The sequence below is a fragment of the Nonomuraea sp. NPDC049624 genome (assembly GCF_040675255.1).
Classification (GTDB): Bacteria; Actinomycetota; Actinomycetes; order Streptosporangiales; family Streptosporangiaceae; genus Nonomuraea.
In genome coordinates, this window is sequence record NZ_JBFAOR010000009.1 from 1 (window position 1) to 53,025 (window position 53,025).

The 53,025-nt window shown below is 74.3% G+C and carries 55 protein-coding genes and 3 pseudogenes (1 of these 58 only partly in view); 28 read left to right on the plus strand and 30 right to left on the minus strand.

The genetic code is table 11. The annotated features are described in order from the left end of the window. Nucleotides 1-394 precede the first annotated feature (394 nt). Nucleotides 395-2,359 carry an endo-1,3-alpha-glucanase family glycosylhydrolase gene (locus AB0J76_RS33825; protein WP_352330380.1) on the minus strand — a complete coding sequence of 655 codons (1,965 nt, stop codon included), beginning with the start codon at nucleotides 2,357-2,359 and terminating at the stop codon, nucleotides 395-397. Nucleotides 2,360-2,674: 315 nt separating this feature from the next. On the opposite strand from AB0J76_RS33825, the gene AB0J76_RS33830 reads away from it, so the two are divergent. Continuing rightward, the gene (locus AB0J76_RS33830) at nucleotides 2,675-3,082 is read left to right on the plus strand and encodes an ATP-binding protein (RefSeq protein WP_352330382.1); all 408 of its coding nucleotides are present in this window, start codon (nucleotides 2,675-2,677) and stop codon (nucleotides 3,080-3,082) included. 30 nt (nucleotides 3,083-3,112) lie between these two features. On the opposite strand, the gene AB0J76_RS33835 is transcribed toward AB0J76_RS33830, so the two are convergent. After that, on the minus strand, nucleotides 3,113-3,634 hold the full coding sequence (locus AB0J76_RS33835; RefSeq protein WP_352330384.1) for a hypothetical protein: 522 nt from the start codon (nucleotides 3,632-3,634) through the stop codon (nucleotides 3,113-3,115). A gap of 73 nt (nucleotides 3,635-3,707) precedes the next feature. On the opposite strand from AB0J76_RS33835, the gene AB0J76_RS33840 reads away from it, so the two are divergent. Continuing rightward, complete coding sequence (locus AB0J76_RS33840; protein WP_352330386.1) at nucleotides 3,708-4,667, plus strand: DUF523 and DUF1722 domain-containing protein; 960 nt, start codon at nucleotides 3,708-3,710, stop codon at nucleotides 4,665-4,667. Between the two features lie 38 nt (nucleotides 4,668-4,705). On the opposite strand, the gene AB0J76_RS33845 is transcribed toward AB0J76_RS33840, so the two are convergent. The 3 genes from AB0J76_RS33845 to AB0J76_RS33855 form a co-directional block, all read right to left on the minus strand. Beyond that, nucleotides 4,706-6,901: a SulP family inorganic anion transporter gene (locus AB0J76_RS33845; RefSeq protein WP_352329599.1), complete on the minus strand. Its 2,196-nt coding sequence runs from the start codon at nucleotides 6,899-6,901 to the stop codon at nucleotides 4,706-4,708. A 194-nt stretch (nucleotides 6,902-7,095) separates the two neighbouring features. After that, nucleotides 7,096-7,569 (minus strand): hemerythrin domain-containing protein, encoded by a 474-nt coding sequence (locus tag AB0J76_RS33850; RefSeq protein ID WP_352329598.1) that lies wholly within the window; start codon nucleotides 7,567-7,569, stop codon nucleotides 7,096-7,098. A gap of 101 nt (nucleotides 7,570-7,670) precedes the next feature. Continuing rightward, nucleotides 7,671-8,828 (minus strand): AI-2E family transporter, encoded by a 1,158-nt coding sequence (locus AB0J76_RS33855; RefSeq protein WP_352329596.1) that lies wholly within the window; start codon nucleotides 8,826-8,828, stop codon nucleotides 7,671-7,673. Nucleotides 8,829-9,063: 235 nt separating this feature from the next. On the opposite strand from AB0J76_RS33855, the gene AB0J76_RS33860 reads away from it, so the two are divergent. The 3 genes from AB0J76_RS33860 (at nucleotide 9,064) to AB0J76_RS33870 (ending at nucleotide 10,547) form a co-directional block, all read left to right on the plus strand. Then, the gene (locus tag AB0J76_RS33860) at nucleotides 9,064-9,378 is read left to right on the plus strand and encodes a hypothetical protein (protein WP_352329595.1); all 315 of its coding nucleotides are present in this window, start codon (nucleotides 9,064-9,066) and stop codon (nucleotides 9,376-9,378) included. Nucleotides 9,379-9,507: 129 nt separating this feature from the next. Further along, nucleotides 9,508-10,056: a copper chaperone PCu(A)C gene (locus AB0J76_RS33865; protein WP_352329593.1), complete on the plus strand. Its 549-nt coding sequence runs from the start codon at nucleotides 9,508-9,510 to the stop codon at nucleotides 10,054-10,056. Between the two features lie 77 nt (nucleotides 10,057-10,133). Further along, nucleotides 10,134-10,547: a VOC family protein gene (locus AB0J76_RS33870; protein WP_352329591.1), complete on the plus strand. Its 414-nt coding sequence runs from the start codon at nucleotides 10,134-10,136 to the stop codon at nucleotides 10,545-10,547. 56 nt (nucleotides 10,548-10,603) lie between these two features. On the opposite strand, the gene AB0J76_RS33875 is transcribed toward AB0J76_RS33870, so the two are convergent. From AB0J76_RS33875 to AB0J76_RS33885, 3 genes are all read right to left on the minus strand, one after another. Beyond that, nucleotides 10,604-11,200: a sugar nucleotide-binding protein gene (locus AB0J76_RS33875; protein WP_364391762.1), complete on the minus strand. Its 597-nt coding sequence runs from the start codon at nucleotides 11,198-11,200 to the stop codon at nucleotides 10,604-10,606. Then, nucleotides 11,197-13,584 carry an excinuclease ABC subunit UvrA gene (locus tag AB0J76_RS33880; protein WP_352330330.1) on the minus strand — a complete coding sequence of 796 codons (2,388 nt, stop codon included), beginning with the start codon at nucleotides 13,582-13,584 and terminating at the stop codon, nucleotides 11,197-11,199. Before AB0J76_RS33880 ends, AB0J76_RS33875 begins: the two co-directional genes overlap by 4 nt. Nucleotides 13,585-13,662: 78 nt before the next feature. Next, nucleotides 13,663-14,319 (minus strand): TetR family transcriptional regulator, encoded by a 657-nt coding sequence (locus AB0J76_RS33885; protein WP_352330329.1) that lies wholly within the window; start codon nucleotides 14,317-14,319, stop codon nucleotides 13,663-13,665. A 47-nt stretch (nucleotides 14,320-14,366) separates the two neighbouring features. Between AB0J76_RS33885 and AB0J76_RS33890 the strand changes: the two genes are divergently transcribed. Beyond that, complete coding sequence (locus tag AB0J76_RS33890) at nucleotides 14,367-15,857, plus strand: FAD-dependent oxidoreductase (RefSeq protein ID WP_364391767.1); 1,491 nt, start codon at nucleotides 14,367-14,369, stop codon at nucleotides 15,855-15,857. A gap of 7 nt (nucleotides 15,858-15,864) precedes the next feature. Here the strand turns inward: AB0J76_RS33890 and AB0J76_RS33895 are convergent, their stop codons facing one another. Further along, nucleotides 15,865-16,608 (minus strand): SDR family oxidoreductase, encoded by a 744-nt coding sequence (locus tag AB0J76_RS33895; protein WP_352326406.1) that lies wholly within the window; start codon nucleotides 16,606-16,608, stop codon nucleotides 15,865-15,867. Between the two features lie 226 nt (nucleotides 16,609-16,834). Further along, complete coding sequence (locus AB0J76_RS33900; RefSeq protein WP_352326408.1) at nucleotides 16,835-17,236, minus strand: hypothetical protein; 402 nt, start codon at nucleotides 17,234-17,236, stop codon at nucleotides 16,835-16,837. A gap of 3 nt (nucleotides 17,237-17,239) precedes the next feature. On the opposite strand from AB0J76_RS33900, the gene AB0J76_RS33905 reads away from it, so the two are divergent. Further along, the gene (locus AB0J76_RS33905; protein ID WP_352326410.1) at nucleotides 17,240-17,386 is read left to right on the plus strand and encodes a TetR family transcriptional regulator; all 147 of its coding nucleotides are present in this window, start codon (nucleotides 17,240-17,242) and stop codon (nucleotides 17,384-17,386) included. A gap of 2 nt (nucleotides 17,387-17,388) precedes the next feature. Here the strand turns inward: AB0J76_RS33905 and AB0J76_RS33910 are convergent, their stop codons facing one another. The 5 genes from AB0J76_RS33910 to AB0J76_RS33930 form a co-directional block, all read right to left on the minus strand. Next, nucleotides 17,389-18,060 carry a response regulator transcription factor gene (locus tag AB0J76_RS33910; protein WP_352326411.1) on the minus strand — a complete coding sequence of 224 codons (672 nt, stop codon included), beginning with the start codon at nucleotides 18,058-18,060 and terminating at the stop codon, nucleotides 17,389-17,391. Then, nucleotides 18,057-19,364 carry a sensor histidine kinase gene (locus AB0J76_RS33915; RefSeq protein ID WP_352326412.1) on the minus strand — a complete coding sequence of 436 codons (1,308 nt, stop codon included), beginning with the start codon at nucleotides 19,362-19,364 and terminating at the stop codon, nucleotides 18,057-18,059. Before AB0J76_RS33915 ends, AB0J76_RS33910 begins: the two co-directional genes overlap by 4 nt. Then, nucleotides 19,361-20,320, minus strand: coding sequence for an alpha/beta hydrolase (locus AB0J76_RS33920; protein ID WP_352326413.1), 960 nt, complete (start codon nucleotides 20,318-20,320; stop codon nucleotides 19,361-19,363). The genes AB0J76_RS33915 and AB0J76_RS33920 overlap by 4 nt, the downstream gene beginning before the upstream one ends. Before the next feature lie 148 nt (nucleotides 20,321-20,468). Next, on the minus strand, nucleotides 20,469-22,235 hold the full coding sequence (locus AB0J76_RS33925; protein ID WP_352326415.1) for an ABC-F family ATP-binding cassette domain-containing protein: 1,767 nt from the start codon (nucleotides 22,233-22,235) through the stop codon (nucleotides 20,469-20,471). A 331-nt stretch (nucleotides 22,236-22,566) separates the two neighbouring features. After that, a complete protein-coding gene (locus tag AB0J76_RS33930) occupies nucleotides 22,567-23,484 on the minus strand; it encodes an NADP-dependent oxidoreductase (RefSeq protein ID WP_352326416.1) in 918 nt (305 codons plus the stop codon). A 157-nt stretch (nucleotides 23,485-23,641) separates the two neighbouring features. On the opposite strand from AB0J76_RS33930, the gene AB0J76_RS33935 reads away from it, so the two are divergent. Next, complete coding sequence (locus AB0J76_RS33935) at nucleotides 23,642-24,412, plus strand: methyltransferase domain-containing protein (protein WP_352326417.1); 771 nt, start codon at nucleotides 23,642-23,644, stop codon at nucleotides 24,410-24,412. Between the two features lie 129 nt (nucleotides 24,413-24,541). On the opposite strand, the gene AB0J76_RS33940 is transcribed toward AB0J76_RS33935, so the two are convergent. Further along, nucleotides 24,542-25,690 (minus strand): NAD(P)/FAD-dependent oxidoreductase, encoded by a 1,149-nt coding sequence (locus tag AB0J76_RS33940; protein ID WP_352326419.1) that lies wholly within the window; start codon nucleotides 25,688-25,690, stop codon nucleotides 24,542-24,544. Between the two features lie 128 nt (nucleotides 25,691-25,818). Between AB0J76_RS33940 and AB0J76_RS33945 the strand changes: the two genes are divergently transcribed. Beyond that, nucleotides 25,819-26,400 (plus strand): helix-turn-helix domain-containing protein, encoded by a 582-nt coding sequence (locus tag AB0J76_RS33945; RefSeq protein WP_352326420.1) that lies wholly within the window; start codon nucleotides 25,819-25,821, stop codon nucleotides 26,398-26,400. A 19-nt stretch (nucleotides 26,401-26,419) separates the two neighbouring features. Here AB0J76_RS33945 and AB0J76_RS33950 read toward each other — a convergent pair whose 3' ends face one another. Together AB0J76_RS33950 and AB0J76_RS33955 are read right to left on the minus strand one after the other, a co-directional pair. Next, a complete protein-coding gene (locus AB0J76_RS33950; RefSeq protein ID WP_352326421.1) occupies nucleotides 26,420-26,809 on the minus strand; it encodes a PPOX class F420-dependent oxidoreductase in 390 nt (129 codons plus the stop codon). A 116-nt stretch (nucleotides 26,810-26,925) separates the two neighbouring features. Continuing rightward, nucleotides 26,926-27,150 (minus strand): hypothetical protein, encoded by a 225-nt coding sequence (locus AB0J76_RS33955; protein ID WP_352326422.1) that lies wholly within the window; start codon nucleotides 27,148-27,150, stop codon nucleotides 26,926-26,928. On the opposite strand from AB0J76_RS33955, the pseudogene AB0J76_RS33960 reads away from it, so the two are divergent. After that, nucleotides 27,103-27,285: pseudogene (locus AB0J76_RS33960) on the plus strand (M20/M25/M40 family metallo-hydrolase); the annotation flags it as partial. The gene AB0J76_RS33955 and the pseudogene AB0J76_RS33960 overlap by 48 nt on opposite strands. 67 nt (nucleotides 27,286-27,352) lie before the next feature. Next, nucleotides 27,353-27,931: a hypothetical protein gene (locus AB0J76_RS33965; protein ID WP_352326423.1), complete on the plus strand. Its 579-nt coding sequence runs from the start codon at nucleotides 27,353-27,355 to the stop codon at nucleotides 27,929-27,931. Between the two features lie 49 nt (nucleotides 27,932-27,980). Here the strand turns inward: AB0J76_RS33965 and AB0J76_RS33970 are convergent, their stop codons facing one another. Both AB0J76_RS33970 and AB0J76_RS33975 read right to left on the minus strand, forming a co-directional pair. Next, nucleotides 27,981-29,774 (minus strand): CocE/NonD family hydrolase, encoded by a 1,794-nt coding sequence (locus AB0J76_RS33970; protein ID WP_352326424.1) that lies wholly within the window; start codon nucleotides 29,772-29,774, stop codon nucleotides 27,981-27,983. A gap of 99 nt (nucleotides 29,775-29,873) precedes the next feature. After that, complete coding sequence (locus AB0J76_RS33975; protein WP_352326426.1) at nucleotides 29,874-31,160, minus strand: cytochrome P450; 1,287 nt, start codon at nucleotides 31,158-31,160, stop codon at nucleotides 29,874-29,876. 155 nt (nucleotides 31,161-31,315) lie between these two features. On the opposite strand from AB0J76_RS33975, the pseudogene AB0J76_RS33980 reads away from it, so the two are divergent. Then, nucleotides 31,316-31,780: pseudogene (locus tag AB0J76_RS33980) on the plus strand (sigma-70 family RNA polymerase sigma factor); the annotation flags it as partial. Nucleotides 31,781-32,006: 226 nt separating this feature from the next. Further along, nucleotides 32,007-32,903, plus strand: a complete 897-nt coding sequence (locus AB0J76_RS33985) for a polysaccharide deacetylase family protein (RefSeq protein ID WP_352330759.1) — start codon at nucleotides 32,007-32,009, stop codon at nucleotides 32,901-32,903. 10 nt (nucleotides 32,904-32,913) lie between these two features. Here AB0J76_RS33985 and AB0J76_RS33990 read toward each other — a convergent pair whose 3' ends face one another. From AB0J76_RS33990 to AB0J76_RS34000, 3 genes are read right to left on the minus strand one after another with little or no spacing between them, the layout of a single operon-like run. Beyond that, nucleotides 32,914-33,441: a GNAT family N-acetyltransferase gene (locus AB0J76_RS33990; protein ID WP_352330757.1), complete on the minus strand. Its 528-nt coding sequence runs from the start codon at nucleotides 33,439-33,441 to the stop codon at nucleotides 32,914-32,916. 25 nt (nucleotides 33,442-33,466) lie between these two features. Beyond that, complete coding sequence (locus AB0J76_RS33995) at nucleotides 33,467-34,063, minus strand: TetR/AcrR family transcriptional regulator (RefSeq protein WP_352330756.1); 597 nt, start codon at nucleotides 34,061-34,063, stop codon at nucleotides 33,467-33,469. Between the two features lies 1 nt (nucleotide 34,064). Then, the gene (locus tag AB0J76_RS34000; protein WP_352330754.1) at nucleotides 34,065-34,454 is read right to left on the minus strand and encodes a hypothetical protein; all 390 of its coding nucleotides are present in this window, start codon (nucleotides 34,452-34,454) and stop codon (nucleotides 34,065-34,067) included. 94 nt (nucleotides 34,455-34,548) lie between these two features. Here AB0J76_RS34000 and AB0J76_RS34005 point away from each other — a divergent pair, with 94 nt between their 5' ends. The 7 genes and pseudogenes from AB0J76_RS34005 to AB0J76_RS34035 all read left to right on the plus strand — a co-directional run bounded on the left by AB0J76_RS34005 (nucleotide 34,549) and on the right by AB0J76_RS34035 (nucleotide 39,225). Further along, nucleotides 34,549-35,337, plus strand: coding sequence for a methyltransferase domain-containing protein (locus AB0J76_RS34005; RefSeq protein WP_364391781.1), 789 nt, complete (start codon nucleotides 34,549-34,551; stop codon nucleotides 35,335-35,337). Nucleotides 35,338-35,392: 55 nt separating this feature from the next. After that, on the plus strand, nucleotides 35,393-35,797 hold the full coding sequence (locus AB0J76_RS34010) for a GntR family transcriptional regulator (protein WP_352324416.1): 405 nt from the start codon (nucleotides 35,393-35,395) through the stop codon (nucleotides 35,795-35,797). Then, nucleotides 35,794-36,021 (plus strand): annotated as a pseudogene (locus AB0J76_RS34015) (ATP-binding cassette domain-containing protein); the annotation flags it as partial. The gene AB0J76_RS34010 and the pseudogene AB0J76_RS34015, both read left to right, overlap by 4 nt. A 158-nt stretch (nucleotides 36,022-36,179) precedes the next feature. Further along, a complete protein-coding gene (locus AB0J76_RS34020; protein WP_352324444.1) occupies nucleotides 36,180-36,680 on the plus strand; it encodes an AAA family ATPase in 501 nt (166 codons plus the stop codon). Beyond that, complete coding sequence (locus AB0J76_RS34025; RefSeq protein ID WP_352324417.1) at nucleotides 36,677-37,378, plus strand: hypothetical protein; 702 nt, start codon at nucleotides 36,677-36,679, stop codon at nucleotides 37,376-37,378. Before AB0J76_RS34020 ends, AB0J76_RS34025 begins: the two co-directional genes overlap by 4 nt. After that, entirely contained in the window at nucleotides 37,375-37,968 is a 594-nt protein-coding gene (locus AB0J76_RS34030; protein WP_352324418.1) for a hypothetical protein, read from the plus strand. The genes AB0J76_RS34025 and AB0J76_RS34030 overlap by 4 nt, the downstream gene beginning before the upstream one ends. A gap of 33 nt (nucleotides 37,969-38,001) precedes the next feature. Then, nucleotides 38,002-39,225, plus strand: coding sequence for an alpha/beta hydrolase (locus AB0J76_RS34035; RefSeq protein WP_352324419.1), 1,224 nt, complete (start codon nucleotides 38,002-38,004; stop codon nucleotides 39,223-39,225). 22 nt (nucleotides 39,226-39,247) lie between these two features. On the opposite strand, the gene AB0J76_RS34040 is transcribed toward AB0J76_RS34035, so the two are convergent. Next, a complete protein-coding gene (locus AB0J76_RS34040) occupies nucleotides 39,248-39,694 on the minus strand; it encodes a hypothetical protein (protein ID WP_352324420.1) in 447 nt (148 codons plus the stop codon). A 107-nt stretch (nucleotides 39,695-39,801) separates the two neighbouring features. Here AB0J76_RS34040 and AB0J76_RS34045 point away from each other — a divergent pair, with 107 nt between their 5' ends. From AB0J76_RS34045 to AB0J76_RS34065, 5 genes are read left to right on the plus strand one after another with little or no spacing between them, the layout of a single operon-like run. After that, nucleotides 39,802-40,056, plus strand: a complete 255-nt coding sequence (locus AB0J76_RS34045; protein WP_352324421.1) for a hypothetical protein — start codon at nucleotides 39,802-39,804, stop codon at nucleotides 40,054-40,056. 20 nt (nucleotides 40,057-40,076) lie between these two features. After that, nucleotides 40,077-40,802 (plus strand): ABC transporter ATP-binding protein, encoded by a 726-nt coding sequence (locus AB0J76_RS34050; protein ID WP_352324445.1) that lies wholly within the window; start codon nucleotides 40,077-40,079, stop codon nucleotides 40,800-40,802. Further along, nucleotides 40,799-43,198: an ABC transporter permease gene (locus AB0J76_RS34055; RefSeq protein WP_352324422.1), complete on the plus strand. Its 2,400-nt coding sequence runs from the start codon at nucleotides 40,799-40,801 to the stop codon at nucleotides 43,196-43,198. The genes AB0J76_RS34050 and AB0J76_RS34055 overlap by 4 nt, the downstream gene beginning before the upstream one ends. A 40-nt stretch (nucleotides 43,199-43,238) precedes the next feature. Next, the gene (locus tag AB0J76_RS34060) at nucleotides 43,239-44,429 is read left to right on the plus strand and encodes a sensor domain-containing protein (protein WP_352324423.1); all 1,191 of its coding nucleotides are present in this window, start codon (nucleotides 43,239-43,241) and stop codon (nucleotides 44,427-44,429) included. Next, complete coding sequence (locus tag AB0J76_RS34065; protein WP_352324424.1) at nucleotides 44,417-45,058, plus strand: response regulator transcription factor; 642 nt, start codon at nucleotides 44,417-44,419, stop codon at nucleotides 45,056-45,058. Before AB0J76_RS34060 ends, AB0J76_RS34065 begins: the two co-directional genes overlap by 13 nt. Before the next feature lie 10 nt (nucleotides 45,059-45,068). Here AB0J76_RS34065 and AB0J76_RS34070 read toward each other — a convergent pair whose 3' ends face one another. Continuing rightward, nucleotides 45,069-45,971 (minus strand): aldo/keto reductase, encoded by a 903-nt coding sequence (locus AB0J76_RS34070; protein WP_352324425.1) that lies wholly within the window; start codon nucleotides 45,969-45,971, stop codon nucleotides 45,069-45,071. A 1-nt stretch (nucleotide 45,972) separates the two neighbouring features. After that, nucleotides 45,973-46,998, minus strand: coding sequence for a hypothetical protein (locus tag AB0J76_RS34075; protein WP_352324426.1), 1,026 nt, complete (start codon nucleotides 46,996-46,998; stop codon nucleotides 45,973-45,975). A gap of 85 nt (nucleotides 46,999-47,083) precedes the next feature. Here AB0J76_RS34075 and AB0J76_RS34080 point away from each other — a divergent pair, with 85 nt between their 5' ends. Next, a complete protein-coding gene (locus AB0J76_RS34080) occupies nucleotides 47,084-47,680 on the plus strand; it encodes a TetR/AcrR family transcriptional regulator (RefSeq protein WP_352324427.1) in 597 nt (198 codons plus the stop codon). A gap of 7 nt (nucleotides 47,681-47,687) precedes the next feature. Here AB0J76_RS34080 and AB0J76_RS34085 read toward each other — a convergent pair whose 3' ends face one another. Continuing rightward, on the minus strand, nucleotides 47,688-48,269 hold the full coding sequence (locus tag AB0J76_RS34085; protein WP_352324428.1) for a GNAT family N-acetyltransferase: 582 nt from the start codon (nucleotides 48,267-48,269) through the stop codon (nucleotides 47,688-47,690). Nucleotides 48,270-48,326: 57 nt separating this feature from the next. Then, nucleotides 48,327-49,511, minus strand: a complete 1,185-nt coding sequence (locus tag AB0J76_RS34090; protein ID WP_352324429.1) for an aromatic acid exporter family protein — start codon at nucleotides 49,509-49,511, stop codon at nucleotides 48,327-48,329. A gap of 112 nt (nucleotides 49,512-49,623) precedes the next feature. Between AB0J76_RS34090 and AB0J76_RS34095 the strand changes: the two genes are divergently transcribed. Both AB0J76_RS34095 and AB0J76_RS34100 read left to right on the plus strand, forming a co-directional pair. Then, a complete protein-coding gene (locus tag AB0J76_RS34095; RefSeq protein ID WP_352324430.1) occupies nucleotides 49,624-49,953 on the plus strand; it encodes a cupin domain-containing protein in 330 nt (109 codons plus the stop codon). A gap of 158 nt (nucleotides 49,954-50,111) precedes the next feature. Further along, nucleotides 50,112-50,588: a hypothetical protein gene (locus AB0J76_RS34100; RefSeq protein WP_352324431.1), complete on the plus strand. Its 477-nt coding sequence runs from the start codon at nucleotides 50,112-50,114 to the stop codon at nucleotides 50,586-50,588. Here the strand turns inward: AB0J76_RS34100 and AB0J76_RS34105 are convergent. Together AB0J76_RS34105 and AB0J76_RS34110 are read right to left on the minus strand one after the other, a co-directional pair. Next, complete coding sequence (locus tag AB0J76_RS34105) at nucleotides 50,554-52,350, minus strand: glycoside hydrolase family 15 protein (RefSeq protein ID WP_352324432.1); 1,797 nt, start codon at nucleotides 52,348-52,350, stop codon at nucleotides 50,554-50,556. The two genes, AB0J76_RS34100 and AB0J76_RS34105, sit on opposite strands and share 35 nt — an antisense overlap. A gap of 18 nt (nucleotides 52,351-52,368) precedes the next feature. Then, a protein-coding gene (locus tag AB0J76_RS34110) for an enolase C-terminal domain-like protein (RefSeq protein WP_352324433.1) crosses the window boundary here: on the minus strand, nucleotides 52,369-53,025 show its 3' portion. 441 nt of this gene lie beyond the right edge of the window; 657 of the gene's 1,098 nt are visible here — the last part of the coding sequence; its start codon lies beyond the right edge, outside the window — the gene reads right to left on this strand; it ends in the stop codon at nucleotides 52,369-52,371.

Consider the following 53,025-nt stretch of genomic DNA (forward strand, 5'->3'; position numbering starts at 1 on the left):
TCTCGTTGCCCAGCAACCAGTCGAACGACTCGGTCTGCAGGGCGAGGAGGTCAGGAACTTCGAGGGGCTCCTGGATGCGCGCGAAAGAGACGCGAGGAGGACCGGCGGGAACGACGGGAACACTACGTGCGGCTGCCAACAGTTGTCCTTCCGGAGGGCACGGACGGAATCGAACTGCGCGCACGCCAAACGCCCGGATCGAAATCCGGGGCGTCGAAGGGCGGCGCGAGGCAGCAGCATAACCTAACTGAGAAACGAATGTCCACACTTACTATAAGTGTCAACCTCGGTGCCGCCTTCAGCTTTTCACAGCAGGGCGCGCTCGTCAACTCCCCCGCCGGGAACGAGGGGCGGCGCGGGTCCGCGCGGGTGGCGCGGACCCGGGCCGGCGCGGTCAGCGTTCGCTGGAGGCCGCGCGGTAGTGCAGGTCCTGCACGTAGGGCGTCGCGGTGATCGGGTACGGCGAGACCACCTTGGCCGCCGTCGCCGATCCTCTGGCGACCGTCGCCGACGCGGTCCCCGCCTTCAGCGGGAACGTCCTGGCCGACACGCCGGCGGGCGCGTCGTAGCTCTGCGTCGTGCCGCCGACGGTCACCGACACCTTGGCCGCCGCCGTCAGCATGGTGAGCACCTCGACCGTGTCACGCGCGGCCGTGCTGCCGCCGCGCAGCTTCATGAGCCTGGTCTGCGCGAAGGAGGGCTGGGCCGCGACCGGCTGGACCCGGTGGGTCAGGTACGCCGCGTCGTTCGTGATCTTCGGGCAGCCGAGCTTGTGGCAGGTCAGGTAGTAGGCGTTGATGTCCAGGTACGTCCAGCCGGCGTTCCTGGACGGCGCGAACTGGGTGTTCTCGGAGTAGTCGTTCCAGGTGGTGAGCTGGACCCAGTCGGCCTTGCCGTCGATCGCGCCCTTCCACGTCGCCCGCAGGTTCTCGGTGTTGCCCGCCTCGTCGAAGACGCCCTGGTTGGGGCGTTCGTCCTGGACGGACACCGGCTGCATCCAGATCTTGCCCATGCCGTGCGCGCGCTCGATGTTGCCGCCCAGGGCGGCGTTGGCGGCGGGGTTGCGGTTGCCCCAGTTGGAGAAGCCGTAGCTGATCGAGGCGAACGCGTCCCGGTACTTGTTGAAGTCGAGGAAGCAGGGCACCAGGGCCACCTTGACGCCGTGCTCGGTCTCCATCGTCCTCATCCAGGCCGCCCACCAGGCGGCGGTGCGCCCCTCGGCCTTGAACGGCGCCACCACCAGGCGGTCGTCGGCGAGCCGGTAGACCGACTTCGATGCGGCCAGCTTCGCCATCGCGGCGGCGAACGCGGCGCTGTCCACCGAGGCCAGGCCGTTCGTGTCCGGCATCAGCACGATCTTGAACTCGGGGTCCACGGCCTCGGCGGCCTTGATCAGGTTCTGCACCCGCGTCCAGTGGGCGCTGGTGATCGACAGGATGTCGACGGTGAAGCCGTCCAGGCCGGCCGCGACGGCCTGCTTGACCTCGGTCTTGAAGTCGGCCAGCGCGTAGTCGCCGCTGATGGGGTCACGTCCGACCGGCCGGTCGCGCAGCAGCCCGCCGTAGGCGGCGTGCTTGCCGCCCTCGCCGTCCGGCTTGAGGTAGTTCCTGGCGTAGTAGTCGCCGGCCGGGGCCTGGTTGTCCAGCGACACCGGGTACGGGGTGAAGTAGTGCGCGAACACCTTCCTGGCCGACCCGCGCAGGGCCGCCTTCCCCGGCAGCACGAACGGCAGCGGCCCGTCGGTCTGGCCACTGCCCTCGGTGTAGGTGACCGTGAGCTTCGGGCCGCGGTTCCCGGTCTCGCGCGAGGACATCAGCACGGTGGCGGTGGCGTCGCCGCCGGTGAGGGCGAAGGCGTACGTGCCGTCGCCCTCGACGGCGGCGGACACGTCCAGCCTGACCGTCGTCCCGGCGGTGAAGCCGGTGTGCGAGGCGACGGCGGGGGCGCCGAACTCGGGGCGGGTGTTCCAGGTCGTGGCCGCCTCGGTCCAGGAGCCCGTCACGGGACGGACCGACACGGTGGTGTCCGTCGTCCTGGCCGGGACGACGTCCAGGGTGACCTTGACGTCCTCGGCGTCCGCCGGGATGCCGGCGACCTTGAAGCGGGTCAGGCCGACCCGCTGGCCCGCGGCGGCGCTGCCGCACGCGGTGCCGCAGACGCTCATCCAGGTCGCGGTCGCGAAGCTCTTCGCCGGCTCGGCCTGGCTGATGAACACGTCCTCCGTGGCGGCGAACGTCACGGTGAGGGGTGCGACGGCGGACGCCTGCGCGGGCCCGGCCGCCCCGGCGGGCACGGCCGCGCCCGCCAGCGCGGTGAGCATCGCCACCGCGGCCGGCAGGGCCCGATATCGGTTGAGCATGGAACTCCCTTGGCTCTCGGTACGCCTCCGCAGCAGCGGAGCCGCGTTGCATCGCCCACGATGGAGCAAGATCGAGTCACCGGCCAGGAGTTCCGGATAAATCCCCCATTTGGAACGATGCTATTTTTCAGCCCCTCGGCACGTCATTGCGGTCAGGCGGCCCGCCTCCAGGAATTCCCCTGGCCGGGCATTGGCGCGGGAGCCGCGACTCGGGCAGGCTGGGCCAGCCCTCTTCTGTCTCCGCTTGGCCTGCGCGCACGGCCGGGTCAATGTCATCATGGGCACACGGTGTGTGATTCCGGGTAGGAGGGACCGATGTCCGAGCCTTCCCCCGGCGCTGCCGCGAGCTGGCCGATCAGCCGAGACCTCGCGGGGCTGCGGGAGCTCGTCCGCCGTCACGCGGTCCAGGCCGGGCTGGCCTCCCAGCGCGGTGACGACCTCGCGCTCGCCGCCAACGAGGCCGTCACCAACGTCCTCGACCACGCGGGCGGGGCCGGCTGGGTGCACATCTGGGCCGACGACGACTTCCTCACCGTCGAGGTCGGCGACCACTCGGGCAGCCTGCGGCCCGACGCCTGCCCCGACGCGCGTCCCCGGATCGGGCCGGGCGGCTACGGCCTGTGGGTGATGCGCCGTCTCTGCGACGAGTTCGTCATCACCCAGACCGGCGCCTCCTCCCAGGTCCGCCTCCGCATGGCCCGAACCCGCCCCACCGGCGCCTGACCCGAGGAGCGGGCCGGGCGGCCGCCGCGGTCAGGCGGTTTCGTCCACGCTGCGCCGGTGCCATTCGGCCAGCTCGACGAGCAGCCCGTCGGCCGCGCCGCCGAACATCGCGGTCAGTTCCTCCGCGTCGTCGACCACCACCACGTGGTCCAGCAGGTCCGCGCGCAGCCGGGCCGCCCTCGGGTCGCCGGCGCCGTCCGGGTCGAAGGCGGTGGCGGCCAGGAACAGGCCGCCGACGCCGGCCAGCGCCGCGGTCTGCCGGGCCTGCGTGCCCAGCACCGTCGCCGCGTCGGCCGGCACGGCGGGCAGCGCCGGCCGCCCGTCGCGCAGCAGCAACGTCAGCGGACGGGCGGGCACCTGCTCCCCCGCCTCGCCCGCCGGCACGTGGACGCTCCCGTCGGCGTGCCGCGCGGCGTGCCGGGGACGCCCCCAGGGCAGGCCGTCGGCCTCGTCCTGCGCACTCGCGCGCGTGAACAGGCCGCCGTCGGCGTCGACGACGAGGTCCCCATGCTGCCACTGCTCGCCATCAAGCGGAATGTGCGCATTCGTCATGCCTGAACGCTACGCCCTGGTTGCGACAAATCTCGGTGGCGTGCGGACGCACGAGCTGGGCATCTGTCAGGACATGGCGCAGGCGCAGGATTGGGGCAGGCCGCGGGTGGCGGTGTCGAGCTGTCTGCTCGGCGAGCCGGTACGGCACAACGGCGGGCACAGCCGCGCCCGTTTCCTGACGCAGGAGCTGGCGCCGTTCGTGGACTGGGTGCCGATCTGCCCCGAGATGGAGATCGGCCTCGGCGCGCCCCGCGAGACGCTGCGCCTGGAGCGCTCGCCCGCCGGTCCCCGCCTGATGACCCGGCAGAGCCGCCGCGACCTCACCTCCGCCATGGACGAGCTGGCCGCCGAACGTTCCCCGAGCCTGGCGGCCGACGGTTACGTGTTCAAGGCCAAGAGCCCGAGCTGCGGCATCCACGGCATCCCGCTCTACGCCGGTGACCACGCGGTGACCCGCGACAACCGGGGCCTGTTCGCCGGCGCGGTGATCGAGGGCCACCCGCTGCTGCCCGTCGAGGACGAGGGGCGGCTCAACGACGCCGTCCTGCGGGAGGCGTTCGTCGAGCGCATCTTCGCCCACGCGCGGCTGCGGGAGCTGCTGGAGAGCGACTGGCGGCCGCGCGACCTGGTCGCCTTCCAGGCCCGGCACAAGATGCAGCTGCTGGCCCACTCGACCGAGGGCTACCGTGAGACCGGCCGCCTGGTCGCCGCCGCGGGCGTCCGGCCGCGCGAGGAGCTGGCCGAGGAGTACGGCACGGCGTTCCGGCGGGCGATGGCGGTCAAGGCCTCGATCGGGCGCAACGTCAACGTGCTGCAGCACTGCCTCGGCATGCTCGGCGACGAGCTCGACCCGGTGCGCCGGGCCGACCTGGTCGAGGTCATCGGCTCGTACGCGGCGCACCGGGTGGCGCTGAGCGTCCCGCTGACGTTGCTGCGCCACCACGCTCGCGGCGAGGCGGCCACCTACGTCCAGGACCAGACGTACTTCTCCCCCTACCCGGAGGAGCTGGGCCTGCGGAACCACGTGGTGTGACCCCGCCGCGCCGGCGGACCGGCGCGGCGGGGAGGCGACTAGGTGGGGGTGGGCTCGGTCGGCAGCGGGCCGTCCGGCTCGGGGGCGGCGGACGCGCGCGGCGGCACATGGTGCACCCGCGCCGAGCCGATGTCGAAGTACAGCCCCACCAGCGTCAGCCGCCCGGCCCTGACCTGCTCGTCGACCTTGCGGTAGGTCCGCAGGTTCTCCAGCTGCTGCTGGATGTTGAGCCGGCACAGCGCGTCGAGGGCGGCGTCCTCGGCGGAGGGGTCGTGGCCGCCCTCGCCGAGCCGGTCGAGGCTGGCACGGCCGTGCCGCAGCCAGCGGCTGAGCTGCGGCAGGCCCTCGGTGGTCGCCGGGCCCTTCAGCAGCGCCGCCATCGCGCCGCAGCCGGAGTGGCCGCAGACGGTGATGGTGTGCACGCTCAGCACGCCGGTGGCGTACTCGATGGCGGCGGCCACCGAGTCGTCGTGCGGCTCGGAGCCGGCGCACGGCACCAGGTTGCCGATGTTGCGGACCGTGAACAGGTCGCCGGGTCCGCTGGAGGTGATCAGGCTGGGCACGATCCGCGAGTCGGCGCAGGTGATGAACAGGTGCGAGGGACGCTGCTGGGTGGCGAGCTGGGTGAAGATGGGCCGCAGCAGCGGGGCCGTGCGCTTGTGGAACTCGTCCGCGCCCTGGGCCAGGCGGCACTCGATCGCCGCAGTGGCCGACAGCGGGCGGCCGCGGTGGGTCCACGGCAGCCACCAGCGGCCGGGCGCCTTGGGCGGGCTCTTGGCCGGGAACATGCGGCCGCCGCTGGCCGCCATCGTGTACCACTCGTCGTGCAGCTCGTCGATGGTGACGGTGCCGCCCAGCCGCTCGTGGTCCAGCCGCCAGGAGTGGATCGCGTCGAAGGCGGCGTTGTCCATGAAGTCGATGTTCAGGTCGAGGTCGACGGCGACGCCCGGCGGGATGGCGCGCAGCTCCTGGGTCAGCCGGGGCACGCCCAGGAAGGTGAGCGAGCCGGAGACCGTCGCGTGCATGACCCCGCCGGGTTCCTGCCGTTTGTCCACGGTGACCCGGGTCAGCCGCCGCAGCGCCAGCAGCGCGGCCAGCGCCAGCCCGGCCAGGACGCCCTCGGCCAGCCCGACCAGGATCACGCCGGACATGGTCATGACGTAGACGGGCACCTCGTTGTGGCCGTGGACCTTCCTGAGGTGGCCGAGGCTGATGGTCTTGATGCCGATGAAGACCAGCAGCGCGGCCAGCGCCTCCATCGGGATCAGCTTGATCGTCCAGCCCAGGCAGAGGGCGAACAGCAGCACCCAGACGCCGTGCAGGGTCGCCGACCAGCGGGTGCGGGCGCCCGCCTGGATGTTGGTCGTGCTGCGCACGATCACGCCGGCGACCGGGAGCCCGCCGAGCACGCCGCTCACCATGTTGGCCACGCCCTGGCCGGTCAGCTCGCGGTCGAGGTCGGAGCGGGGGCCGGTGTGCATGCTGTCGGTGGCCACGCAGCACAGCAGCGACTCCGCCCCGGCCACCAGCGCCACCAGCAGCACGCCCATGGCGATGTGCTGCCAGTCGCCGGCCGGCAGCACCGGGGGCGCCCACGCGGTGATCGCGCCGGACAGGTCGATGCGGGTGACGTTCCAGCCGAACACCGCGGCGGTGACGGCGGCGGCGAGCAGCGCGGCCAGCGGCGCGGGGATCGCCCGGACGTGCTTGGGCATCCGGCTCCAGGCCAGCAGGACCGTGATGGTGAGGATGCCGACCATGACCTTGTGGCCGTGCAGGTCCATGATCTGGCTGGGCAGCTCGGCCAGGTTGGCCCACGGCGACTGCTCGGGGCTGCCGCCGAGGACGACGTGCAGCTGGGCGAGCGCGATGATGATGCCGACGCCGGCCAGCATGCCGTGGACGACCGCGGGCGAGACCGCGAGGGCGGCCCGGGCCGCCTTGAACGCGCCGAGCAGCACCTGCAGGCCGCCGGCCAGGATCGTGATCAGGCAGGTGGCGCGCCAGCCGTAGGTCTGCACGAGACCGGCGATCACCACCGTCAGGCTCGCGGTCGGACCGCTGACCTGCACCACCGAGCCGCCCAGCCGCCCGGCGACGATGCCGCCGACCGCGGCGGCGACGAGCCCGGCGGCCAGCGGCGCGCCCGCGGCCAGGGCGACGCCGAGCGAGAGGGGCACCGCGACGAGGAACACCACCAGCGATGCCGGCACATCGTGTCTGAGAGTACGCATGACGCTACTCTCCGTAGTTATCTTCATGCGGCACACCTTAGTGCCAGATCAACCCCACGTCGGACGACGGTAAAACGCGCCGGACATGTCCCTGCTGTCCGGCGCGCCGCCCTGCCGCGTCGCCCTACCGCGCGGCGTCCTCGCAACTCACGGTGACCGTGGCCGCCACAAGGCGTTCCGTCCCGCGTTGTCCGCTAGGAGGAGGCGCTGGGGATCTTCAGGGGGTCGCGCGGGGCCTCGGCCTTGGCCTTGGCCATCTGCTCCCCCAGTTCCTGCAGCCGGTTGCGCCCCATGGACTCGCGCACCTGCGGGAACCACTCCTTCTCCTCCTCCTCGACGTGGTGGCGGACGTTCTCCATGAGCACCGTCATCTTGGCGTCGTAGCGCTCGTCGGCCGGGTCGAGGTCCTTCAGCTCCGACAACATCCAGACGACGACGTGGTGCTCCTCGACGCTCTCCAGGATGTGGTCGGTGGTGTCGGGGGTGCCGGAGCGGGCGGCCGGGTAGAAGATCTTCTCCTCGATGTAGGTGTGCGCGGTCAGCTCCTCGATGACCTGCGCGACGATCTTCTGCTTGGTCTTGTGGGCGTCCTTGCCCGCCTTCTCGAACTCCTTGAACAGCTTCTCCACGGTCTTGTGGTCCTCTTTGAGCAGCACGATCGCGTCCATGGACGGCCTCCCTGGGGTCGGGACGCCCGGCGGCGACGAGGGATGCCGGGCGTCGGGTCCGCCCCACGTACCCCGAGGTCAGGCGCTCACACCCGGCGTCCTCAGTGACGTTCCTGACGGGGCAGCACGACGTGGTTGACGATCACCTGGATGGCGGCGGCGACCGGGATGGCCAGCAGGGCGCCCACCACGCCGAGCAGGGCGCCGCCGATGAGGGCGGCCACGATGGTGGCGGCGGCCGGCACGTCCACGGACGACTTCATCACCTTGGGCGCGATCAGGTAGTTCTCGATCTGCTGGTAGACGACGAAGAAGATCAGGGTGGCGATGGCCACCGGGAGCGAGGCGAACAGCGCGACCAGCGTGGCGATGCCCGCGCCGATGAACGCGCCGATGAGCGGGATGAGGTCGGTGACCGCCACGATGATCGCCAGGGCCAGCGCGTACGGCACCCCCGCGATCGACAGGAAGACGAACGTGGTCACGCCCGCGATCAGCGAGATGATCAGGTTGCCGGCCACGTAGCCGCCGACCCGGTTGAGGATCTCGTCGCCGAGCAGGCGGGCCCGGTCCCTGCGGCTCCTCGGGATCAGCCGGTAGCCGGTGCGCGTGATGGAGCGCAGCGCGCCCAGGAAGTACAGGGTGAGGATGAGCACGGTCAGCGTGGAGAACACGGCGCTGACCACGATCGAGGCGATGCCGAGCAGCCCGCCGAACACCTGCCGGCCGAGGTCGCCGCTGGTCAGGTACGCCTGCAGCCGCTCCAGCAGCTGGTAGCGCTGGTCCAGGTCGCGGATCTGGGGGTTGTCCTGCAACTGCTGGATGTAGGTGGGCAACTGCTCGGCGAACTGTCCCGCCTGCTCCGACAGCGCCGGGATGATCGCCATGGCGAACCCGGCGAACAGCACGATCACCGCCGTGAACACCGCGGTGATCGCCGCCCAGCGCGGCAGGCCGTGCTCCTCCAGCCAGCGCACGGCGGGATCCAGGCCGACGGCCAGGAACAACGACACGACGATCAGCAGCAGCATCGAGGCGCTGGCGGTGAGCGCCTGGACCAGCAGCCAGGCGGTCAGCACGCCGAGCGCGGCGGTGAACCCGAAGACGAAGGGCGTGCTGCCGAACGGCCGTCCGGGCCTGCCGAAGGGCAGCGCCGTCGTCTCCGGCCGGGAGCCGGAGGCGTGGCCGTCGCGGGCGGCCGCGGACGCCGCGCCGGGTTCGCCCGGCAGGGCGGCGGAAGTGAACTGATCACCAGACATGGGGGCTCCTGAACCTGAGAAACCCCCTTCTCTGCCCGGCCGCGGCGCGGTCTACCGTCGCCGCCGCCCCTCGTGGTCCGGACGGGGCCGCCGCCTGGTGATCAAGCCGCTGACCTGCGCCGTTTCGCCGTACCCGGCTGGGGGTAGGCCGCTCATCCCGGGGCCGGCGGGCTCATCGGCCGGCCGGTGCCCCCGTCGCGGGGGCCGGGCAGGACACGAGCCAAGGAAGAACGGCATGGGGGAACCGCAGCAGGTGCAGGTCGAGATCCTCGACCAGGTCGCCATCGAGGACCTGATCGGGAAGGTGGAGGACGTCGCCAGGCAGCCGGGCGCGGCCGACCGGGTGGCCCGGTGGCGGGCCGAGCACGGCACCGAGCACGCCACGCCGAAGGCCCGCTCGTTCGTCGTCGTGGGCCCGACGTTGATGTTCCTGCACCCGTGCCCGGACGGCGTCGTCCTGCCGTTCGCCGCGTACCCGGACGGGACGGTGAAGGTCTACACCGACCCCGAGCACGCCGGTCTGAGCTTCTACCGAGAATCCGGCGGGTAGGCGGGCCGGCATGGCGCCCGGGCAAGGGGGTACATCGTGGTTGCGGTCAACCCCCCGCAGGCGGCGCTCGCGCGAGCGGGCCCGCGCTGTGGCCTCGTCACCGGCCTCACACCACACGAAGGCACGAACATGAGGACATCACCACGGGGCCCGCGAGCGCTGCTGCTGCCCTTCCTGTCGGCCCTGTGCGTACTGGCGCTGCTGCCGGCCTGCAACCCGGGGCAGCGGGAGTCGCCCCTCCCGCAGGGCACCGGCCGCGAGGGGCTGGTCGACGGGCAGGTGGGGGCGATGCGGCTGTTGCACGTGCACATCCTGGCCCCGTCCATGGAACAGCAGAAGGCGGGCGACGACCTCGGCCTCTACCTGACGCTGGTCAACGAGAGCGACCAGCCCCAGAAGCTCGACGGCGTCAGCACCGTGCACGCCAGGAAGGTCGTCTACCGCGCGGGGCCGGCGGCGGCGCAGGAGGAGGTCAACGTGACCGTCCCGGCTCGCTCGACCGTCTCGCTGCAGGAGGGGCAGAGCCGTCCGCACCTGGAGATCCTCGACATCGACCGCCCGCTCGGGGCCACGCCGATCGACGTCACCTTCCGCCTGACCACCGGCACGACCACCCTGCGCATCCCGGTGCTGCCGCTGGAGCGGGGCTCCGGCACCCCCGTCCCGGGCCACAGCTGAGGCCCCCGGAAACGCGGACGGACGACGGTCAGGAATCGAGAAGCGTCGTCCGGGGCGGCGGAACTAGCGTGACCGGCATGGACATCACCATCCACTCCAGCTACCTCCCCCACGACGACCCGGACGCCTCCCTCGCCTTCTACCGCGACGCCCTCGGCTTCGAGGTGCGCGGCGACGTCGGCTACGACGGGAAACGCTGGATCACCGTCGGCCCCGCCGGCCAGCCCGACACGTCGATCGTGCTGCAGCCCCCGGTCCCCGACGGCTGCGGCATCACCGAGGACGAGCGCCGCACCATCGTCGAGATGATGGCCAAGGGCACCTTCGCCGGCATCAACCTGTCGACCGACGACCTCGACGCCGTCTTCGACCGGCTGGCGGCGAACGGCGCGGAGATCGTCCAGGAGCCGGCCGAGCAGCCGTACGGGGTGCGCGACTGCGCCGTGCGGGACCCGGCGGGCAACCTGATCCGCATCAACCAGCGGCTCTGAGACGGCGAGGTCAGGGGCGCCGAAATCAGGGGCGGCGAGGTCAGGGGCGGCCGGGGTCAGGGGCGGCCGGGGTCGAGGAACCGGCGCGCGCCGCGCAGCCTGGTCCGCAACAGCCGCTGGGTGGCGGCGCAGTCGAGGCGCACGTCGAGCGGGCCGGGCACGCCCGAGTCCGCGCGCCGGCCCGCCGGGAGCAGGTCCGGGTCGAGCCCGTCGCGGCGGGCGACGAGCAGGCCCAGCTCGTACCGGCTGACCGCGTCGGCCCCGGCGACGTGGCGGACGCCGGGCGGGCCGGCGGCGGCCAGCTCCAGCAGGGCCGCGGCGAGGTCGGCGACGTGCACCGGGCAGCGCACGTCGTCGGTGAACAGCACGCCCTGCGTCGTGCCGGCGGCCAGGGCGACGTGCGCGGCCCCGGTGGCCGTGGTCGCCCAGTCGCGCTGCCGGAAGGCGGCGTTGACGACCGCCGCCGGCCGGACCGCGGCGACCAGCGCCTCGACGTCGGCGCGCCGGCGCACGTCGAGCGGCGCCCAGGCGACGCCGGCCGCCTCCCCCGGACGGGTGTGGCAGGTCGCGGTCACCTCGTGCCCGGCCGCCGCGCCCTGCCGGACGAGCCCGGCGCCCAGGAAGCCGCTGCCGCCGACGACGAGCAGCCTCACGCGGACGTGCCGCCGACGTAGGCCGCCAGGTGCTCCCCGGTCAGGGTGGAGCGGGCGGCGACGAGGTCGGCGGGGATGCCCTCGAAGACGACCCGGCCGCCGTCGTGACCGGCTCCGGGGCCGAGGTCGACGATCCAGTCGGCGTGCGCCATGACCGCCTGGTGGTGCTCGATGACGATCACCGACTTGCCGCCGTCGACGAGCCGGTCGAGCAGGCCGAGCAGCTGCTCGACGTCGGCGAGGTGCAGGCCGGTGGTGGGCTCGTCGAGCACGTAGACGTCGCCGCTCTTCTCGGCCATCTGGGTGGCCAGCTTGAGCCGCTGCCGCTCGCCGCCGGACAGCGTGGTGAGGGGCTGGCCGAGGCTGAGGTAACCGAGCCCGACGTCGGCGAGCCGGCCGAGGATGGCGTGCGCGGCCGGGGTGCGCGCCTCGCCCGCGCCGAAGAACTCCTCGGCCTCGGTCACCGGCATCGCCAGCACCTCGCTGATGTTCCGGCCGCCCAGGCGGTACTCCAGCACCTCGGCCTGGAAGCGCCTGCCCTCGCACTCGTCGCACACGGTGGCGACGCCGGCCATCACGCCCAGGTCGGTGTAGAGGACGCCGGCGCCGTTGCAGTTGGGGCAGGCGCCCTCGGAGTTGGCGCTGAACAGGGCCGGCTTGACGCCGTTGGCCTTGGCGAACGCCTTGCGGATCGGGTCGAGCAGGCCGGTGTAGGTCGCCGGGTTGCTCCGCCGCGAGCCGCGGATCGGGCTCTGGTCGATCGACACCACGCCCGCGCCGGCCGGTATGGAGCCGTGCACGAGCGAGCTCTTGCCGGAGCCGGCCACGCCGGTGACGACGACCAGCACCCCGAGCGGGATGTCGACGTCGACGTCGCGCAGGTTGTGCTTGTTGGCCCCGCGGATCTCCAGGGCGCCGGTGGGCTTGCGCACCTCGTCCTTCAGGCGGGCTCGGTCGTCGAGGTGGCGGCCGGTGACGGTGCCGCTGGCCCGCAGCCCCTCGACGGTGCCCTCGAAGCAGACGGTGCCGCCCTCCGTGCCGGCGCCGGGGCCGAGGTCGACGACGTGGTCGGCGATGGCGATGGCCTCCGGCTTGTGCTCGACGACGAGCACGGTGTTGCCCTTGTCGCGCAGCCTGACCAGCAGGCCGTTCATCCGCTGGATGTCGTGGGGGTGCAGGCCGATGGTGGGCTCGTCGAAGACGTAGGTGGTGTCGGTGAGGGAGGAGCCGAGGTGGCGGATCATCTTGACGCGCTGCGCCTCGCCGCCCGACAGCGTGCCGGCCGGCCGGTCGAGGGACAGGTAGCCGAGCCCGATCTCGACGAAGGAGTCGAGCGTACGGCCCAGGGTGGCCAGCAGCGGCGCCACGGACGGCTGGTCGAGGCCGCGGATCCACTCGGCCAGGTCGGTGATCTGCATCCGGCACGCGTCGGCGATGCTGACGCCGTCGATCTTCGAGGACCGGGCCTCCGGGCTGAGCCGGGTGCCGTCGCACTCGGGGCAGGTGGTGAAGGTGACCGCCCGTTCGACGAAGGCGCGGATGTGCGGCTGCATGCCCTCCTTGTCCTTCGACAGGAACGACTTCTGGATCTTCGGGATCAGGCCCTCGTAGGTGAGGTTGACGCCCTCGACCTTGACCTTGGTCGGCTCCCGGTAGAGGAAGTCCCGCATCTCCTGCTCGGTGAAGTCGCGGATCGGCTTGTGGGGGTCGAGCAGGCCCGACTCGGCGTAGACGCGCACGGTCCAGAAGCTGTCGGACTTCCAGCCGGGGATGGTGAAGGCGCCGTCGGCCAGCGACTTGGAGTCGTCGTAGAGCTGGGTGAGGTCGATGTCGGAGACCGTGCCGCGGCCCTCGCAGCGGGGGCACATGCCGCCCAGGCGGGTGAAGCTCTGCCGGACCGTCTTGCTGGAGCCGCGCTCGACGGTGATCGCGCCGCTGGCGCGGACGGAGGGCACGTTGAAGGAGTAGGCGTTGGGCGAGCCGATGTGCGGCCGGCCGAGCCGGCTGAACAGGATGCGCAGCATGGCGTTGGCGTCGGTGGCGGTGCCGACGGTGGAGCGGGGGTCGGCGCCCATCCGCTGCTGGTCGACGATGATCGCGGTGGTCAGCCCCTCCAGGACGTCGACCTCGGGCCGGGCCAGCGTCGGCATGAACCCCTGGACGAACGTGCTGTAGGTCTCGTTGATCAGCCGCTGCGACTCGGCGGCGATGGTGGCGAACACCAGCGAGCTCTTGCCCGAGCCGGACACGCCGGTGAACACCGTAAGCCGGCGCTTGGGGATCTCGACGCTGATGTCCTTGAGGTTGTTCTCGCGCGCGCCGTGGACGCGGATCAGATCGTGGCTGTCGGCGATCTGCCGCTCGGGCGGCGTGTGCGTGCTCATCGTCTCTCCATCTTCTCGCGCGGGCCCCCGTAGGCGTCGCCGGGCCGGATCCGGCCGGCCACGAGGGTAGGCCTCACGTTAACGCGGGTCGCGGGGTGGGTGCTTCTCCGATTCTGACCGGACGGGCGCCAGCCCCCGCGCCAGCACGTCGAACGCCAGGTCGAGCGCCGCGACGTGGTCGGGCAGCACGTCGGCGGCCCGTTCCCCGGCCAGCTGCCGGGCCGCGGTGGCCAGGAAGGCCGCGCGGAAGGCGCCGACGAGCAGCGCCGCGGTCAGCCGGCCGGGCAGCTCCTCGCCGGACTCGTCGATCAGCGCCGCGAGCACGGCCTCCAGCTCGTCGGCGATCTCCCTGGCGCGCGCCCGCAGCGCCGCGGAGCCGGCCACCACCCGGAAGAAGTGCACGAACCGGTCGTCGACCCCGCCGAGCGGATGGCCCTCGCGCGCGTGCCGGACGAGCATGTCCCGCAGCGCGGACAACACCGGCTCGCCCGCCCGGCGGCCCCGGACGGTGTCGGTGACCAGCTCGACCAGCTCGGGGACGCGGTCGAAGAAGATGTCCTCCTTGCGGGGGAAGTAGTTGAACACCGTCACCTTGGAGACGTCCGCCGCCTCGGCGATCTCGCCGATGGTCACCTCGTCGAAGCCGCGTTCGTAGAACAACATCGAGCCGTGGTCGGAGATGCGCCTGCGGGTCTCGGCCTTCTTGCGTTCGCGCAGCGATGGAGTCTCTTTCACGAGAAAAGTGTATCGCACTTAAAATTTAGTCGGGTATAGTTTTCGCCATGGACTACGACGTGATCATCTCTGGTGGCGGCCCCGTGGGCCTGATGCTCGCCTGCGAGCTGCGGCTGCACGACGTGCGCGTGGCGGTGCTGGAGCGGCTGACCGACATCGACCAGACGGTCAAGGCCGGCTCGGTCAACACGCCCACCGCCGAGGCCTTCTACCGGCGCGGGCTGCTCCCGGTGCTGGAGGAGGCCCAGGCCGAGACCATGAAGGCGTTCCAGGCGTTCATGGCCCAGCGGGGCGGCGCGGCGCCGGCCGGGCAGCCCAAGATGTCCGCCTTCGCCGGGCATTTCGCCGGACTGTGGCTGCTGACCGACCTGGTGGACGAGAGCGACCCCGACTTCGCCGACCGCGGGCCGGCCGCCCGCCTGAGCGGCATCCGGCAGCAGGACATCGAGCGCGTGCTCGGCGAACGGGCCGCCGAGCTCGGCGCGGACGTGCTGCGCGGCGTGGAGCTGACCGGCTTCGAGCCCTCCGCCGACGGGGTCGTGGTGCGGGCGGGCGAGCGGGAGTTCCGCTGCGGCTGGCTGGTGGGCTGCGACGGCGGCCGCAGCACCGTGCGCCGCCTGGCCGGCTTCGACTTCCCCGGCACGCCCCCGCAGATCACCGGCCACCAGGCCGTCGTGACGATGGAGGGCGACGAGGGGCTCGGCACCGGCTGGACGCACACCGCCACCGGCACCTACGCCAACGGGCCGACCCCCGGCCGCATCCTGACCGTCGAGTTCGACGGGCCGCCGGAGGACCGCACCACGCCGGTCACCGCCGAGGAGCTGCAGGCCAGCCTGCGGGCCGTCTCCGGCGTGGACGTCACCGTCACCGGCGTCAAGACGGCCACCCGCTTCACCGACAACGCCCGCCAGGCCACCACCTACCGGCTCGGCCGGGTCCTGCTGGCCGGCGACGCGGCGCACGTCCACTCGCCCTTCGGCGGTCAGGGGCTCAACCTGGGCATCGGCGACGCCGTCAACCTCGGCTGGAAGCTCGCCGCCGTCGTCCGGGGCCGCTCGCCCGAGGCGCTGCTGGACACCTACACCGCCGAGCGCCACCCCATCGGCGCGTGGGTGCTCGACTGGACCCGCGCCCAGGTGCAGCTCATGCGGCCCGAGGCCGGCTCCCGGGCGCTGCGGGCCGTCGTGTCCGACCTGATCGGCACCACCGCGGGCACCACGTACTTCGTCAAGCGGCTCTCCGGCGTCTGGCACCGCTACGAGCTGCCCGGCGGCCACCCGCTGGTCGGCCGGAGCGTCCCCGACCTGGAGCTGGCCGACGGCACCCGGGTCGGCGACCACCTGCACGAGGGGCGCGGGCTACTGCTGGACCTCGGGGCCGGCCTGGCGGCCGACCCGCGGGTGCCGGTGCTGGCGGCCAAGCCGGTGGACGTCCGCGACTTCGGCGGCCTGCTGGTCCGGCCGGACGGCGTCGTCGCCTGGGCGGGCGACGCGCCGGACGCCGCACTGGAGGAGGCTCTGGCCGCCTGGTTCTGACGGCGCCCTACTGGCCGGCCGCCCACTCCTGGTACGTGGTCCGGCCCAGCGCGGCGTCGTCGCCGGGCACCAGCGAACGCTCGGTCAGCTCGCTGCCGAAGTAGCGGGCGTGCTCGTCGGCGACCACCTCGCGCGGGTCGCCGAGGCCGGCCAGCGCGTCGCGGAAGAACTCGTCCATCCGGTACTGCTCGGGGCCGGCGACCTCGGTCCGGCCGTTCAGGGGCGCCCCGAGCGCGACCCGGGCGAGCGCCGCCGCGACGTCGTCGCCCGCGACGGGCCGGAACAGCACGGGCGCGATGCGCACCTCGCCGCCGGCGGCCGACTCGTCGGCGATGCTCCGCACGAACTCGAAGAACTGCGTCGCGTGCACCAGCGAGTACGGCAGGCCCGACTTCTCGATCAGCCGCTCCTGGGCGATCTTCGCGGCGAAGTAGCCGTTGTCGGGCATGCGTTCGGTGCCCACGACCGACAGCGCGACGTGGTGGCCGACGCCCGCCGCCGCCTCGGCGGCCAGCAGGTTGCGGGTGGAGGTCTCGAAGAACTCCAGCACCGCGCCGCGCTCGAACGACGGCGAGTTGGAGACGTCCACCACGACCTGCGCCCCCTCCAGAGCCTCGGCCAGCCCCTCCCCCGTGACGGTGTCGACGCCGGTCCTCGGGGACGCGGCGACCGCCTCGTGCCCCTGTCCGGCCAGCCTGCGCACGAGCTTCGACCCGATCAGGCCGGTCCCGCCGATCACGACCACCTTCATGACGACCTCCCTCTCATCGCCCGGGGCACCTCGTGTGCCGTCCGGTCGCCGGCTGATGTCATGTCCAGCCGGCGGCCCGGCGGCACCCGTCGTGACACCTCCATTACCCGGCGATGTCCTGTCATGTCCGTACGGCCGGGGGCGGCGGGAGGTGGCCCGCGCCCGCGGCTGCGGGGACGGCGGAGGGGCGGAGGGGCGGAAGGGCGGGCCGCGCCCGCGGCTGCGGTCAGTCGTGCGCGGGCGGCAGCGCCCCGGCGACCAGGGCGCGCAGGGCGGCCAGGGCCGCGCCGGCGTCGACGCGCTCGGGGGCGACCAGCCACTGCTGGTGGATGCCGATGCCGGCGCCGATCAGCGCGACGGCCAGCGGCTCCACCGGCAGGCCCGGCGGCAGCGGCAGGCGTTCGAGCCAGCGCCTGCAGTGGTCGCGCAGCGTGTCGTGGATCTCGACGTAGCGGTCGCGGATGGGCGAGCCGGGCTCCAGCGCCTCGACCAGAAGGGTGACGAACAGCTTGGTGGTCGGCAGGGCGAACATCGCGCCGACGCCCTGGTCGAACGGCCCGAAGTCCGGCTCGCCGGCGTCAGGGGCGTCGCCGGCTTCGGGGGCGGCGGCGAGGCCACCACGTTCCACGACGTGGCCGCCCGGTCGGGCATCAGCCGCGGGTCCATCCCGTGGCACTTCGGCGGCAAGGAGGGCCTGCTGCTGGCCGTGCTCGAACGTTCGGTGGCCAGGGTGCGCGCCGCCCGGCCGCGCGAGATCGTCCGGCTGGCCGCCGCCTGAGGTCAGTAGCCCGAGGGGCGCACCAGCCCCGTCTCGTAGGCGAAGACCGCCGCCTGGGTGCGGTCGCGCAGCCCGAGCTTGACCAGGATCCGGCTCACGTGGGTCTTGACCGTCTGCTCGGCGATCACCAGGCGCTCGGCGATCTCGGCGTTCGACAGGCCCTGCGCGATCAGCGCCAGCACCTCGGTCTCGCGCTCGGTCAGGTCGCCCACGCGCTCCTTCAGCGGCGCCCGCGGCGCGCGGCTCACCCGGGTGAACTCGGCGATCAGGCGCTTGGTGACGTTCGGGGCCAGCAGCGCGTCGCCGGTCGCCACCACCCGCACCGCGTGGGCCAGCTCGGCCGCCGAGGCGTCCTTGAGCAGGAAGCCGGACGCCCCGGCGCGCAGCGCCTCGTAGACGTAGTCGTCGAGGTCGAACGTGGTCAGGACGAGCACCTTCGCCGACGCGTCCGGACGGGCGGCGATCCGGCGGGTGGCCTCGATGCCGCCGAGCTCGGGCATGCGCACGTCCATGAGGACGACGTCGGGGTCCAGCTCGGCGACCTTGTCCACGGCGTCGAGCCCGTTGACGGCCTGGCCCACCACCTCGATGCCGGGCTCGGCGTTGAGCAGCACGGTGAAGCCCTGGCGGACCATGACCTGGTCGTCGGCGATGAGCACGCGGATGCTCGTCATGAGGTGGCCTGCACGCCTTTCTGCGAGTCGACCGGCAGGAACACGCTGACCTCGTAGCCGCCGTCCGGCGTGGGCCCGGCGACGAGGTCGCCGCCCAGCATGGCGGCGCGCTCGCGCATGCCGAGCAGCCCGTGCCCGGTGCCGGGCGAGGGCCGCGCCGGCCTGGCCGGCGGCTCGTTGACGACCCGGATCGCCAGGGCGCCGGGCCGGTACGTCAGCCGGACCGCCACCGCCGCGCCGGGGGCGTGCCGCATGGCGTTGCTGAGCGCCTCCTGCACGATCCGGTACGCCGACAGCTCGACTCCCGGCGACAGCGGGCGCGCCTGCCCGGCGATCTCGGCCGTGAGCGTGACGCCCGCGCCGCGCACGTTGGCCAGCAGCTCCTCCAGCCGGTCGAGCGTGGGCTGCGGCGCGTCGGCCGGCTGGTCCTGCGCGCGCAGCACCCCGAGGACGCGGCGCAGCTCGGTCAGCGCCTCGACGGCGTTCTCCCGGATGCCGGCCAGGTTCTCCCTCAGCTCCTGCGGCGGGTCGTCCACCAGGTGCGGCGCGACCTGGGCCTGGATGGAGATCACCGACATGTGGTGGGCGACGACGTCGTGCAGCTCGCGGGCGATCCTGCTGCGCTCCTCCAGCAGCGTGCGGCGGGCCCGCTCCTCGGCCGTCAGCTCCTCCTGGGCCTCCAGCCGGGTACGGGTCGTCCTGAGCTGGCGCACCCCGGCCCCGACGGCGACCGCGACCGCGTCGGCCAGCATGGCGGTGGCGCCCAGCCCGCCCCCGTTGGCCTCCGGCATGAGCACCGCGATCGCCACCACGGTCAGCGTGGTGATCGCCAGTGCTTTGACGGCGACGCCGGGGCGTACCCGCAGCGCCAGCAGGAACAGCACCCCGGCCTGCAGGGCGACGCCCGAGCCCGTCCACGGGAAGGCGGACGGGTCGGCGGGCGGGAAGGGCAGCCGCTCGTACGTCTCGGGGTGCACCGTCCAGGGGAAGCTCAGCTGGTGCGACACGTACACCATTCCCGACCGCGCCCCGGCGACCACGAGGACGATCGTCGCCCAGAAGGCGGCCAGCGGGCGCCACATCGCCAGCACCATGGCCGCCGCCATGGCCATGGCCAGCAGCGGGACGGTCGGGTCGATGCCCTCCCCGCCCGGGTACAGGCCCATGACCAGCGCGTACAGGGCGACGGCGACGTGCGGGAGCCGGGACAGGGCGCGCGGGCCGCCCATGCGGGGCAGGGGGTCGGGGGCCATGGTCCACAGGTCCGCGCCCAGCCTGGCGAGGGCCCTGCGCAGCCTGCTCATCCGCCCTCGCCCACGTTCGTTGTGTCCTGGCTTGTGCCCTTGGTCCAGCTTACGGGTGAACCGATCACGATCCGCGCGAGGTTCGCCAGCGCCGTGGATCCGGCCGCCAGGTAGTCGCTGTGGCCGCCGCGGCCCGCGTCGAACACCCGCGCCCCGAACCCGGGCGCGACCGGGTCCCCGCCCAGCCCCAGGGTGCCGGACGGCAGCTCGACGGACGCGTGCGGCAGCCGGCCGACCCAGTCCCCGGCCGTGCGCCCGGCCCACACCGGCGTCCGGGTGCGCAGCGCCGCGACGTCGGCCGCGCCCGCTCCCGGGCTGCCGAACAGGACGAGGGCGGCCACGTCCAGCCCCGGCGCGGCCCGGCCGCACACCGCCGAGCCGTAGGAGTGGCACAGCAGCGAGATGCGCGCGCCGGGACGGAGGGCGCGCAGCTCGTCCAGGAAGGCGCGCAGGGCGGGGGCGGCCCGGTCGGCGCGGCCGAGGGTCAGCGCCTGGAGGCTCACGCTGCTCGGGGTGGCGTACCCGAGCCAGGCGATCACGGCCGACCGGTCGCCCAGCGCGGCGCGCAGGCGCATCGAGCCGCCGCGCAGCAGGCCGTACTTGTCGAGGGTGATGCCCGCGCCCGGGACCAGCACGGCGATCCGGGCGGCGGTGGCCAGGTCGCCGAACACCTCCACGGCCCGGCCGGCGTCGCGGCCGTCGAAGGACAGGAACCGGCGGGCGGGATCGGCCATCTCGCGCAGCGCGGCGGCCCGGCGCCGGTGGCCGCGCCGGACGGCGTCGCGCTCGGCCGCCAGGATCGCCGCGCGACCGGCGGCGTACCGCCCGGCGAGCCCGGACGGCGGCGCCGCGGCGGGGACGGGCGCCGGCACCTCCCCCGACACGCACGCCGCCGGGCCCGCCACCGAGGCGGCGACGAGCGTGGCGAGCAGGAGGCGGCTGCCGCGGTTGCCCATGGGAACCCTTCCGACGGGGGGGACGGTTCCCCCGACGCTACGGATCGCCCCCGGCCGCGCGCCTCCCGCTGCGGAGCTCACTTCCCGCGTAGCTCCCAGGTACTACGGGACGTACGTCAGCCCTCCCCCAGGTTCTACGGGACGCACATCAGCCCTCCCCGCGCAGGTGCAGACGGCGGCCCCGCCAGCGGGCGCGCAGCCAGCGGTCGTGGCTGGCCACCACGATCGCGCCGGGGCCGTCCGCGGCGATGGCGGCCTCCAGTTCGTCGGCCAGGCCGGGCGACAGGTGGTTGGTGGGCTCGTCCAGCAGCAGCACGTCGGGAGGGTCGGCGATCAGCAGCGCCAGCGCGAGACGGCGGCGCTGGCCGACCGACAGCTCCCCCACGCGCAGGTTCGCGTCGCGGGCGCGGATCAGGCCGAGTGAACGCAGCGGCACGGCCTCGGCGCGCTCCGGCCCGAGGGTCTGCTCGTAGGTCTCCCGCACCGTGCGGCCGGGGTGCTCGAACGTCGTGTCCTGGGGCAGCAGACCGACGGTCAGGCCCGGCCGCCGCCGTACCGGCCCGGCCGGCTCCAGGTCGCCGGACAGGACCGCGAGGAGGGTGGACTTGCCCGCGCCGTTCGGTCCCGTGACCAGCAGCCGGTCCCCCTCCTGCAGGTCGAGCCGGTCGAGCGCGAGCCGCCCCGCCACCCGGACGTCCCGCACCGACACCAACGGCCCCCCGCCCTGCCCCACCGCATCGCCCCGGTCCCCCTCCAGACCTTCGGGAGAAGGGAGGGCGACGTCGCCCCGGTCCCCCTGCGGACCTTCAGGGAGAGGGAGGGCGGCGTCCTCACGGTCTCCCTCCGGGCCTGTGGGGGGAGGGAGGGGGGAGGTGAGGCGGGGGTGCAGGCGGAGCGGGGGCGGTGGGGCGGGGACCTGGTCGCGTTCCAGCTCGGCGAGCCGGCGGGCGGCGTCGCGCACCCGCCGGGAGATCTGCTGCTGCACCCGCCCGGCGCGGTGGCCGTAGCCCATCTTCTCGTTGTCGCGGCGCAGGCCGTCCTGCGCGACCCGCCGCGCGGTCACCGCGACGGCGCGGCGCAGCTCGTCCAGTTCCTCCTGCTCGGCCGCGTGCCGCCGCTCCCAGCGTTCGCGCTCGGCGCGCCTTCTGGTCAGGTACGCGCTGTAGCCGCCGCCGTACCGGACGGGGCCGTCCACGGCGGGGTCGAGGTCGAGCAGGTCCGTGCAGACCGCGTCGAGGAAGGCCCGGTCGTGGCTGGCCACGACGACCACGCCGGTCATGCCGCGCAGTTCCTCCTCCACGAAGACGGCGGCGTCGTCGTCGAGGTGGTTGGTGGGCTCGTCGAGCAGGAGCGCGGCGGGCCGTCTGATCAGCAGCGCGGCCAGGGCGAGCCGGCCGCGCTGCCCGCCGGACAACGTCCCGAGCGCCCGCGTCCCCGGCACGCCGCCCAGTCCCAGCCGGTCGAGGACGATCTCCGCCCGCCGGTCGGCGTCCCAGGACTCGTGCCGCTGCGCCTGATCGAGCCGGGCCCCGTACGCTTCGAGCAGCGCGGCGTCGTCCGGCGACCCGGCCAGCTCGCGGGTGAGCCGGTCGAGCTCGGCCAGGTCCATACGCGCCTCGCGCAGGGCGTCGTCGAGCACGTCGGCGAGCGTGTCGCCGGCCGCGAACGGCAGCTCCTGGTGCAGGAAGCCCAGGTCGGCGGGGCGGACGACGGTCCCGGAGTCGGGCTCGTCCACACCGGCCAGCAGGCGCAGCAGCGTGGACTTGCCCACGCCGTTCTCGCCGATGAGCCCGATCCGGCGGCCGGGGGCGGCGGTGAGCGAGAGGCCGTCGAGCACGCGCCGCGTGCCCAGCGTCCGGACGAGATCGTGGGCCAGCAGCGCGTCACTGACGGGCGGGCAGGGGTTGGAGAGCATGTGAACCTCGGAGGAGGACGCGGGCGCGCCGAAGCCGCCCGGTGAAGGGGACAGGGTTTCGGGGAACGACGAAAAGGCCCACGTCGGCGGCGCTCACGCGCGCCCGCCGGGGCCGATCACCCTCCGGTGTCACCCGGAGATGTCGTCGTCACCTGCCATGTCCGGTCTCCTGGCCGTAGATCACAAACGTTCCCACCGTAGCCCATCCCCGGCGCGGGGTTCCCGGTGGAGGCCGAAGACGACCCGCCGCACACGCTGCTCCCCGTCCGCACCACCCGGCCAAAGGTGCACGCGCTGTTCTGCATCCGCGCCACCGGTCAGTGGCCCGCGGCTACGGCCTGAGGACGATCTTGCCGTGGGTGTGCCGCCGTTCCAGCTCGCCGAACGCGTCCCGGACCCGCTCCAGCGGATACACGCGGGCGATCGGCACCTCCAGCTCCCCCCGCGCGGCGAGCCGGGCCAGCTCCCCGACCACGACCGCGCAGGCGGCCGCCCCTTCCCCGTACGTCCGCGCGCCGACCCTGGCCGCGCCCGCCCAGTCGCAGATCGTGTCGATCCGCTCGGGCCGCACGCCCAGCTCTACCGCCAGGTCGACGTAGCCGTCCCCGTAGGTGTCGACGAACGCGTGCACCTTCCCGCCGGTCGCCGACCGGATCCGCGCGGCCACGCCCTCCCCGTACGCGACCGGCACGACGCCGTGCCCCCGCAACCAGGCGTGGTTGGCCTCGCTCGCCAGCCCGATCACCGTCGCGCCGCGCCGCCGCGCGAGCTGCACGGCGATGGACCCGACGCCGCCCGCCGCCCCGGACACCACCACCGTCTCCCCCGGCCCCGGATCGACCGCGAACACCGTGGCGTACGCCGTCGTGCCGGCCACGTACAACGACCCGGCCACCTCCCAGGGCAGCCCCGCCGGCCGCAGGGTCAGCGCCACGTCGTCGGCCACGACGAACTCCGCGTGGCTCGCCCGGCGGTGGGTGAAGCCGAGCACCTCGTCGCCCACCGCGAACCCGCGCACCTCCGGACCTGCCGCCACCACCACGCCGGCCAGATCGCTGCCCTGCCCGGACGGGAACGTCGCCGGCCAGCGCCCGTGCCGCGCCCCCTGGCGGATCATCGTCTCGCCGGGCTGGATCCCGGCCGCCCGCACCTCGACCAGCACCTGACCGGGCCCCGGCGCCGGACGCTCGACCTCCTCCACCCGCAGGACGTCGATCCCGCCGTACTCGTGGAACCGCACAGCCTTCATCGCCTGATCACCCTCCTCGTCCGGACCGGCCCTTCGCGCGGCCGCAGCCCACCCTGCCGCTCCCGCGCCCGCGGCGGAACGGACCGCTCTTCCCAGGACCGTCGATCCCAGGAAGCGGCTTGACTTCAAGCACACTTGAAGCCGCAGGATCCCGCACATGACCAAGAACCAGACGACCGGCCGTACCGGCCAGGAGACCGACGCGCTCATCGCCCTGCTCGACCTCGCGGACCACCTGCCCGGGGCGGCCGCGCTGCGGGCGCGTTCCTACGAGTTGCTCGGCCTCGCCCCGCGGGCGGCGGTGGCCGACGTCGGCTGCGGATCCGGCCGCGCGGCGGCGGAGATGGCCGGGCTGGGCGCGCGGGCGATCGGCGTCGACCCCGACGAGCGGATGATCGGCGTGGCGGCCGGGCGGTGGCCGGCCGCCGAGTTCCGGGTGGCGGAGGCGTACGCGCTGCCGTTCGCCGACGGCGAGCTGCGCGGCTACCGGGCCGAGAAGGTGTACCACGTCCTGGACGACCCGGCCCGCGCCGTGGCCGAGGCGCGGCGCGTGCTCGCGCCCGGGGGGCGGATCGTACTGATCGGGCAGGACTGGGACACCATCGTCATCGACTCCGGCGACGCCGCGCTCACCCGCCGGATCGTGCACGCCCGCGCCGACCTCGTCAGGTCGCCCCGCGTCGTCCGCGGCACCCGCAACCTGCTGCTGGACGCCGGTTTCTCCGACGTCACCGTCGAGGTGCACACCAGCGTCATGACCGACGCGACGATGGTGCCCGTGCTGGCCGAGCTCGCGGGGAAGGCGCGTGCGGCCGGGACGGTCGGCGCGGCAGAGGCCGAGGGCTGGCTCGCCGAGCAGCGGGAACGGGGGCGGACGGGACGGCTGTTCCTCGCCCTGCCGCTGTTCGTGACCGCGGCCACGCGTTAGGCCCCCGGGGCCGGGCCGGGGTCAGGGCGGGGGCCGGGGTCAGGGCGGGGGCCGGGGTCAGGGCGGGGGCCGGGGTCAGGGCGGGGGCCGGGGTCAGGGCGGGGGCCGGGTCAGCGGTGGGGGCCGGGGTCAGCGGTGGGGCGGGGCGAAGGCGGCGAGCTCGCCGCTCTCGTGCCGTTCGAGCAGCGCCTCGGCGCCGTGCTCAAGGGCGCGGGCCGTCTCCGCCGCGCGCGGGAGCATGGTGCTCTCGTACGCGGCCACGGCCTCCGCCACCGTGGCGCAGCCGGCCAGCGCGAGGGCGAGCTCGCAGGCGTCCAGCATGGCCAGGTTGGCGCCGGCGCCGAGCGGCGGCATGAGGTGGGCGGCGTCGCCGAGCAGGGTCACGCTGGACGACCGCGCCCACACGTGCGGGACGGGCAGCGCGAACAGCGGGCGATCGACGTACGGCCCGTCGTTGCCGGTGATCATCCGGAGCAGGTCCGGCGACCAGCCGGAGAACGCGTCGAGCAGCCGGGCGCGGATCCCGGCGGTGTCGCCGGCGCTCAGGCCGCTCGCGGCGATCCACCCGGCGGGCAGGCGCTGGATGACGTAGACGCGGATGTGGTCGCCGCCGTTGCGCTGGGCGAACAGGGCGCGGTCGCCGTCGGCCGCGGTGGCGCCGCCCTGGCCGACGAGCGCGGCGAGGCCGGGGTGGGCGTTCTCGACGTCGTGGAACCACGCCTCCAGGAAGGTGACCCCCGTGTAGCGCGGCGCCGCGGACGAGACCGCGGGTCGCACCCGGGAGAACGCGCCGTCGGCCCCGATGACCAGGTCCGCCTCGACGGACGTGCCGTCGCGGAAGTGCACCCGGCGCGGGCCGCCGGCTGGCCCGGTGACCTGATCGACGGCCGAGCCCCACCGGACGGTCCCGGGCTCCAACGAGCCGAGCAGCAGGTCGCGCAGCACACCGCGGTCGATCTCCGGCTTGTGGAGCTCGCCCTCGGCCGGGACATGGTGGTCGAGGAGCCGTCCGGACGGGTCGAGCAGCCGCATCTCCTGCCCTTCCGGGCGGGCCAGCCGGAGGAAGTCGTCGAGCAGGCCGGCTTCGCGCAGGGCGATCTGCCCGTCGTCGGCGTGCAGGTCGAGGGTGCCGCCCTGGTCGCGGGCGCGCGGATGGGCGTCGCGGTCGTGGACGGTCACGGGGATGCCGTGCCGTTGCAGGATGCGGGCGCAGGTGAGCCCGCCGGGGCCCGCTCCGACGACGTGGATGCGCGCGGTGGCGGGTGCGGGTGAGCGCATGGCTGGACCTCTCGTTCGTGATCAGGGGTGGGTACGGCGAGCGCCGCCGTTCCAGAGAAGCAGAACGAGTACAAAAGTGCAACCGGTCAACTAATTCACCTATGCCACCTTTTGGTAGGGTGGGCGGCATGGACACGCCACCCGTCGCCGGCCGCCGCGAACGCAAGAAGGCCGCCACCCGCCGAGCCATCGCCGACGCCGCCCTGCGCCTGTTCCTGGAGCACGGCTACGACCGGGTGAGCGTCAGGGACGTCGCCGAGGCGGCCGACGTGTCCACCACCACGCTGTTCAAGCACTTCCCGGGCAAGGAGGCGCTGGTCTTCGACGAGGAGGCCGACCGGGAGGCGGAGCTGGTCGCGGCGGTGCGCGGGCGTCCGGAGGGCCAGAGCGTCGTCGAGGCGCTGCGCGGGCACGTGCTGGCGTCCTGGCCGCAGGTCGCGGCCCATCCGCTGCGGGAAGGGTTCACCGAGCTGGTGGAGTCCACGCCGGCGCTGCTGGCGTACTACGAACGGATGTGGACCCGGCACGCCGCCGCCCTGGGCGCGGCCATCGCCGAGGACGCGGGCGTGGCCCCCGACGACGTCGCCTGCCACGCGCTCGCCCGGTTCGTCCTGGAGACGCCGGCGCTCACGCGGGGGCGGCAGGACCTTCGCGGGGCCGTCGAGCAGGTCTTCGACCTTCTCGCGCACGGCTGGCGCCCGCCGCGCTAGCCGGCGCCGGCCCGCGCCCTCAGACGGTCCGGGACGACCGCCCGCCGTCGATCCCCCACGACACGATCCTGACCGGGGTGATCACGATGACCTCCCGCGAGAAGTACGGCACCGGCGGCTCGTGGTCGGCCAGCGCCACCGCCGTGCCCCGGATCTCGATGCCGCGCACCACCCACGGGTCGACCGAGGCCAGGTCGTCCACGACGAGCGCGGCGGTGCTGCCCCGCTGGACGTTCCTGAACTTCTTGGAGGCGCCCATCGCGTGCCCGCCGATGGTGATCGTGCCCGTGGCCGCGTCCACGAAGAAGCCGACGGGGTTGTTCTGCACGTCTCCGGAGGGGGAGACGGTGGCCAGCCGGCCGAGGTGCTGTCCGGCCAGGTAGTCGAGCTCTGCCTGCGTGAAGATCATGCGGGGAAGTATGCAACCTTGACACCGGCGTCACCCCAAATCCACCCCTTTCCCGGCAGTTGGGGTCCCGGATGATGTGCCAGCATTCGGCCATGAGCGACGACGACCTGATCGAGTTACGCCGCGAGATCCACCGCCACCCCGAGCCGGCCGGCCAGGAACGGCGCACCGCGGCCCTGGTGGCGGCGGCGCTGCGGGAGACGGGCCTGGAGGTCCGGACCGGCGTCGGCGGCCACGGCGTGGTCGCGGTCCTGGACGCCGGCGACGGCCCCGCGATCGGCTACCGGGCCGACATGGACGCGGTCGCCGTGCCCGGCGGCGCCGGCCACCTGTGCGGGCACGACGTGCACACCGCGATCGGCGTGGGCGTCGCGCGCGCCCTGGCCCGCGAGCGAAGCCCGGGGCGGACGGTCTTCTTCTTCCAGCCCGCCGAGGAGACCTGCGAGGGCGCCCGCGCCATGATCGGCGACGGGGCCATGGACCCGGTCCCGCCGCGCGAGGTGTACGCCCTGCACTGCGCGCCTGCCCACGGGCACGTTCGCGGTGGCCCCGGGCTTCGGGCACCCCGGCCAGGACGTCTTCCGCATCGAGGGCCTGACACCGGAGGAGGCGCGGCGCTTCGAGGCGCTGGTCGAGGGCCTGTCGACGGTGACGCCGCCGGCCACCCCGCAGGAGATGGCACAACTGGCGGCCGACCTGCAGATCCCGGACGGCCCCCTGGCGACCTTCGTGTACGCCCAGGCCCACCGCGAGCCGGACGCCGTGCAGGGGTGGGTCCGGGCCTGGCCGGACAGCCGGTACGCCGGCATCCGCTCGTTGCTGCGCGCCGAGGCCGGGTCACGCGTGCGGTTCGTCGGCCGTCATCCGTCGTCGGTCAACTCGCCGGAGCAGGCTCTAGCCGGCGCCCGTCATCTGGACGCCCTGCTGCTGCACGCGTCCTATCCGTTCAACGGGGAGGATTTCGGGCTGTTCCTGGAGCGGGCGCCGGGGGCGATGTTCTTCTTCGGCGTGGGCGAGCGGGGCGCGCCGCACGACCCGGACTTCGTGGCGGACGAGCGCGCGATCGCTGTCGGCGTCGAGGCGATGGCCGGGTTCCTGCGCGCCCGGAGCGAGGCACTCTGACGTTCCCCGGCCCGTCCGTCGGGCGCGCGCCGGGCCGGGGACGGCCGGGTCAGCGGCGGGACAGCCGCAGCGGGAAGGTGCCGGGGCCGACGCCGCCGAGCGTGGTGGTGTAGGCCGCCAGGTACCGGTCCAGGTACGGCGAGCGGTCCCCCTGGGTGGGCACGTCGTGCCGCGTGGACAGCAGGTCCAGGCTCAGCCGCGCGCCGGAGACCTTGATCGTGTTGCCCGAGGGCACGTCCAGCCAGCCGTTGGACTCGATGGTGCCGATCTGCACGCCCAGCCGGTGGCCCGGTTCGAAGGTCCAGTCGGCCGACTTCAGGTCGAACGCGATCGGGCCGCGGCGCTCCAGCAGAGCCACGTTCTCGTCGAACATCGTCGCCCTGCCGTCGGGGGCGACGTCCCACAGGCGGACCATGACGTTGCCGGTCGTGCTCGCGTCGAGCCTGATCCGCGGCGTGCCGGTGAGCCTGAGCCGCTCGGCGGCGGGCGTGGACCAGGTCCAGAAGCTGCCCGAGGCGGCCGCGCTCTGCCTGGCCGAGCTCTTCTCGGCGGTGGAGAGCGGTTCGAGCGGCGGCGCGTGCTCCATGTCCCAGCGGCCGGAGGGGGCCGTGGTCGCCGTCGCCGCGGCGCCGCCGCCGTCGTCGAGGTACGCGCCGGCCGACAGCCGGGCCTCGTACGACGTCGTGACCACCGGCCAGGCCGGCTGGGCGCGCCAGGCGCCGAGGCTGTCCTCGATCGCGTACGCCGGGTCGTCCACCGAGGGGCGCACGCCGCGCAGGTACTGGTCGTAGAACCGCATCACCTCGTCGAACCAGCCGGCCCGTCCCTGCAGCAGCCGGCCCTGGGCGTCGGTGTCGTTGCCGCGCACGTGCTCCCACTGGCCGAGCCAGCCGCGTTCGCGCCCGCGGTGGTTGTCCAGGTAGACCTCCATGTCCTCGGGCTTGGTGTTGGGCTCGATGAAGCCCTGGGTGACCAGCAGCGGCGTGCTGGTGCCGGCCGCCCGGTCGGCCAGGTTGCGGGCCCGCCAGTACGCCGAGCGCAGGTCGGGATTGTTGTTGTTGGTGATGTTGTCGGTCAGGCAGGCGGGGTGGGCGGTCTCGTACTGGGCGTTCGCCTTGTACCGGTCGCTGTCGCCGGCCATCGGCGGCATCGTCGCGATCGAGTTGTACGCCTCCGGCGTGCCCGTGACGTTGGGCCGCGGGACCTTGTTGCTGAACAGGTAGTTGTACATGTTCCAGACCGGCTCCTGGGCGACGACCGCCTTCAGGCTCGGCAGCCTGAGGTTGTTGCCGACCAGGCCGGTGACCGCGTCGTACGACTTGCCGTACATGCCGACCTTGCCGGTGGACCAGGGCTGGGCCGCCGACCACTCGACGGCGGCCCGCACGTCGGCCTGCTCGCCCGGCCCGACCCAGTCGAGGCAGCCGGTGCTGCCGCCGAAGCCGCGCAGGTCGACCATCACGAAGGTGTAGCCGCGGGCCATCAGCCCGGCGCCGTCCACGAAGTCCCGGAAGCGCGCCGAGGGCCCGACCTGGTCCCATCCCTCCGGGCCGGTCTGCCCGGCGTGGGCGAAGTAGGGGCCGACCGAGACGATGACCGGCGTCCGCGCGCCGGCCGGCAGGTGCGCCGGGCGGAGCACGTCGGCGTGCAGCTCGACGCCGCTGCCGTCGGAGGAGGGGAAGTACGCCTCCGTCCACGCGGCGCCCGCGGGGACCCGGGGGTTGTCCTCGTGCGTCACCCCCGGCGCCGACGCCGAGGCGGGCGGGCCGCCCGCGGCGAGGGTGGTGATCGTGACCAGGACGCCGGCCGCCACAGCGGCCGTCGCCTTCCCGCGGATGTTCATCGACTCTCCCCGTGCATGCCGGCGGCGTCCGAACGAGCGTGCATCACTCATATGCCAGCGGGCACGCCGAGGCAAGCCCCGCCACATCCGTCCGGGTGGTCAGCGGGGGAAGCGGCGGGTCAGGCGCATGCGGATGTCGTGCTCGGCCCACAACACGAAACGTTCGACGGGCGTCACCGGATGGTCCTCGACCGGCTCGAAGGCGAACCGCCTGAGCAGCACGGCGAGCACCAGCTCGGCCTCCACCATGGCCAGGCTCGCGCCCTCGCAGCCGCGCGGCCCGAGGCCGAAGGGGAGGTAGGCGTAGCGGTGGCGGGCGGCCTGCTCCTCGGGAGTGAAGCGGTCGGGCCGGAAGGCGTGCGGGTCCGGCCAGTGGCGGGGGTCGAGGTGCACGGCCCAGAAGGGGTAGAAGATCGTGGTGCCCGCCGGGACGTGGTGGCCGTCCAGGGTGAGGTCCTCGGTGGTCTGGCGGGCGCCGTACGGGCCGGGCGGGTAGAGCCGCATCGACTCCTTGAGCGCCATCTCCAGGTACGGCAGGCGGCGCAGGTCGGCGTAGCCGGGGGCGGCGCGGTCGCCCAGCACGTCGTCCAGCTCGGCGGCCACCCGCGCGGCGGGGCCGGGGTTGCGCGCGAGCAGGTGCAGGGTCCAGGAGACGGCCACGCCGGTGGTGTGGTGGGCGGCGAGCATGATCATGAGCACGGTGTCCCTGATCCGGGCGGGCGACATGTCGGCCCGTGCCAGGGCGGTGACCAGCTCGCTGCCGCCGCGGGCCAGCACCCCGTCCACGACCTCGCGCAGGTACGCCAGCGCCCGGTCGGCGCGGGCGAGGTCGTCGTCGCGCTCGGGCCGGCGGCCGAGGTGGACGGTCAGCACGGTCTCGAACGCGTTCACCACCCGCGCCGGGTCGGCGAGGCCGCCGCCCAGGGCGTACCGAGCGATCATGCGCAGGGACAGCTCGCTCAGGTCCTGCTGGAGCGCCACCGGGCCGTCGGCGGCGGCGCGCTCCCAGCGGTCGGCCAGCTCGGTGGCCAGGGTGACGAAGCCGGCGAAGTGCGCCTCGTGCGAGCGGCGGCCGGCGAGCACCGACAGCAGGACCCGGCGGAAGGGGCCGTGCTCGTCGGCGGGGAGCGTCTGCAGGTTGCCGGCCTCGCACAGGGGGGCCAGGAACGCGAAGAGCTCGTCGGGGCGTTCGTCGATGGCAGCCGTGGCCTCCAGCAGCACGGGGTCGGCCACCGAGATCGCGACCGGCGCGCCGGGGAGCTGGAAGCGCACCAGCGGGCCGTACCGCTCGTGCAGCCGCAGCTGGTAGGTGTGCAGGCCGCCGGCGGCCGCGACGGCGCTCAGCCCGCCGTCCGCCGCGGGAGGAGGGCCGGGGATGTCACGCATCCGGCCACGGTCTCGCGTGCGCGCCTGCCCGGCAAGTGCCGCGCGTCGCCGAGCTCCTCGAGGACGTCGCGCAGTCCCCGGACCGGCCGCGGTCACCTTTCTCCCGTCCGACGCGTCGGCAGAATGAGGACGCCACTTTGAGAGGAAATATCGACATGAGTCCCCATGACTTGCTGGCCGACCGGTTCGAGGGGCATCGTCCCCATCTGTAGGCGGTCGCCTACCGCATGCTCGGCTCGCTGACCGAGGCCGAGGACGCGGTCCAGGAGGCGTGGCTGCGGCTGGCGCGTTCGGACGCGGGTGACATCGCCAACCTGGGCGCCTGGCTGACCACCGTGGTGAGCCGGGTCTGCCTGGACGTCCTGCGCGCCCGCAAGGCCCTGCGGGAGGAGCCGCTGGCGGCGCGGCTGCCTGACCCGGTGGTCGGACGGGCCGAGGCCGCCGACCCGGCCGCGGGCCCCGAGCAGGAGGTGCTGCTGGCCGACTCGGTGGGCCTGGCGCTGCTGGTCGTGCTGGAGTCGTTGTCGCCGGCCGAGCGGCTGGCGTTCGTGCTGCACGACATGTTCGGGATGCCGTTCGAGCAGATCGCGCCCATCGTGGAGCGCACGCCGGTGGCGGCCGGCTCACCGGCGGCATGAAGGTCGTCCGAGGCGCGGCGAAGGTGGCCGGGCAGGCCGCGGCCTTCCGCCGCTCGCCCATCGGCGCGGTCCCCCGGCCGGCTGGCCGCGCTCGACCTCACGCCGCTGGAGCACTGATCGCCGGGCGGTGATTGACGAAGGTCGCCGCGTGCTGCACGATCGGTCGCGCGGGGTCGTCCGCCGGCCGCCGCCTACGAAGGGTTGCCTGATGACGCTCGCCTCCCGGCTCGGCCACGCCCCCGACGACCGGCTGCTCATCGTCAACGCCGACGACTACGGCATGAGCCGGTCGGCCAACCTCGGCATCACCGCCCTCCTGCGGGCCGGGGCGATCAGCTCGGCCACGGTGATGACGCCCTGCCCGTGGGCGCCGCAGGCCGCCGCCGAGGCCGCGGGCTTCGACGTCGGGGTGCACCTGACGCTGACCAGCGAGTGGGAGGGGTACCGCTGGGGTCCGGTCACCCGCGACCGGCCCGTCCCCACGCTGGTGGACGAGACCGGCTACTTCTTCCGCGACTGCGCATCCTTCGAACGGTCCGCCGACCCCGACGAGGTCCGCGCCGAGATCGTCAACCAGATCCGCAGGGCCGTCGCGCTCGGCCTGGACCCCTCGCACGCCGACAACCACATGGGCAGCCTGTACGGCCTGGCCACCGGCCGCCACTTCCTGGACGTCGTGCTGCCGGTGTGCGCGGAGTTCGGCCTGCCGTTCCGCCTGCCCCGCTCGCTGGCCGGCACCGGCGCGCCGGAGGAGCTGGAGCCGGTGGCGCGGGCCCTGGCCGAGATGGCCGACGAGGCCGGGGTGGTCATCCTCGACCACCTGTGGTCGCTGCCCTTCCAGCAGGCCGACGGCGAGGACTACGACTCGCTCAAGAAGGACATGATCGGGCTGCTGCGCTCGCTGCGGCCGGGCGTGACGGAGATCTACATCCATCCCTTCGAGGACACCGACGAGCTGCGCGCCATCATGCCGGGCGCGGCCAAGCGCGGCTGGGAGCTGGCCCTGTTCACCGACCCCGACGTCCGGGAGGTCCTGGACGCCGAGGACGTCAAGCTGATCGGCTGGCTCGACCTGCGGGCCGCGCAGCGCGGCGAACGCCCGTGACCGCGGGCCGCTACCCGGGAACGGTGGGCACCAGGTAGCGGCGTTTGCGGTCGGTGAGGTCGAGGAGCCGGCCGCCGTTGGCCTCGATGACCCGCCGGGAGGCGGTGTTCGTGCGGTCGCACATGACCAGGGCGGGATCGACGCCCAGCCGCCGGGCGATCGGCAGCGCCGCGGCCAGCATCGCCGTGGCGTGGCCCTGCCGGCGGGCGCTCGGGCGCACGTCGTAGCCGATGTGGCCGCCGAGCCGCTCCAGCTCCGGGGTGAGCCGGTGGCGGACGGCCAGCCGGCCGAGGAACCGGTCGCCGTCGGCCCACCACAGCGTGGTCATCGGCACGAACCCCGCGCGCACGCCCGCCTGGGTGCGTTCGGCCAGCAGCCGCCGGACGTAGGCCGCGAAGGCCGCCGGATCGGTCAGCGCCGCGGGATCGGCGTCCTGGACGAACCACGGGAGCGGGAAGTCGCGGTCGGCCCGGAACTCGGCCACCGCCTCCAGGAACGACGTGCGCAACCCGGGCGTGGGGTCGACGAGGGCCAGCATGCCGACCATCATGCCCGACGGCCGGTCAGGACGGGCGGGGTGTCGGCGCGGTGGCGCGGTCGAAGAGTTCGGCGAGCTCGTCGGCGCAGTGGTCGGGGTCGAGGCCGCCGGCGACCCGGTCGGCCACCGCGTCGATGCCGGCGCGCAGGGACGTGGCCATCAGGACGCTGTCGAACGTCCGGAACGCGCCGCTGCGCTGGCCGTCCTCGAACAGGGCGACCAGCCTGGCGATGGCGGCGTCCCGCTCGCCGCCGCCCACGGGCGCGCGGTTGAACGCGATCTGCTGGACCGCGCGCACGTGGGCCGGATGGGCGGCGATGAAGGCGATGTTCGCCCTGATGAACGCCTCCAGCTGGGCCCGCGCCCCGGACGCGGCCTCGATCGCCGGCCGCATGAAGGCGGCCGCGTCGGAGACGACCTGCCGGACGACGGCCTCGAAGAGCTGCTCCTTGGTGGAGAAGTGGTAGGAGATCAGCCTCTTGCTGCTGAGCCCGGCATGGTGGCAGATGGCCTCGAACGTGGTCTCCGGGTATCCCCGCTCGGCGAGCACGGCGATCGCGGCCGAGGCGATCTGGGCCTTGCGGGCCTCGGTGGCCGCCTGACGGGTTCCGGAGCTCTCCATGTCAGCCCAGCTTGCCACGCTTCGGGAACGCCGCACGCACGGCCCGGCGGTTGACGACGACCGCGACGGCGGCGACCAGGACGCCGACCACGGCCTGCTCGGCCTTCATCCACAGCGGGTAGCCGCTGTCCGGCGCGAGGAGGATGAGCACGACGCCGATGGGCGCGGCGACGGAGACGAAGCGGATGCGCACGTAGGCGGCCCGTCTGCCGCGGGCGGCCTGCCCGGCGAGGGAGACGAGCCAGGCGGAGGCGGCGGCCACGGCGGCGGCGCGCAGCCACACCACCCAGTTGCCGCCGACGACGGCGGCCACGCCGAGCGTGGCGATCGACAGCAGCAGCACGGCGGCGAAGAGGATCCGGACGAGCCGCCAGACCTGATTATTATCCATGAGGATAAATTTATACGCCCGGATAACTAAGTGCGCGAGATCCGCCGAGGGAAAATCCGTTGCCGCCCGCCCGGCGGCCCGGCCACGATCGATCATGACCGTGACACGCGAGGTGCTCGCCTACTACGCACAGGATCTGGAGCACGACCGGCTGCGCGAGGGGCGCGGCCGCCTGGAGTTCTGGCGCACCCAGGACGTGCTGCGCCGCACGCTGCCGCCGGCCCCCGCCCGGGTCCTCGACGTGGGCGGCGGCACCGGCGTACATGCCGAATGGCTGCTGGCCGACGGCTACGAGGTGGAGCTGCTGGATCCCGTGCCGCTGCACGTGGAGCGGGCGGCGACGGTGCCGGGGCTGCGCGCCCGGGTCGGCGACGCGCGGCGGCTTCCCGTGCCGGACGGCGGCGCGGACGCCGTCCTGCTGCTGGGCCCGCTCTACCACCTGGCCGACCGGGCCGACCGGCTGCGGGCCCTGGGCGAGGCCCGGCGCGCCGTACGGCCCGGCGGGGTGGTGGCCGCGGCCACCATCAACCGGTACGCGGCCGTGCTCGACACCGTCAACCTCGGCACCTACCTGGAGGAACGGCAGCGGGAGGCGGCCCGTGCCGCCGCGGCGGACGGCGTCATGCTCTCCCCCAGGCGCGGATTCACCGCCTACTTCCACCACCCGGACGAGGTGGCCGCCGAGTTCGCCGAGGCCGGGCTGCCCGGCGCCGCCCGGTACGGCCTGGAGGGCACCTTCTGGCTGCACGGCGACGTCGACGACTGGCTCGACGACCCGCACCGCCGGGCCCTGCTCCTGGACGCCCAGCGCTCGATGGAGTCGGAGCCCTCGCTCCTGGGCGCCAGCGGACACCTGCTGACCGTCGCCCACCGGCCCGGCTGAGTTTCCTTACACGCCCTTGATCTCCAAAGGTTCATAGTACTAGGAGCCTAGATAAATGGAAGAAGGGTTGATCGACTTCTATCTGGACGCCCGGTCCGGCGTGTCGCCGTACCTGCAGCTGGTGCAGCAGGTACGGCACGCGCTGCGGCTGGGCCTGCTGCGCGAGGGCGACCGGCTGCCCACGGTCAAGGAGGTCGTCGCCGCGCTGGCGATCAACCCCAACACCGTGCTGAAGGCCTACCGCGAGCTGGAGCACGAGGGGCTGGCGGCGGCCCGGCCGGGCGTCGGCACGTTCGTGACCAGGACGCTGGCCGACGCCTCCCTGGCCGCGCACGGACCGCTCCGCCAGGACCTGCGCCGCTGGCTGGCCAAGGCCCGCCTGGCCGGGCTCGACGACGAGAGCATCGAGGCGCTGTTCATGAGCACCTTCCGGGCCGCCGCGCGCCGGGACACGGCATGAACGGCGTCCTGACCGCCCAGGGGCTGGGCAGAAGGTACGGCCGGCGCTGGGCCCTGCGCGACTGCTCGCTCGACGTGCCGGCCGGTCACGTCGTCGGGCTGGTCGGCCCCAACGGGGTCGGCAAGACCACGCTGCTGAAGCTGGCCGCCGGGCAGCTCAGCCCGTCCGAGGGCAGCATCGCCGTGCTCGGCGGGAACCCGCCGGACGCGCCGGGGCAGCGGGCCAGGATCGGGTTCGTCGCCCAGGACGCCCCGGTCTACGCCGGGCTGAGCGTCGCCGACCACTTACGCCTCGGCGCGCGGCTCAACCCGGCTGGGACGCCGCGCTCGCCCACGGCCGCGTCCGGCGGCTGGGCCTGGACCCGCGGCACCGGGCGGGCAGGCTGTCCGGCGGCCAGCGCGCCCAGCTCGCGCTCACCATGGGCCTGGCCAAACGGCCCGAACTGCTGCTCCTGGACGAGCCGGTCGCTGCGCTCGACCCGCTGGCCCGCCGCGAGTTCCTCCAGGGCCTGATGGAGGCCGTCGCCGAGCAGGAGCTCAGCGTGGTGCTCTCCTCCCACCTGGTCGCCGACCTCGAACGCACCTGCGACCACGTGGTCGTGCTGGTCGACTCGCGGGTGCAGGTCGCCGGCGAGGTCGAGGAGCTGCTGGCCACCCACCACCGGCTCACCGGGCCGCGCCGCGACCCCGGCCGGCTCCCCGGCGAGCAGCAGGTGATCTCCGCACGCCACACCGACCGGCAGAGCACCCTGATCGTCCGCACGGACGCGCCGATCCACGACCCCGCCTGGACGGTCACCCCGCTCAGCCTGGAGGACCTGGTGCTGGCCTACATGGAGCGGCCCGCCGCCGCCCGTCCGCTCGCCCTGGAGGCCCAGCGATGATCTGGCTGACCTGGCGCCAGTTCCGCGCCGCCGCCGCGATGACGGCGGCCGCGCTCGCCGTGCTCGCCGCTGTCCTTGCCGTGACCGGGCCGCGGCTGGCCGGCGACTACTCGGCCGGCATCGCCGGCTGCGCCGCGGACGGCGACTGCGGGCGCTTCTTCGACCGGTTCTTCGACGAGCACCAGACCTCCTTCCTGGCCGTCACGCTCGTCGTGCTGGTCCTGCCGGCCCTGGTCGGGCTCTTCTGGGGGGCGCCGCTGATCACCCGCGAGCTGGAGAGCGGCACCCACCTGCTGGTGTGGAACCAGAGCATCACCCGCACCCGGTGGCTGGCCGTCAAGATCGGGATCGTCGGGCTGGCCGCGGTGGCCGCCGCCGGGCTGTGCAGCCTCGCGGTGACCTGGTGGTCCGCCCCGCTGGACAGGTCGGCCGCGCCGGGGTTCGGGCTGATGGACCCGCTGGTGTTCGGGGCGCGCGGCGTCGTCCCGATGGGGTACGCGGCCTTCGCGTTCGTCCTGGGCGTGACCGTGGGCATGCTGGTCCGCCGCACGCTGCCGGCGATGGCGCGGCAGCGGGCGGTGTACCAGCCCTTCGAGCGTTTCTGGCCGTTCCAGTGGATCGAGACCGGGCTCTACGTCCTGCTCGCCCTCGGCCTGACCGCGTTCTGCTTCCACCGGCTCGGAAGGAGGCTGTCATGAGGGGCACGACGCTGGCCGCGGGGCTCGTCCTGGTCCTGGCGACGGCCTGCGCCGCGCCGACGCCGCCGCGCGCCCGGCCCGGCGGCGCGGCCGCGGCCGCCCCGGCCGTGTGCGCGCCGCCGCAGGGCGGCGCTCCTCCCGGCGCGGAACGGCCGACGACGATCGACGTGGTGGCGCAGGCGTACCGGTGCCTCCTCGCCCGCTACTACGGCGCCGCCGCGCTGGACGGCCGGACGCTGCTCACCGCCGGGTTCGCCGCCTTCGTCCGGGAACTCAACCGCGCCGGCCACGACCTGCCCGAGGCCACGATGCCGGCGCTGACCGGCGACGACCACGCCCGCTGGACGCACGGGACGCGCCGCCCGCCCGACGCCTACGACGGCGACCAGTACGGCCTGGGCCTCAGGATCGGCGCCGGCCCGTCCGGCGACCCCGCGACGGCCCCGCCGCCACCGCTGCCCCCACTCCTGCCCGCCCTGCTGCCCCCGCTGTTCGTGACCGCCGTGCCGGGCGGACCGGCCAAGGCCGCGGGGGTGCGCCCCGGCGACGTCATCGAGTCGGTCGCGGCGCTGAACCTGCTGCACCCCTGACGATCCCCCGCGCCGACGAGGACGGACCATCCCATGAGCCATGCCGTCGTACCGAAGCCGATCTCCCACGCCGTGTCGACCGTCTTGACCGCCCTGACCGTGTCGTGCCTGCTGTCGGCGTGCGCCTCGCCCGCGCCGCCGAGGGCCGCCGCCCGCCCGTCGGCCGCGACCACCGCGCCCGCCGCGCCCGCCGCTCCCCCGGCGCTGCCCCCGCCGACCGGCGGCCGGGCGGTCGGCGCGACCGTCCTGTACCTGAAGGACGCCTCCCGCGCCGACCCGTGGGTGCCCGAGGCCAAGGTCAGGGAGCTGATGGTCACCCTGTGGTACCCGGCGCGGACGGGGACCGGGACGCCCGCGCCCTACATGTCGGCCAAGGAGTCCGAGCTGACGCTGCGGGGCAAGCGGGTGACCGGCGCGCCCTCCGACGTGCTGAGCAAGGTGCGGACCAACGCCCGCACCGGCGCGGAACCGGACGGGCGGACGGGCGGCCTGCCCCTGGTGGTGCTCTCCCCCGGGTTCACCCTGCCGCGCGGCACGCTGACCGCCCTCGCCGAGGACCTGGCCTCCCACGGGTACGTCGTCGCCGGCGTCGACCACGCCTACGAGAACTACGCCACGACCTTCCCCGGCGGGCGCGTCGCCGCGTGCGTGGCCTGCGACAGCGACACCGACCCGGGGTTCGGGCCGAGGGTGACCGATGTGCGGGCGGCCGACGTCTCCTTCGTGCTCGACCGGCTGACCGGCCCGGACCCCGCGTGGCCGGGCTCGCGGCTGATCGACCGGAGCAGGATCGCGATGGCGGGCCACTCGATCGGCGGGGCCGCGGCGGTGGCGGCCATGCTGAAGGACTGCCGGATCCGCGCCGGCCTCGACATGGACGGCACCACGTACGCCCGGATCCCCGAGGGCGGGTTGTCGCGGCCGTTCCTGTTCCTGGGGTCGGCGGACCACCGGCCGGGCGGGCGCGACACCTCCTGGGACCGCGACTGGAGGCTGCTGTCCGGCTGGAAGCGGTGGCTGACCCTGCCCGGCGCGGACCACCAGTCCTTCACCGACGTGCCGCTGCTGGCCGGGGCGCTCGGCCTGGGCGCGCCGGGCTCCCTGGGCGCGGCCCGGCCCACGCAGATCGTCCGCGCGTACGTCCTGGCCTTCCTCGACCTGCACCTGCGCGGCAGGCCGCAACCGTTGCTGGACGGGCCGTCGGCGCGCTACCCGGAGGTGCGGTTCTGCGCGCCGGGGAGGAAGGACTGCCGGTGACCGCCCGGCCGGGAGGCCGCGGTCAGGTGAGGCGGTCGAGCAGGTCGTCGAGCGTCTCGGCCAGGGCCTGCGAGCTGGCCGGGGTGAACCAGGTGGTGCGGACGCGTTCGTTGCTGCCGTTCGGGGTCTCGTGGTCGGCCGCGAGCCGCGCCAGCGAACGGCTCTCCTCGCCCAGGGCCCGGCCGAGCCCCTGGAACAGGCCGCGGACGTAGCCCTCGGCCACCTCGGGCGGCACGCCGTGCCCGGCGGCCCACGTGCTGAGCGTGGCCAGGTAGGACAGGTGGGTGGTGAGCGTGGCGGTCAGCGCCGAGAAGACGTTGAAGGCCGCCTCGTCATCGGCCGCGAGCACGCCGCCCCGGGCGCTCCGCGGGGAGAGGAACACCTCGGGACGCTCGCCAGGGCCCTCGCACAGGCCCGTCACCAAGGCCCGGCCGATCTCGCCCACCCCGATGCCCCCGATCCGCTGCACCACGTCTTCCTCCCGATCCGTGCCCGTACGTACTACAGCAGTCTGTACCGTCACTTCGGTTGCTGGCGGGATTCAGCGCGGAGACCGGCGTCCATAGCGTTGTCCCCATGAGCGATCCGTACAGAATTGACACATATGAGCGGGCGGCGTACAGCCCGCGGACCCGGCCGCGAACCCAGCCGCGGCGACCGGCGTTGCGCGCCCTGCTGTGGATCACGGCGGTGGTCGGGGTCTCGGTGAACGTGGCGGCCGGCATCGTCACGCGGGGCGATCTGAACCCCGTCGGGCTGGCGTCGGGCGTGGTGGGCGTGGCGGGCATCGCCGGGCTGCTGATCCTGCGCTACGCCGGAGGCCGGTCGTGAGCGCCGTCGCGAGGCCCGCGATGGAGGCGGTCGTCACGCTGGAGCGGGTGAGCAAGACCTACGGTGGCGTGGTCGCCCTCGACGACGTCTCGCTGGCCTTCCCGCGCGGCCGGTTCGTGGCCGTGATGGGGCCGTCGGGCTCGGGGAAGAGCACCCTCCTGCAGGCCGCCGCGGCCCTGGAGCCGCCGACGTCCGGCGAGATCACCATCTGCGGCGTCGAGGTCACCCGCATGTCGGAGACCCGGCGCACGGAGTGGCGCAGGAAGCACCTGGGCTACGTGTTCCAGTCCTACAACCTGCTGCCCACCGTGACCGTCGAGGACAACGTCACGTTGCCGTTGCGGATGGCCGGGGTGCGGCCGGACCGGGCCTGGCTCGGCGAGCTGGTCGACCGGATGGGCCTGCGCGACCGCATGCGGCACCTGCCCACGGAGTTGTCGGGCGGCCAGCAGCAGCGGGCGGCGATCGTCCGCGCCCTGGCCGCGCGCCCGGACGTGGTGTTCGCCGACGAGCCCACCGGCGCCCTCGACCTGCGCAGCGCCGCCCACGTGCTGGACCTGCTGCGCGAGCTGGTCGACGACCTGGGCCAGACCGTCGTCATGGTCACCCACGACCCGGCCGCCGCGGCCCGCGCGCACGACACCGTCGTCATGGCCGACGGGCGGGTCCTCGACATCCTGCCCGCCCCGACCGCCGAGGACCTGGCCGTGCGGCTGGCCCGGCTGAGCGAGGAGCGGGTGGCATGATCAGGCTCGCGCTGGCGCTCGCCAAGGCGGGCGGGCTGGCCGTGGTGTTCGCCGCGGTGCTGGGCGGGATGGCGCTGGTGACCGGGACCGGGGTGCTGGTGGACTCGGCCTTCCGCGCGCAGCCGCCCCTGCGGCTGTCGGGCGCGGACGTGCTGGTCTCGGCCCGGCAGACGATCCCGCTGAAGGAGGAGCCGGACCTCGCGCTGCCCGAACGCGCCAGGATCCCCGGCTCGCTGGTCGCCGCGGCGTCACGGGTGCCCGGCGTGGCGGCCGCGGCCGGCGACCTCGCCTTTCCCGCCGCCGTCGGGTCCGGGACGGCCGGGCGGACCGCCGACCCGGCCACCGCCGGGCACGGCTGGTCGTCCCTCGCGCTGAGCGGCCGGATCACCGCCGGACGGGCGCCGCGCGCCGCCGACGAGATCGCGGTGAGCGGCGGGCGGGTCGGCGACCGGCTGCGGCTGACGGCGGCCGGCACGCCGGGCACCTACCGGGTGAGCGCCGTGGTGGACGCCCCCGGCGTGTACTTCACCGACGCCGTCGCCACCGCCCTGGCCGCCCGGACGGCGGGCCGGCCGCGGACGGTGGACCTCGTCGCGGTCCGCGCGGCGCCCGGCGTCTCCCCCGAGACGCTGGCCGCCCGGCTGAAGGCCCGCCTGGGCGACGGCTACGCGTACGCCACGGGCCGGGACCGGGCCGACGCGGAATCGCCGGGCGCGGCGGCCGGCCGCGGGCTGCTGCTGATCCTGCCCTCCTCGATCGGCGGGATCAGCCTGCTGGTGGTCGGGTTCGTGGTGGGCGGCGGCCTGGCGCTGTCGGTCAACCGGCAGCGTCGCGACCTCGCCCTGCTGCGCGCGGCCGGCGCGACCCCGCGTCAGGTGCGCAGGCTGGTGGCCGTCCAGGCCGCGGCGGCGGCGCTGCCGGCCGTGCCGTTCGGGGCCGCGCTCGGCTACTTCCTGGCCGCCCGCTTCGGCGAGCTGCTGGCCGGGATCGGGCTGGTGCGCGCCGACCAGCCGCTGGTGTACGGGCCGCTGCCGGCCCTGGCCGCGACGCTGCTGCTGCTCGGCGTCACGCGGGTGGCCGCGTGGGCGGGGTCGTTGCGGGTGTCGCGCATGCCGGTGGTCTCCGGGCTGCCCGAGCCGCGCATGCCGTCGCCGGCGCGGACCCGGGCGGGGCTGCTGCTCATGCTCGCCGCGCTGGCGCTGTCCGTGACGCCGCTGTTCATGCGGAGCGAGGCGGGCATGATCGGTCCGGGCATCGCGTCGATCGTCGCGGTGATCGGCCTGGCGCTGGCCGGTCCGCGGCTGGTGCAGGGGGCGGCCAGGGCGGTGGCCGGGTCGCGGCTCATGACGCGGCTGCCCGGCCCGCTGTGGCTGGCGGTGCACAACTCCCACGGGTACGCGCTGCGCACCGCCGGGGCCGTGGCCGCGCTCGGCATGGTCGTCACGCTCGGCCTCAGCGTGGTGCTCAGCCAGACCACGATGGCCAAGGCGCGCGCCGACGAGGTCGCCGTGGGCCTGCGCGGCCTCGTCACGATCACCGCTCCTGACCTCGGCGGCGTCCCGCGCGGCCTGCTGGCCGACGTACGCTCGCGGACGAAGGCGGCGGGCATGGCGATGACGACCGTGGTGACCGAGCCGATGCTGACCGGCGACAGCCCCGCCCTGATGGCCACGCCCGCCATGGCGCTCGGCCCGGACGCCGAGGGCCTGGTCGACCTGGACCTCGCCGACGGCGGCCTGTCCGGCCTCAAGGGCGCGGCCGTCGCGGTGGAGGAGGGCCTGGGCCGGGTCGGCGGGAGCATGGACCTGATCATGGGCGACGGCGCGCGGGTGCGGGCGCGGGTGGCCGCCACCTACCGGCGCGGCCTCGGGTTCGGCCCGATCGTGGTCTCCCGCGACCTGGCCGCCGCGCACACGACGACCGGCCTGGACAGCGCGGTGCTGGCCCGTCCGGCCGACTTCGGCGACCTCGCGCGCCGCCCCGAGCTGCGCTTCGACCACCAGGCCGCCGGACCGCAGGCCGCCATGGCCTCGGCCCAGACGCTGGTGAACGTGGCCGTGCTGGCCGTGCTGCTGGGCTACGTGCTGGTGGCGGTCGCCAACCGGCTGGTGGCGACGACGACCGCGCGCCGGGAGGAGTTCGCCGGGCTGCGCGCGATCGGCCTGACCCCGCGTCAGCTCAGGCGCGTGGTGCGCTGGGAGGCGCTGCTCGTAGGCGCCGGGGCGTCGGTGTCGGGGCTGGTGCTGTCGGCGGTGCCGCTGGTGCTGCTGAGCGTGGGCTTCCTGGCCCGCCCGCTGCCTGCCGGGCCGTTGTGGCTGGTCCCGGCCTCTATCCTGGCAGTGATGACGATTGTGTCCCTCGCCATGGAGCTACCCGCCCGGAAGATCATGACGTGACGTGAAAGCTCTGTGGCGGTTCGTTCGGTATCACTTGACGGTGTTCGCGTCGGCCGTGGCGGCGATGGTCTCGCTGGCGGTGCTGGCCGTGGGCGTCGCGCTCGTCCCGGTGGGCGGGGTGGGGCTCGTCCTGGTGCCGCGCATGATGGCGGTGCTCCACCGGTGGACCGAGTGGCAGCGCGTGCAGGCCGGCGCGGTGCTGGGGGTCGACGTGCCGGCGCGCCCGGCGCCGCCGGCCAGGACCGGGGTGCGCGACCAGTGGCGGCAGCTCCTCACGGGCACGCGGGCCAGGCGTGATCTGCGCTGGACGGCGCTGCACGTCGTCGTGGGCCTGCCCGCCGCGCTGGCCGCCCTCGGGGTGGCCGGGCTGCTGGTGAACCCCGTGCTGGAGGCCCCGCTGTGGTGGCTGTTCCCCGCGGACGAACCGCTGCGGCTGCTGGTGGCCCTCCCGGTCACCGGATGGGAGCAGGCGATCGGCATGGGCGTCGCGCAGGTCGTCCTGGCCGCGCCGCTGGCCTGGTGGGCGCTGCCGCGGCTGGCCCGGCTGCACGCCCGCGCCTGCCTGGCCGCGCTCGCCCCCTCCGAGGCCGACCGGCTGGCCGAGCGGGTCGGCGAGCTGACCGAGAGCAGGTCGAACGTCCTCGACGCGCACGCCGCCGAGCTGCGCCGCATCGAGCGCGACCTGCACGACGGCACCCAGGCCCGGCTGGTCGCCATCGCGATGCGGCTGGCCATGGCCCGCGAGGCGCTCGACGACGACGGCGGGCCCGTCGGCCGGCTGCTGAAGGACGCGCACGAGGGCACCGAGGAGGCGATGACCGAGTTGCGGCAGGTGATCCGGACGATGTACCCGCCCGTCCTGGCCGACAGGGGCCTGGCCGGCGCGGTGGCCGCCGTGACGGCCAAGGCCGGCCTGCCCGTCGAGACGGACGTCAGCGGCCTCGGCGCGGTGCCCGCCGCGGTCGAGACGGCGGCCTACTTCATCGTGGCCGAGGCGGTCACGAACGCCACCAAGCACAGCGGCGCCGGCCACGTCACCGTACGGCTGGCGTCCGGCCGCGTGCTGCGCATCGAGGTCTGCGACGACGGCAGGGGCGGCGTCGACGAGAGCCGCGGCACCGGCGTCACCGGCATCCGCAGGAGGGCCGCCGCGCTCGACGGTACCTTGTCCATCGACAGCCCTCCCGGAGGGCCCACCCGTCTCGTCGTGGAGCTGCCGTGCGCGTCGTGATCGCCGAGGACAACGTCCTGCTGTCCACGGGGCTGGAACTGCTCCTGACCAGCAAGGACATCGAGGTGGCCGCGGTCGTGACGGACGCCGGCGCCCTCCTGGACGCCGTCACCGAGCACCGGCCCGACCTGGTGATCGCCGACGTGCGGCTGCCGCCGTCGTTCCGCGACGAGGGCATCAGGGCCGCCGTCGACCTCCGGCGCGCCGACCCGGCCCTGCCCATCCTGGTCCTGTCCCAGTACGTCGAGCGCATCTACGCCCGCGAACTGCTGGCGCACGGCTCGGGCGGCGTCGGCTACCTGCTGAAGGACCGGGTCAGCCGGGTGAGCCAGTTCGTCGAGGACGTCCGCCGGGTCGCCGCGGGCGGCACGGTCATGGACCCCGAGGTCATCGCCCAGCTCATGGTCGGGCGGGGCCACGGCCTGGACAGCCTCACCGGCCGGGAGCGGGAGGTGTTGTCCTGGATGGCCCAGGGCCTGAGCAACACCGAGATCGGCGAGCGGCTGACGATCACCGACAACGCGGTGCACAAGCACATCGGCAGCATCTTCGCCAAGCTCGGCCTGGCCGTCTCGGACGGCGGCCACCGCCGGGTCATGGCCGTGCTCACCTTCCTCGACGACCAGTGACCCGCCTGCCCTACGCCGGGCCCAGGCGGGCGCGGACGGCCGCGTCCACGTCGGGCGGCAGCGGGCCCTTGCGGGCGGCGGCGACGTTGGCCCGCAGGTGTTCCGGCCGGGCCGAGCCGACGATCACCGAGTGCAGCTCCGGATGGCCGAGGATGAACCGGAGCAGCAGTTCGGTCACCGGCGCGCCGTCGGCCAGCTCCTCCAGGCGGGCGGCGGCGAGCCGGGCGTGGCGCTGCGCCAGCGGCCGGCGCACCGGCTCTGGCACGGCCTCGGGCGGCGGCGCGAGCGAGCGGGCCACCGCCCCGCGGGCGATCGTGCCCGCCCCGCTCGCCGCGGCGGCCCCGGCGAGCCGTTCGTGGGAGCGGTCGAGCGCCGAGTAGGGCAGCAGGAACACGTCGAACGCGCCCGTCGCGATGTGGTCGGGAAGGTGCGGCAGCTCCCCCGACATGCCGGTGAAGCGGATCAGGCCCTCGTCCTGGAGTGCCCGCATCCCGGCGACGGTGTCCTCGGCCGCCATCACCGAGACGCTCGGGCTGAGGTGCACCATCAGCACGTCGAGATGGCCGGTGCGCATCCGGCGCAGGCTGCGCTCGACGCCCGCGCGCACGTTCGCCCTCGTGTAGTCGTGCGCGGGGTCGCCGTCCGTGAGGGAGCAGCCGCACTTGCCCGCCAGGACGAACTCGTCGCGGCGGTGCGCGATCCAGCGGCCGATGTGCTCCTCGGCGTCGCCGTAGTCGGGTGCGGTGTCGATGAGGTTCACCCCGGCGTCGAGGGCCTCGTTCAGCACGGCGCGGGCCGCGTCGTCGGACACCGGCGGGCCCCAGGCGCGGGGGCCGCGCAGTTCCATGGCGCCGTAGCCGAGGCGGCTGACGCGCAGGCCGGTGCGGCCGAGGGTGGCGGTGGGCAGGGTCACGTCAGTGCTTCGCGTAGTGGCCGGCGACGGCGGCGAAGGCGGCCTTGGGGTCCCAGGGCAGGCCGGGGTAGGCGGTGCCGGAGCGGTCCTCGTAGACCTTGACGACGCCGTAGCTGGCCAGGTCCAGGTCGTCGCGGGGGTCGCCGTCGGGGCGGTGCGGGTGGTCGCGCAGCGCGAAGGTGAACACGAAGGCGCTGTCCACGCCGGCGGCGTCGAAGATCTCCAGCAGCTCGCGCACGTACGCGGCCTGGCCCTCCTCGTCGCGGACGTGCTCGCCGGTCAGCCGGAGCGGCTCGCGGGTGCCCGGGGCGTACTCGACGATCTCCAGGCCGAGCGCGCCGCGGTCGCCCGCGCCGCGGTAGGTCGCCGAGCCGAACTCGGTGATCGCGACCGGCCTGCCCTCCGCGACGAGGCCGCGCACGCCCTGCTCGAAGACGTCCACGATCTCGGCCGACCGGTAGAGGTCCACGGAGACCAGGTCGAACGGCGTCCAGTCGACGCCTTCGAGCGGCACGGAGGCGTAGGTCACCCGGCCGCCGAACCGCTCGCGCACGACGGCCACCGCCCGCCCGAGGAAGTCGTTGACCCGCGTGCGGACGCCGCCGACCAGCTCGCGCACCCGTTCCGGACGGCTCAGCAGGGCGACCCGCTCGTCGATGTCGTCCCCGGGCAGGAAGCCCTTGCTCATCAGGCACAGCTCGGCGCCGGTGACGAAGACCACCTCGGCGCCGCGCCGCCTGAGCCGTTCGGCGCGCTCGGCGCAGTCGGCGAACAGCGCCAGCATCTCCTCCTCGGTCAGCTCCAGCGGATAGGGCGAGAACCAGACCTCCAGCCCGAGGTCGGCGGCGTGGCGGGCGGCGATCTCCAGGCGTTCGGGGTCGCCGCCCATGACGCGGACGGCCGTGCAGTGCAGGTCGTCCCGGATGACGCGCATCTCGCGCGCCACCGCGTCGGGGTCGAACCCGGGGTGGCCGATCGTCCCGTTGACGACGAAACCGGTGTCGTAGCTGATGCCTTTGGCACGCATGGCTGTTCCCTTCAGATTTACGGTACTGCCCGTACCTTAGCCTATGTGAGGTACGGTCGGTACCCTCAGACCGAGGAGGGTGGCGATGGCCGAGGCAGGCGGGCGGACACGGCGGCGCGGGGCCGCGCTGGAGGAGGCGATCCTGAGCGCGGCGGCCGACGAGCTCACCGAGTCCGGGTTCGCCGGGCTCACGATGGACAAGGTCGCGGCCCGCGCCGGCACCAACAAGAACGCCATCTACCGCCGCTGGCCGGGCCGCCTGGCCCTCGGCGTCGCCGCCTACAAGCGGCTGGCCACGACGGTCTCGCCGCCCGACACCGGCGAGCTGCGCGGCGACGCCCTGGAGCTGCTGCGCCGGGCCAACCGCTACTGGAGCTCGCCCCTCGGCGCGATCCTGCGCGACCTGATCGCCGCCGCCGGCGGCGCCGCCGAGCTGCTGGCCCAGCTCCAGGAGCAGTCGGACGACGCGGTGGCCGCGCCCTGGCTGGCCGTCCTGGAACGGGCGGTGGCCCGCGGCGAGGCCGACCCCGAGTCGCTGCGCCCGAGGGTCGCCACGGTGGCCATCGTGCTGCTGCGCAACGAGTTCGTGGTGCGGGGTGCGCCCAGCGCCCCGGACGACGTCCTGGTGGAGATCGTGGACGAGGTCTTCCTGCCGCTGGTCCGGCGAGGCCGGGACGCCTGAGGCAGGCTCACCAGAGCCGGTCGATCTCCCCGGGGTGGAGCTCGACGCGCGCGTGGTGGAACGACAGCCGGTGCGCCCGGCCGTGGGCCGAGGGGAAGTCGCCCATCGTGACCTTGTCGAACCCGGGCCGGTCGCTGGGGAAGGGCGCCTGCGGCGTGCCGCCGACCAGCACCGCGCCGGGGACGGCCGACCAGCCGGCGCTCTCGTAGAAGCCCTGGAGCGGCCGGTCGCAGGTGAACAGGGCGACGTCGAAGCCCGCCTCGGCGACGGCCGCGCGCGCGGCGCCCACCAGGCGGCGGCCGTGCCCCCGGCCGCGGGCGGCCTTCCTGGTCACCACGGTGCTCAGGCCCGCGGCGCGGAACCGGTGGCCGGCGTGGGTGAGGGTCTTGGACAGGATGTCCAGGGCGGCCAGGACCGTGCCCTCGTCGAGGAGGATCATGGTCCGGGGGGCGAGGGCGGGGTCGTGCGCGGGGCCGCCGCCGTCGGGCGCGGGGAAGTCGTGGCCCGGCCAGGCCTCCCGTTGCAGGTCGCGCACCTGGGCCAGCAGGGCCGTGGGCACGTCCGGCTCGGGGAACGACCTGATGAGCATGGCTCCCGAGTGTGCCGCGCGACGGCCCCCCGGCGCAAACGGGGGCCGGTCGGCGGGTCAGGGGTGGGTGGCGGGCGAGGAGGGGCGGTTGTCGTCGTCCTGGCCGGCGGGCGTGGCCGCCAGGATGTCGGTCAGGACCGCCAGGATGCGTTCGGCGTCGGTGAGCAGGCTGCCGCTCAGCGCCCAGCCGGCCGGGTGGGCGACCTCGCCCTTCTGGATCTCCGTCGTCATCTGGTCGTGAATGCGGCTCGCCTGCGCCTCCGCCCGGCCGAGCAGGGTGCGGGCCTTTCCGGCGTCCGGGTCGCGCCGTACGGTGGCGGTCAAGGCGTCGCCCAGCAGGTCCAGCAGGTCGGCGTAGTCGCGGGCGTAGTCGGGGCTGACGTCGGTCGAGGGCCCGTCGTGGTGTTCCAGGTGCGCCAGGGCGTGCACGATCGTGTGCACGTGCGCGGCCAGCGTGGTCAGCCGGCGCAGCACCTGCTCGTGGTCCTGCGCGGCCGTGACCGGGTGGAGGCTGTGGCGCAGGTTGTAGCGGCGGCTCTCGGCGCCGTCGGCCACGGCGGCGGCCGCGTCGGCCAGGTGCTCGTCCAGCCGGACGGCCTGGCGTTCCCAGTCGGGCAGCGCCGAGAGGTTCCACTCGTCCCGTAAGCCCTCGGCGACGGAGGTCAGCAGCGCGGCCGTCTCGCGGGCCAGGCGGCGCACGGCCGCGTCGGGCCGGTCGCGGTACAGCGGCGGCCACAACACGCTGTTGACCAACGCCCCGCTCAGCGCGCCGATGGCCGTGGCCAGCACGTACGCCAGCAGGTAGCGCTCCTGGGAGGCGGCGGCGAAGGAGAGCAGCAGCACGGCGGTGGTGGCGACGTCGGAGCCGTGGTTGCCCATGCGGTGCCAGCGGGCGGCGATCAGCGCGGGCGGCACGACCAGGACCAGGCTGAGCACGCCCAGGCCGAGCAGGTGCCCGATGCTGCCGGCCAGGATGACCCCGGCGCCGACCGCGGCGACCCGGCGCAGGCCGTTGGTGAGGGTGCGGTACACGGTGGCGTGCACCATGATCACCGCGGTGGCGGGGGCGATCCAGGTGGCGCCGAGCGCCAGCAGCCGGCTGGCCGTCAGCCAGGCCAGCACCGCCGCCAGCGTCGCCTTGGCGATCTGCAGCGCCTGCAACCGCTGGTACGACCCCGGCTTGGCCAGCCCGGCGGCCTGCCCGCGCACGTACGCCAGCTCACGCTTGACGGCCGCGGACATCCGGCCACTCCAGCCACTCCACATGACGTGACATTTACTCACATTTAGGGCATGCCGCAAGCATCTCCCCGCCGACGGCGCGGCTCGCGGCGGCATGAGAGGATCACCGGCCATGGAGATCATCGACAGCGGCCGGTTCGAGCCCGCCCCGGACGGTTCCGCCAACTTCGCCGAGCACCTGAGCGTGCCCGCGCTCAGCTTCGGCACGTACTCCATCCCGGCCGGCGCCGTCGACGGCCAGTCGCCACACGCCGAGGACGAGATCTACGTCGTCACCAGCGGACGCGCCTCCTTCACCGCGGGCGGCGTCACCACCGAGGTCGGCCCCGGCACCACCCTGTTCGTCCCGGCCCGCGAGGAGCACCGCTTCCACGACGTCACCGAGGACCTGGTGACGCTGGTGTTCTTCGGGCCCGCCTACAGCGGCGTCCCCACGTCCTGACGCCCCTCGGCCGTCGGGCGCGCGAACTCGTGGGCCGCGAGCGCGCCACGAGCGCGCCGGGCTGAGGAGACTGGAGGGCGGGAGCGGCCGCCCGGCCGTTCCCGTCGCGTGACCGTCGCCCACCGTTGCCGCCCGGCCCTGACGAGATGAGAGCCCTCATGACTGTCACCCCCGCCCAGCTGCGCGACCTCGCGCGCCGCGCTCAGGACCTCGCCGCCGAGGTGCGCTCGCTGTGCGACGGCGAGCCCGCCGGATCCCCCGAGGGCGACCAGCTCCGGGCCGCGCGGCACGCCGCCGACTGGCTGGACCGGGGCGGCGAGGACCTGCAACGGGCGGCCGGCGACCTGGCCAGGCTGCGGGCGCAGCGTGAGCAGGTCTGCGGCATGCCGTGGGGCGTCTGTCCCGAGCACGGCAACACCCTGTCCTACCGGGCGAACATCACCGAGTGCCGGGTCTGCCACCGCACCTGGCCGCAGGACCGGGCCGGCCGGCCCTGCCAGGAGCTGGTCCGGTGGAAGGTGACCGACCAGGCCGGGACGGTGACCAGGATGTGCGACGGGCACGTGCTCGGCGCCCGCGCCGTGCTGCACGGGGCCACCTTCACCCGTCTTGATGCCGAGGGCGCCCAGGCCTGAACCTGCCCGACAGGACGGTGGCGCTGTTGATCACCGAGACGTGGCTGTAGGCCTGCGGGAAGTTGCCGACCTGCCGGTGGTGCACGGTGTCGTACTCCTCCGCCAGCAGGCCGACGTCGTTGCGCAGGCCGAGCAGCCGCTCGAACAGCTCGGTGGCCCGGCGGCGGCGGCCGGTCGCGGCCAGGGCGTCGGCCAGCCAGAAGGAGCAGGCCAGGAAGGTGCCCTCGCCGCCGGGCAGGCCGTCGATGTTCTCCTCCTCGGCCTGGTAGCGCAGGACGAGACCGTCGTGGACGAGGTCGCGGGCGATCGCGTCCACGGTGCCGACGACGCGCGGATCGCCGGGCGGCAGGAAGCCGAGGCGCGGGATGAGCAGCAGGGCCGCGTCCAGGCCGGTCGAGCCGTAGTACTGGGTGAAGGTGTTGCGTTCGGCGTCGTAGCCGTGGGCGCAGACGTCCTGGTGGATGCGTTCGCGCAGGGCGCGCCAGCGGCCCGCCGGGCCGTCGCGGCCGAACGTCTCGACAGCCTGGATCATGCGGTCGGCCGCGACCCAGGCCAGCACCTTGGAGTGCACGAACGGGCGGCGCGGCCCCCGGGTCTCCCACAGCCCGTTGTCGGGCTGGTCCCAGATGCCTTCGAGGTAGTTCATCAGGGCGTTCTGCAGGTCCCAGGCCTCGTCGTCGACGGCCAGGCCGGACCGGCGGGCCAGGTGCAGGCAGTCGAGGGTCTCGCCGTAGACGTCGAGCTGGAGCTGGCCGGAGGCGGCGTTGCCGACGCGTACGGGCTGGGACGCCTCGTAGCCCGACAACCAGTCGGCGGTCCATTCGGGGATGCGCCGGCCGCCCTCGACGGTGTACATGATCTGCAGGTCGGCGGGGTGCCCGGCGACGGCCCGCAGCAGCCATTCGCGCCAGGCGCGCGCCTCGGCGTCGTAGCCGGCGGTCATCATGGCCTGCAGGGTGAAGCTGGCGTCGCGCAGCCAGCAGTAGCGGTAGTCCCAGTTGCGCGAGCCGCCCAGCTGCTCGGGCAGCGAGGTGGTGGCGGCGGCGACGAGCCCGCCGGTGGGGGCGTAGGTGAGGGCCTTGAGGGTGAGCAGGCTCGTGCGGACGGCTTCGTCGTAGTCGCCCTGGTAGCCGCACCGGCCGGCCCACTCGCGCCACAGCCGTTCGGTGTCGGCCAGGGCCTCGGGCGGGTCGACCGGTTCCGGGCGCGGCAGCCACGACTGCTGCCAGGTCAGCGCGAACGGCACCCGCTGCCCCTCCCCCACCGTGAAGGAGGCGGTGGTGCGGTGCCGGTCGGCGTCCGGGCACAGCTCGACGGGGGTGCGCAGCCAGGTGGCGTCGCCGCCGGCGACCGCGGCCAGCACGCCGGGCTCGTAGCGCAGCCAGGGGACGTCGTGGCCGTAGTCGAAGCGCAGCACCAGTTCCATGGTCATCTCGACCCGGCCGCGCACGCCCTCGACGATCCGCACCACGTCGGGGGCCTCGCCGCGGGGCGGCATGAAGTCCACCACCCGGACGCTGCCGCCGGGGCCGTCCCAGGTGGTCTCCAGGATGAGGGTGCCCTGGCGGTAGCGGCGGGAGGTGGCCCGGCCGCCGCCCGCGGGGGCCAGCAGCCAGCGTCCGGCGGACGGGCCGTCGAGCAGCGCGGCGAAGCAGGCGGGCGAGTCGAAGCGGGGCAGGCACAACCAGTCGATCGAGCCGTCGCGGCCGACGAGCGCGGCGGTGTGCATGTCGCCGATCAGGGCGTAGTCCTCGATCCGCATCGGCGCCGGCTCCTTCCGTCAGGCCACGCGGTGGGGTTCGGCGGCGGCGGCGCGCAGCTCCAGCCCGTGGCCGGGGGCGTCGGGCCGGGGGCGGGCCGAGCCGCCGGAGGGGTCGGCGGCGCCGTCGAACAGCTCGGCCTCGATGCGCTGGTGGTCGTGGAACCACTCGACGTGGCGCAGGTTGGCGGTGCTCGCGGCGGCCGGGAGGTGCAGGTTGGGCGCGCAGTGGTCGGACACCTGCAGGTTGTGGCCCGCGGCGATCGCGGCGGCGGCGAACCAGCCGGTGTAGCCGCCGCAGCGGGTGGCGTCGACCTGAAGGCAGTCGACGGCCTGGGCCCGGCACATGCGGGTGAAGTAGGCGGGGTCGCAGCCGTACTCGCCGGCGGTGACGTCGGGGGCGGCCCGCTCGCGGACGAGCCGCAGGCCCGGCAGGTCGTCGGAGGACACGGGCTCCTCGAACCAGGTCACGTCGTGCTCGCCCATGCGCGCGGCCAGGCGGACGGCCTGCTTGGCGGTGTAGCCGCCGTTGGCGTCGACGTACAGCTCGGCCCGGTCGCCGATGACGCGGCGGGCCAGGGCCACGCGGTGCAGGTCGCGGTCGGGGCGGCTGCCGGACGACTCGCCGATCTTGATCTTGACGCGGCCGATGCCCTGCTCGTGGACCCAGCGGGCGAG

Bases quoted from the DNA above. Each gene is read 5' to 3' on its own strand.
- AB0J76_RS33825 (WP_352330380.1), bottom strand. From the start codon at position 2,359: ATGCTCAACCGATATCGGGCCCTGCCGGCCGCGGTGGCGATGCTCACC.
- AB0J76_RS33830 (WP_352330382.1), top strand. From the start codon at position 2,675: ATGTCCGAGCCTTCCCCCGGCGCTGCCGCGAGCTGGCCGATCAGCCGA.
- AB0J76_RS33835 (WP_352330384.1), bottom strand. From the start codon at position 3,634: ATGACGAATGCGCACATTCCGCTTGATGGCGAGCAGTGGCAGCATGGG.
- AB0J76_RS33840 (WP_352330386.1), top strand. From the start codon at position 3,708: ATGGCGCAGGCGCAGGATTGGGGCAGGCCGCGGGTGGCGGTGTCGAGC.
- AB0J76_RS33845 (WP_352329599.1), bottom strand. From the start codon at position 6,901: ATGCGTACTCTCAGACACGATGTGCCGGCATCGCTGGTGGTGTTCCTC.
- AB0J76_RS33850 (WP_352329598.1), bottom strand. From the start codon at position 7,569: ATGGACGCGATCGTGCTGCTCAAAGAGGACCACAAGACCGTGGAGAAG.
- AB0J76_RS33855 (WP_352329596.1), bottom strand. From the start codon at position 8,828: ATGTCTGGTGATCAGTTCACTTCCGCCGCCCTGCCGGGCGAACCCGGC.
- AB0J76_RS33860 (WP_352329595.1), top strand. From the start codon at position 9,064: ATGGGGGAACCGCAGCAGGTGCAGGTCGAGATCCTCGACCAGGTCGCC.
- AB0J76_RS33865 (WP_352329593.1), top strand. From the start codon at position 9,508: ATGAGGACATCACCACGGGGCCCGCGAGCGCTGCTGCTGCCCTTCCTG.
- AB0J76_RS33870 (WP_352329591.1), top strand. From the start codon at position 10,134: ATGGACATCACCATCCACTCCAGCTACCTCCCCCACGACGACCCGGAC.
- AB0J76_RS33880 (WP_352330330.1), bottom strand. From the start codon at position 13,584: ATGAGCACGCACACGCCGCCCGAGCGGCAGATCGCCGACAGCCACGAT.
- AB0J76_RS33890 (WP_364391767.1), top strand. From the start codon at position 14,367: ATGGACTACGACGTGATCATCTCTGGTGGCGGCCCCGTGGGCCTGATG.
- AB0J76_RS33895 (WP_352326406.1), bottom strand. From the start codon at position 16,608: ATGAAGGTGGTCGTGATCGGCGGGACCGGCCTGATCGGGTCGAAGCTC.
- AB0J76_RS33910 (WP_352326411.1), bottom strand. From the start codon at position 18,060: ATGACGAGCATCCGCGTGCTCATCGCCGACGACCAGGTCATGGTCCGC.
- AB0J76_RS33915 (WP_352326412.1), bottom strand. From the start codon at position 19,364: ATGAGCAGGCTGCGCAGGGCCCTCGCCAGGCTGGGCGCGGACCTGTGG.
- AB0J76_RS33920 (WP_352326413.1), bottom strand. From the start codon at position 20,320: ATGGGCAACCGCGGCAGCCGCCTCCTGCTCGCCACGCTCGTCGCCGCC.
- AB0J76_RS33925 (WP_352326415.1), bottom strand. From the start codon at position 22,235: ATGCTCTCCAACCCCTGCCCGCCCGTCAGTGACGCGCTGCTGGCCCAC.
- AB0J76_RS33930 (WP_352326416.1), bottom strand. From the start codon at position 23,484: ATGAAGGCTGTGCGGTTCCACGAGTACGGCGGGATCGACGTCCTGCGG.
- AB0J76_RS33935 (WP_352326417.1), top strand. From the start codon at position 23,642: ATGACCAAGAACCAGACGACCGGCCGTACCGGCCAGGAGACCGACGCG.
- AB0J76_RS33940 (WP_352326419.1), bottom strand. From the start codon at position 25,690: ATGCGCTCACCCGCACCCGCCACCGCGCGCATCCACGTCGTCGGAGCG.
- AB0J76_RS33945 (WP_352326420.1), top strand. From the start codon at position 25,819: ATGGACACGCCACCCGTCGCCGGCCGCCGCGAACGCAAGAAGGCCGCC.
- AB0J76_RS33950 (WP_352326421.1), bottom strand. From the start codon at position 26,809: ATGATCTTCACGCAGGCAGAGCTCGACTACCTGGCCGGACAGCACCTC.
- AB0J76_RS33970 (WP_352326424.1), bottom strand. From the start codon at position 29,774: ATGAACATCCGCGGGAAGGCGACGGCCGCTGTGGCGGCCGGCGTCCTG.
- AB0J76_RS33975 (WP_352326426.1), bottom strand. From the start codon at position 31,160: ATGCGTGACATCCCCGGCCCTCCTCCCGCGGCGGACGGCGGGCTGAGC.
- AB0J76_RS33985 (WP_352330759.1), top strand. From the start codon at position 32,007: ATGACGCTCGCCTCCCGGCTCGGCCACGCCCCCGACGACCGGCTGCTC.
- AB0J76_RS33990 (WP_352330757.1), bottom strand. From the start codon at position 33,441: ATGCTGGCCCTCGTCGACCCCACGCCCGGGTTGCGCACGTCGTTCCTG.
- AB0J76_RS33995 (WP_352330756.1), bottom strand. From the start codon at position 34,063: ATGGAGAGCTCCGGAACCCGTCAGGCGGCCACCGAGGCCCGCAAGGCC.
- AB0J76_RS34000 (WP_352330754.1), bottom strand. From the start codon at position 34,454: ATGGATAATAATCAGGTCTGGCGGCTCGTCCGGATCCTCTTCGCCGCC.
- AB0J76_RS34005 (WP_364391781.1), top strand. From the start codon at position 34,549: ATGACCGTGACACGCGAGGTGCTCGCCTACTACGCACAGGATCTGGAG.
- AB0J76_RS34010 (WP_352324416.1), top strand. From the start codon at position 35,393: ATGGAAGAAGGGTTGATCGACTTCTATCTGGACGCCCGGTCCGGCGTG.
- AB0J76_RS34025 (WP_352324417.1), top strand. From the start codon at position 36,677: ATGATCTGGCTGACCTGGCGCCAGTTCCGCGCCGCCGCCGCGATGACG.
- AB0J76_RS34030 (WP_352324418.1), top strand. From the start codon at position 37,375: ATGAGGGGCACGACGCTGGCCGCGGGGCTCGTCCTGGTCCTGGCGACG.
- AB0J76_RS34035 (WP_352324419.1), top strand. From the start codon at position 38,002: ATGAGCCATGCCGTCGTACCGAAGCCGATCTCCCACGCCGTGTCGACC.
- AB0J76_RS34045 (WP_352324421.1), top strand. From the start codon at position 39,802: ATGAGCGATCCGTACAGAATTGACACATATGAGCGGGCGGCGTACAGC.
- AB0J76_RS34050 (WP_352324445.1), top strand. From the start codon at position 40,077: ATGGAGGCGGTCGTCACGCTGGAGCGGGTGAGCAAGACCTACGGTGGC.
- AB0J76_RS34055 (WP_352324422.1), top strand. From the start codon at position 40,799: ATGATCAGGCTCGCGCTGGCGCTCGCCAAGGCGGGCGGGCTGGCCGTG.
- AB0J76_RS34075 (WP_352324426.1), bottom strand. From the start codon at position 46,998: ATGCGTGCCAAAGGCATCAGCTACGACACCGGTTTCGTCGTCAACGGG.
- AB0J76_RS34080 (WP_352324427.1), top strand. From the start codon at position 47,084: ATGGCCGAGGCAGGCGGGCGGACACGGCGGCGCGGGGCCGCGCTGGAG.
- AB0J76_RS34085 (WP_352324428.1), bottom strand. From the start codon at position 48,269: ATGCTCATCAGGTCGTTCCCCGAGCCGGACGTGCCCACGGCCCTGCTG.
- AB0J76_RS34090 (WP_352324429.1), bottom strand. From the start codon at position 49,511: ATGTCCGCGGCCGTCAAGCGTGAGCTGGCGTACGTGCGCGGGCAGGCC.
- AB0J76_RS34095 (WP_352324430.1), top strand. From the start codon at position 49,624: ATGGAGATCATCGACAGCGGCCGGTTCGAGCCCGCCCCGGACGGTTCC.
- AB0J76_RS34100 (WP_352324431.1), top strand. From the start codon at position 50,112: ATGACTGTCACCCCCGCCCAGCTGCGCGACCTCGCGCGCCGCGCTCAG.
- AB0J76_RS34105 (WP_352324432.1), bottom strand. From the start codon at position 52,350: ATGCGGATCGAGGACTACGCCCTGATCGGCGACATGCACACCGCCGCG.